This is a genomic window from Pseudomonas sp. Colony2 (assembly GCF_019382755.1).
Lineage (GTDB): Bacteria > Pseudomonadota > Gammaproteobacteria > Pseudomonadales > Pseudomonadaceae > Aquipseudomonas.
Genome location: NZ_CP080030.1, coordinates 1,630,236 through 1,685,503 on the forward strand (window position 1 = coordinate 1,630,236; position 55,268 = coordinate 1,685,503).

Genomic DNA, 55,268 nt, shown 5'->3' on the forward strand with positions numbered 1-55,268 from the left:
CTCAGTCGTCTTTCTTCATCAACCCGGCCAACGCCGCAAACGGGTTGTGCGTCGCCTTGGCGATCGTCGGGCTGCTGGTGGAGCCTTCGCCGAAATACTGCTGGTCGGTATAACGCGAGTGTTCGTTGTCGTGGCAATACAGGCACAGCAACTCCCAGTTGGAGCCGTCCTGGGGGTTGTCGTCATGGTTGTGGTTGCGGTGGTGCACGGTCAGTTCGCTCAGGCGCTTGCCGGCGAATTCACGGGCGCAGCGGCCACACACGTGGGGGTACATCTTCAGGGCTTTGTCGCGGTAGCCCATTTCCCGGTCGCGCTGGGCATCGGCGAGGATGCGGTCCAGCTTCGCGGTGTGGGAGGGCGGGTTGGTCGAGCTCATCATGGCTCCTGTCTTTTAGTGGATCACGGATAGCGTTGATTCTAGCTGCTTGCTGGCTAATAAACCTCCGGCTTTTTCAGGCGCGGTCATGCCGGTGAGGGGGATTGTTTGTAGTATCGACGAACTGAATTCATAAGGAGCGGTACTCATGCGGATGCATTCATGGTTGTGGGCGCTGCTGTTGTGCGCCGTCAGTGTTCAGGTCCAGGCGTTTTCCACGCCCCAGCCAGGCGAGGTGATCGATGTGGCGCTGGAGCAGCTCCACCCGACCCAGGCCGTCATCGGTTTTGATCAGATCCATTACAAGCTGGGGGTATTTGCCGAGTCGCCCAAAAAAGTGTTCGACGAATACTGTGAAACCAACGGCCAGGGCGGTGTCGACAAGGTGTCTGAAGATGCCGATCTGCATAAGCCGGGCAGCTTCACCTGCAAAGACCCGGTAGGCGCTCACCCGGCGGATATGAAAACCGTGGTGGTCGGTCCCGCTGGCCAGTTGTACCTCACCGACGGCCACCACTCGTTCAGTACCTTGTGGGAGCAGCCAGGTGCCGGCGCCAAACTGAAGATGTGGGTGCGGGTCACCGATAACTTCAGCGACAGTCCCGACCTGGCGACTTTCTGGAAACGCATGGAGCAGGGCCGCAAGGTCTGGCTCAAGGACGGCCAGGGCAAGACCATCACACCTGAGCAAATTCCGGCACACCTGGGCTTCAAGGACCTCGGCGACGATATGTTCCGCAGCCTGGTTTACTTCTCCCGCAAGGCGTCCTACGGCAAGCCGACCTCTGGTGAGGTGGTGCCGGAATTCCTGGAGTTTTACTGGGGAGGGTGGTTGCGCACGCAGATTGACCTCGGCGCGTTCAACCTGAACAAGCAAGGCGGGTATGAAAAGGCAATCGAGGCGGTAGCCAAGCGCATGGTCAGCCTGGCGCCCGAGGCACCGGTAGGGGACAGCGGCTTCAGCGCCCGGCAGTTGGGCGGCTTCACGTCACTTGACCGCAAAGAACTGAACGATACGTTCAAGAAGAAAGTGCCCTACGTTATCGACAGTAGAAGTAACTAAGTGACGAACCGGCAGGGGCGGCCTTGTGCTGTTTCTGTCGGGCGTATAACGGCTTAATATACAGTAAAGATCCGGCAAATATCGATTTAAATGCCGTGGGGCATTTAATTGGCTTCAGGGTGATAAAGTGTTGGACTAACTTTGCCAGTTTGTTTAATGTGGCGCCTCTTGGCCTACTGCCGTTAGTGTGTTCTGTGGTGGCGTCAGGTAGTCAATACGTCAGGTCTTTCCTGGCGACTGTCAGTTTCCCGCAAGCCGGGCTTTCCTTTCACGATATCAACCGCCGTGGTTGACGTTGTGGCGTTTCAAATCAGAAGCGCTCATCCAGAGCGTACTGCTTCCAATAACCGAAGTCGGGTGGTTGAAGTGTCTAATGATCGTCGTGCAAATAATAAAAAATCAACGCGTTACCCTGTTGTTATAACTTGAAGATTCGGGATAGGTGTCCTGTGCAAGTTGTAAGTTTATGGTGCCCGTTAATAAACTTCTGATGTTCATCTCACTGACATTCACACTGCGTGAATGCAACGGCCTGCTTCAATTGAATGCATGCAATTTTTTGTAGAGGCTGTTGTGTCTAAAGGCGTTGTTCTGGCGGTTTCCGCTTCCTTCCTGTTTGGTGTGCTGTATTTCTTTACCTCCCTTCTTGAACCCTTGAATGGCCAGCAGATATTTGGCTGGCGAATGCTCATCTCCTTGCCCTTCATGACGTTGCTGCTGTGCCTGTCCGGAGACTGGAAGTGGGTGCCGTTGATCTACAAGCGTCTGCGGGAGAAACCCGCGTTGCTGCCCTGTGTCGTGCTCACCAGTGCCCTGGTGGGTGTGCAGTTGTGGATCTTCATGTGGGCGCCCCTCAATGGCCACGGCCTGGATGTGTCGCTGGGCTATTTCCTGTTACCGCTGACCATGGTCATCACCGGGCGCATCGTTTACGGCGAACGCCTTTCCCATCTGCAAAAAATTGCCGCTGCGCTGGCGGCGGTGGGCGTGGCCAACGAGCTGTATCGCACGGGCGGGTTCTCCTGGACCACCCTGGTGGTGTGCGTCGGTTATCCGCTGTATTTCGTGCTGCGCAGGCGTTGTGGCACCGACAACCTCGGCGGGCTGTGGCTGGACATGATGCTGATGATTCCGGTCGCGCTGTGGTTCGTCCTCGGTAGTGAGCCCATCAACGAGACCCTGGCGCAGCGCCCGGCGCTCTATTGGCTGGTGCCACTCATGGGGTTGGTCAGCGCGGCGGCGGGTTATTCCTACATCCTGGCCAGCCGGCTGTTGCCGTTCAGCCTGTTCGGTTTGCTCAGTTACGCAGAGCCGGTGCTGCTGGTGGCTGTGTCGCTGATGCTGGGAGACGCCCTCAAACCGGGCCAATGGATGACCTACCTGCCGATCTGGCTGGCGGTGGTGGTGTTGGTGCTGGAAGGCTTGAGGCATTTGAATCGACTGCGCCGGTCGATCTGACTTCAACCCACGCAGTTAATGCTTAGCCCTTGAGCTTTTCAGCAATCCAGATGGTATGCCGCGTGCCCTTGTTGCCATGGGCAAACACCTGCACTTCCTCGGCCTTGAAGCCGGCCTTGCGCAGTTTGTCGCTGAACTGCTTGTCGGCGCTGGCCGACCATACCGCCAGCACGCCCTTGGGCCGTAGCGCCTTGGCGCAGGCGCTTAGGCCACCGGCGGAATACAGCCAGCTGTTGGCTTTTTGCGTCAGGCCTTCGGGGCCGTTGTCGACGTCCAGCATGATCGCGTCAAACCCCTGGGGCTCGGCCTGCAGCACCTTGGCCACGTCTTCCAGACGGATCACGGTGCGCGGGTCCAGCAGCGGGCGGCCGGACTTTTCCCCCAGTGGCCCGCGATTCCACTCGACCACGCCGGGCACCAGCTCGGCAACCACCACTTCGGCAGTCTTGCCCAAATGCTTGAGCGCTGCCGCCAGGGTAAAACCCATGCCCAGGCCGCCAATCAACACCCTGGAGCCGGGCCGACCGGCGACTTTGCGGCACGGAATCTCCGCCAGCGCATCCTCGGAACCGTGCATGCGCGTGTTCATCAACTGGCCACCGTCACCGCCCTGAATCTTGATGACAAAATCCTCACCGTATTCGAACAGGCACAAGGCACCGCCGTTGTCGGGGATCGGAGTGGTGTCCAGCAGAACGAAACGTTTCATGGAAATCTCATTGGGAAGGGCATTCTTGCGCGGTTGGGAGTAGCCTTACGACTTTACGGTCAGGCCATGGAGCCATCGATGAAGTGCAGCATTCTAACGGTCATTGTGTGGAGCGCGCTCGCCCTTGGCGGTGTGGCCCAGGCTCAGGAGTCGCAAACCGTGCCGATTACCCCCGCGCCTACGGCGGGTTCACCGGGTACTGCAACGCCCACGCCTTATCCGCAAGTCACGCCACCGGCAACGCCAAAGGCGGCCGGCAGCGGTGAGCCATTGTTGGCGCCGATCGTGCTGCCCGCGCCGCCGAAGGACCAGACGATCCCCGGCTTGCAGCAAAACGACATCAAGCCCAAGACCCCGGGCGGCTAAAACTGCTGGGACAGCAATTGCCCGTCCGCCATGCGCAGGCGCCTGGACAGGGCGATAGCAATCGCACGAATGATCTTGGCCGCGATTTTCGGTGCATCGTTGAGCATCTTTTCCAGGGAATCCTTGCCCAGGTTCAATAGCACGCAATCGCTGGCCGCCACACAGCTGGCGGAGCGGCGCTCGCCGTCCAGCACAGCCATCTCGCCAAAGGTCCGTCCGCTGCGCAAGGTGGCGATAGTCAGGCGCTGGCCTGCATGGTTGGTCTTCTGCACCGCCACCTGGCCTGAGTGAATGATGCACATGAAGGTGCCCGCGTCGCCCTCGAGGAAAATCACCTCATCGCGGGCGATGCTGCTGATGTTGAAATAGCCCGCCGCTACGTGGAAGTCTTCCGGCAGCAACGGGTCGAACAGGCCGCAATCCATCAGCATGTCGCGGATTTCGTTATTGAGTAAGGTCGGTTCTGGCATGAGGCTTACAGTCTTTGTCCATAAATCGTGCAGGGCGCGCCCGGCGGTCAAGTGTTCAGACCGGCCCGCCAGGCGGAGTTCCTTAAATCAGCCCCAGCGCCTTGAAAACAAATGCATATTCGAGTGCTACGTCACGTAATCCCTGGTAACGACCACTCATGCCGCCGTGGCCGGCGCCCAGCTCGGTCTTGAGCAGCAACAGGTTGTCGTCGGTCCTGGTGTCGCGCAGCTTGGCCACCCACTTCGCCGCTTCCCAATACTGCACGCGGCTGTCGTTGTAGCCGGCGATCACCAGCGTGGCCGGATAGGCCTGGGCGCTGACGTTTTCGTACGGTGCGTACGCCTTGATCCGCTCATACACCTCGGGCTCCTGCGGGTTGCCCCATTCGTCGTACTCGGTGATGGTCAGCGGCAACTCGGGGTCGAGCATGGTGTTGAGCACATCGACGAACGGCACTTCGGCAATCGCCGCCTGGAACAGCTCCGGGCGTTGATTGAGCACCGCGCCGATCAACAGGCCACCGGCGCTGCCGCCGCTGATGGCCAGTTGCTTGGAGGTGGTCAGGCCCTGGGCGATCAAGTGTTCGGCGCACGCGATAAAGTCGCTGAAGGTGTTTTGCTTGTGCTCCTGCTTGCCGCCGCGATACCAGGCCTCACCCAGTTCGCCGCCGCCGCGTACATGGGCAATGGCGAAGGCCACGCCACGGTCCAGCAGGCTCAGGCGGGCGTGGGAGAACCACGGGTCGAGGCTGTGGCCGTAGGCGCCGTAGCCGTACAGATACAGGGGCGTCGGCTTACCCAACTGATCGCGTCGGACGACAAGACTGATCGGCACCTGAGTGCCATCGGCCGACGTTGCCCACAGGCGTTGGCTGACGTAGTCGTCGGCGTTGAACACACCCAGCACCGGGGTTTCCTTGAGCACTTGTTGTGCGCCGCCGGCCAGTTCCAGCTGACGAACCTGGGCCGGGCGGTTCAGGGCCTCATAGCGCAGGCGGATCTTGTCGCTGGCAAATTCCAGGCTGTTTTGCACATAGAGGCTGTAGGCCGCGTCCGGTAACTCCACGCGATAAGCGGCTTGCCCCTGTGGGTGCACTTCGATGATCGGCAGGCCGCCGATCCGCAGGCTCAGGGTCATGGCCCGGGCATTGAGGCTTACGCCATCGAGCATTACCGCGTCGTCGTGGAGGATCAGGTTCAGCCAGTCGTCCTGGGTCGGCACACTGCCGGTGTCGGCCGCCTGGAACAGCGCAAAGTTGATGCCGTCACGGTTGCTGCGGATAAACCAGGTCCACTGGTCGTCCAGCTTGCCGTGGTCGACGTCATATTCATGGCCTTCGACCCGTGGCGCCATGCAGGTAAACGCCTGCTGCGGCTTTTCGGCGTCCAGGGCCCAGATCTCGCTGGTGGTCTTGCTGCCCAGGGCCAGCAGCAACTGACGCTCGGAGCTGGAGCGGTAGCAGTGCAGGAAGAAACGTCCGTCAGGCTCGTGGAACACTTCTTCGGCGGCAGTGCCGTCCAGGCGATAGCGATACAGCTTGTGCGGGCGATGGGTGTCGTCCAGTTCGGTGAAGAACAGGGTCAGGCTGTCGTTGGCCCAGGTCATGCTGCCATCGCAGTCTTCAAACTCCAGTTCGCTGACCTTGCCGGTGGCCAATTCCTTCACGTAGAGGGTGTAGATCTCTTCGCCGCTGGTATCCAGGCTGTAGGCCAGGCGCTGGTGGTCCGGGCTGATGCTGAAGGCGCCGAGGGAGAAAAAGCCGCCATTGGCCAGTACGTTCGGGTCCAGCAGCAGCTCTTCCGCGCTTTCGTCGACCTGTTGGCTGTCGTCCGCCGGGCGCGGGCAGCGGTAGTGGCGGGCGTATTCGTCGCCGGCGGTGGTGCGGGTGTAATACAGGTACGGGCCCCAGGGCGAGGGCAGGGACAGGTCGGTTTCGAGAATGCGGCCCTTGATCTCCTCGAACAGGGTCTCGCGCAGCGCCTGCTGGTCGGACAGTTGTGCTTCTTGCCAGGCATTTTCCGCCTTGAGGTAATCGAGCACCTCGGCGCTGTCACGCGCTTGCAGCCAGGCATACGGGTCGGTGCCTGGGGCCTTGCGGGCGATCGGGGCGGCAGTGATGTGGGTCGATGGGGGCATGGATCACTCTCTGTCTGGCGGTTGGCCGACGGCATTGCAGCCTCGGCACTGAAAAGCCGTTATCATAGCGGCCTGTTTGCCTACCTTGCCATGGACACCATGACCGAGAACGACTATCTGATCGCTTGGGGCCTCTACGCCTTCGCAGCCCTGGGTTGCCTGTTGGTGTGGTTTGCCATGACCCGCTGGATGTGGCGCTGGCTGCGCGAGCCACTGCGGCTGCTGGTGGCGGTGCTGCTGTTCAGCCCGACCATCGTCGACCCGGTGAAGACCCAGTTCGCCCCGGCCGTGGCCATCACCGCCCTGGACCTGGTGCTCAAGGTCGGCAACAACGCCTGGCGGGCGATTTCCGATCTGTTCATGTATTGCATGATCGCGTTCGGCGTGTACCTGGTGTTCGTGCTGATCCGCTGGCCCATCGAGCGTGCCGCCAGGGTTCGTCGTGAGCAGAAGGCCGCCGCTGCGGCAGCCGCTGCCGCCGAGCCGGAGGATGACGACGAACCCTTCGCCGATGAGCGTTACGGTCGCCCGGCACCTGTCAGCGGTATGCGGGTCGAACCGCGCCTTTAACGTTGTACGCCCTGTATCGAGAAGCCTGGCATGTGTGAATTATTGGGCATGAGTGCCAACGTACCGACCGATATCGTCTTCAGCTTCACCGGGCTGATGCAGCGCGGCGGACGTACCGGGCCCCACCGCGACGGTTGGGGCATCGCCTTCTACGAGGGCCGTGGCCTGCGGTTGTTCCAGGACCCGGCGGCCAGCAGCGAATCGGAAGTCGCGCTGCTGGTGCAGCGTTATCCCATCAAGAGTGAAGTGGTGATTGGCCATATCCGCCAGGCCAATGTGGGCAAGGTGTGCCTGTCCAATACCCATCCGTTCGTCCGTGAACTGTGGGGCCGCAACTGGTGCTTTGCCCATAACGGTCAACTGGCGGACTTCAACCCCCGCGCCACGTTCTACCGCCCGGTGGGCGATACCGACAGCGAAGCGGCGTTCTGCGATTTGCTCAACCGAGTCCGTGAAGCGTTCCCGGAACCGGTGGACATCGAACAGGTGCTGCCGGACCTGATCGCCGCCTGCAGCGAATACCGCAGCAAGGGCGTGTTCAACTGCCTGCTCAGCGACGGTGACTGGCTGTTCTGCTATTGCTCGACCAAGCTGGCACAGATCACCCGGCGTGCGCCATTTGGCCCTGCACGGTTGAAAGATGTCGACGTGATCGTCGATTTTCAGGCCGAAACCACCCCCAATGACGTGGTGACGGTAATTGCCACCGAACCCCTGACCGAAAACGAGACCTGGACCCGCTACGAACCGGGCCAGTGGAGCCTGTGGCGACGCGGCGAATGTGTCAGCCAAGGTAAAACGGAATAAGGACGTCGAATATGTTGCTCAGCTATTTGCGACTGGTGTTGTTTGCCGTGGGTCTGTTGGTCGGTGTGCAGGTGCCGGGGTTTATCAGCGACTACGCCAAGCGCGTCGAAGCCCACTTGATCGAAGCCCAGACCGGCTTGCGCGGCTTCGATGCCACGGCGCAACAGTTCTTCAACGGTGACTTGCAGGCGCTGGTGGCCCATTACCGTGCCAGTGACGACCCGGTGTTTCGCAGCGATGCCAACAGCCTGGGCACCTTGCTCGACCGCCAGGTAGCGCTGGATAAGCAGTTCCAGGCGATGCAGGGCCCGTGGTACATCCGCGCGCTGCAAGTGGCGGTGGCCGCCGACCCGGCGATTCGCCAGGAAACCTGGAACGGCTACAGCTACATGCTGTTGCTGACCCCGGAAGCCATGGGCTGGGGCCTGGGCGGGGCGATGTTGTTGTCGTTCGGCATCGAGTGCCTGTTCCGCCTGATCGACTGGGTGGTGTTGGGCGGCAAGCGCCTGCGCCAGAGCCGACCGATTGAAGAGCGGGACCTCAAGGGGCTTTAAAGGCTGACGCGGTCAAATTGTGGGAGCGGGCTTGCTCGCGAATGCGGTGCGTCAGTGACATATGGGGTGGCTGGCACACCGCATTCGCGCGCAAGCCCGCTCCCACAGTTTTAAATCGGTTCCTTCAGTGGCATGGGTTTGCTCAACACCATCAAGTCCTCGCCCACCTTCTGCGCGTACTGCTGCACCACGCTCTGGCACAGCGCCACAATCTCCTCCACCAACTCCACGCCCACTCGCCACGACACCACCACCTGCAGGTTCGGCGGCCGTTGTTCCATGGGCAGCATGGTCAATTCACCTCGTGCCAGCTCTTCACTGACCAATACGGGCGGGAATGCACCAATCCCGAACCCGTCCCGCAGCAGGCGGGTGATCGCTGACACCGAGTTCACACAGTTCATCCGTGGGGCGGATACGCCGTTAGCCTGCATCAGGCTGAGCACGTCCTGGTGCGGACAGGAGTTTTTCGAGTAGGTGATGATGCGCTCCTGGGCCAGTTCGGCGAGGGACGCGTAGTCGCGGTTGTAGATCGAGTGGCTGGCGACGATCCAGCCCATGGGGTGGCTGGCCAGTTCCAGGCTGCGCAAGGTTTCCTGGCGCAGCAGGTCGGTTTGCAGGATCAGGTCGAGAAAGCCTTTTTGCAACTGATCGCTGAGGTTCAGCGCGGTATCGGCGACCAACTCGATTTCTACCCGCGGAAAGTTGTCCGTCAGTTCTGCCACCAGCGCGCTCAGCCAAGTGTGGATCACCGTGTCCATCACTCCGATGCGGATACGCCCGACCTTGCTGCTGGTGGTTTCCAGGGACTGCTTGAGCCCTTGCATGGTCGCCATCATCTGCTCGGCATAATCGAGCACCTTCAAGCCTTCCGGCGTCAGGCTCACACCTCGGGAATCGCGCAGGAACAGCTTCACCCCCAACTCGCTTTCCAGCACGGCGATACGGCTGGAGATCGAGGCCTGGGTGGTGAACAGCTTCTCTGCCGTGAGGCGAAAGCTCTTGAGCTTGGCCACCCAGACGAAGGTTTCGAGGAACTTCAAATTCATGGGATCAACTTTTCTTATGCATGGATTGTTTTTTATTAGTTGGACGCAGCGTGCCGCAACCGCCAAAAATCGAGCTGTCTCACGATAAGCGTCGTTGGGGCTCGGGACAACATCGTTGCGAGATCTTGGTAAAAGATCCCACACTACAAAAAAATAAAGCCTACAGGAGCCCTACCGTGAGCCGCCTGCTATTGAACTGCGACATCGGCGAAAGCTTTGGCAACTGGACCTTGGGTCTGGACGCCGAAGTCATGCCGTTCATTGATTGCGCCAACGTAGCCTGCGGTTTCCACGCCGGCGACCCGAGCATCATGCGCAAGACCGTCAGCCTGGCCTTCGAGCATGGCGTGCAGGTGGGCGCGCACCCGGCGTACCAGGACCTGCAGGGTTTCGGCCGCCGCTCCATGGCCTACACCCCGCAGGAAATCCAGGACCTGTTGCACTACCAGGTCGGCGCCCTCGACGGTATTTGCCGGGCCCAGGGCGGGCGGGTCAGCTACGTCAAACCCCATGGCGCGATGTACAACGACATGATGGCCAAGCCTGCGCAATTGCGTGCGGTGATCCAGGCCGTGGCGGCCTACGACGCCAGCCTGCCATTGATGCTGATGGCCACCCGCGACAACAGCGCCGCGCAGGCCCTGGGTGACGAATATGGCGTGACCCTGTGGTTCGAAGCCTTTGCCGACCGTGCCTACGACAGCGCCGGCCATCTGGTCTCCCGCCAGTTGCCGGGCGCGGTGCATCATGACCCGGAAAAGATCATCCAGCAGGCCTTGATCATCGCCCGGGGAGAACAGTTGGTCGCCAGTGATGGCAGTCCGTTGCACCTGCAAGCCAATACCTTGTGCGTGCATGGCGATAACGCCAGCTCAGTGGCTGCCGTGCAGCGCATCCGCGAGGCGTTGACCCCAGCATGAAGCCACGGATTGAAGTGGTGGCCATCGACTGCCTGATGGTGCGCCTGTTTGAGGTGATCGCCGAAGACAACATGCCCTGGATGCTCGCCGCCACCCGCCGTTTGCGCGAAGGTTTTGGCCCGGCGCTGGTGGACCTGGTGCCGTCCTACACGACCCTGATGGTGCACTACGACCTGCTGGCGCTCGACCCTGGCCAGGCACGGGCGTTGATCGACCAGGCGCTCAAGGAATTGCAGCCCGAACCCAAGGGCAGCGGGCAATGCCATGTGTTGCCGGTCTGGTATGACCTGAGTGTCGGCCCGGAGTTGGCGTTGCTGGCGCAGCGCAGTGGCCTGGCAGTGGAGGAGGTGATTCGCCGTCACAGCCAGCATGAGTACCAGGTATTCGCCTTGGGCTTCGCCCCGGGGTTTGCCTTTATGGGGCTGGTGGATGAACAGCTCGCGACACCGCGGCTCAACACCCCGCGCAAGCGGGTGACGGCGGGCAGCGTGGGCATCGCCGAGCGGCAGACGGCGGCTTATCCGGTGGTCTCGCCAGGCGGCTGGAACCTGATTGGCCGCACGCCGGCCAAGCTGTTTGACCGTGAACGCGAGGGCTACAGCCTGATGCAGCCGGGGGATACCGTGCGCTACGAAGCGATCAGCCATCGCGAATTCATCAACCTGGGCGGCGATGACACGCCGTTGGAGGCGCAGGCATGAGCCGCTTGCTGATCGAGGCCAGCACGCCGCTGTGCCTGTTGCAGGACGCCGGACGTTTTGGCGTCAGGCATTTGGGCGTGACCCAGGGCGGCGCGCTGGATTGGGTGTCGATGTCGTGGGCCAATTGGTTGCTGGGCAATGCCCTGGATGCGCCGGTGGTGGAAATCACCTTGGGTGGCTTCACCGTGCAGGCCGAGGACTATTGCCTGCTGGCGCTGGCCGGAGCGGACTTGGGCGCGTATGTCGACGAGCGCGCGATCAGCCCGGGGCGCAGCTTTATTCTGCAAAAGGGCCAGCGCTTGCGTTTTACCCAGCCTTTCAGCGGTGCGCGGGCTTACCTGGCAGCGCCGGGCGGGTTTGATGCGCCGCAGGTGCTGGGCAGCTGCGCCACGGTGGGACGTGAAGAACTGGGCGGGCTGGATGGCTTTGGCCGGTCACTGGCCGAAGGTGCGCAATTGACCTATTCGGGCGTGGGCGGTGCGATGCAGGTGTTGTCCGCCGGGCAATTGCCGAAGCTGGATTCCAAGGCGCCACTTGAGGTGATCCTCGGGGCGCAGATCGGTCAGTTTGGCGGGCAGAGTCTGTTTGATGTGTTCAACAGCGAGTGGACCCTCGACAGCCGTGCCGACCGCATGGGCATGCGCTTGCTTGGCACGCCGCTGGAGTATCAGGGGCCGTCGCTGATCTCGGAAGGCATCCCGCTGGGGGCGATCCAGGTGCCGCCGGACGGGCAGCCGATTGTGTTGCTCAATGACCGGCAGACCATTGGCGGCTACCCACGATTGGGCGCGTTGACGCCATTGGCGTTGGCGCGGCTGGCGCAGTGCTTGCCGGGGGAGAAGGTGAGGTTGGCGCCGGTGGTGCAGGAAACGGCGCATCGCCAGCAAGTGGAGTATTTGCAGTACCTTGCCAGAAACTAAAGACCGCCGCAGGACAAAATGTGGGAGCGGGCTTGCTCGCGAAGGCGGTATATCAGCCAATATATTCGGTGACTGACACTGCGCTTTCGCGAGCAAGCCCGCTCCCACATTTGATCGTGGTTGTCTGGGAAACAACTTACTTCGACAAAAAGCGCATCCCTTCCTCAAGCCCGCGCAACGTCAACGGAAACATCTGGTCCTCGATCAAATCCCGCACAATCCCGGTGGACGCCGTATAGCCCCAGGTATCTTTCGGGTACGGATTAATCCAGATCAGCTTCTTGTACTTCTCCATGAACCGCTGCATCCACACATACCCGGGCTCTTCATTCCAGTGCTCGACGCTGCCGCCGGCCTGGGTGATTTCATACGGCGCCATGGCCGCATCGCCGATAAAGATCACTTTGTAGTCGGCACCGTACTTGTGCAGCAAATCCTGGGTCGAGGTGCGTTCCGAGCCCCGGCGCATGTTGTTCTTCCACACCGATTCATAAATGAAATTGTGGAAGTAGAAATACTCCAGGTGCTTGAACTCGGTCTTGCACGCCGAGAACAACTCTTCGCAAGTCTTCACATGGGCATCCATCGAGCCGCCGATGTCGAACAGCAGCAACAGCTTGATGGTGTTACGCCGCTCCGGGCGCATCTGGATATTCAGCAGCCCGGCATCGCGGGCCGTATGGTCGATGGTGCCGTCAATGTCGAGCTCTTCCGCCGCACCCTGGCGTGCGAACTTGCGCAGGCGGCGCAGGGCGATCTTGATGTTGCGGGTGCCCAGTTCCACCGAATCATCGAGGTTCTTGTACTCGCGCTGGTCCCAGACCTTGACCGCCTTGCCCTGGCGCTTGCCGGCATCCCCCACGCGTATGCCTTCGGGGTTGAAGCCGCCGGAGCCGAACGGGCTGGTACCGCCGGTGCCGATCCACTTGTTGCCGCCGGCGTGGCGTTCTTTCTGTTCTTCCAGACGTTTCTTGAATTCTTCGATCAGCTTGTCCAGCCCGCCGAGGGACTGGATCTGTGCGCGCTCTTCGTCGGTCAGCGAGCGTTCGAATTCCTTGCGCAGCCAGTCTTCGGGGATCAGCGCCTGCAGGTGATCGTCGAGTTTTTCCAGGCCGTTGAAGTAGGCGCCGAAGGCCCGGTCGAACTTGTCGAAATGCCGTTCGTCCTTCACCAGGATCGCCCGGGCCAGGTAGTAGAACTCGTCCATGTCGGCGAAGGTCACGCGCTGTTTCAGCGCGTTGATCAGGTCCAGCAGCTCACGCACCGACACCGGCACCTTGGCTGCACGCATTTCATTGAACAGGTTGAGCAGCATGGCAATCGCCCTTATCGGTTACCGCGACGGCTCATGAACGCCAGGCGTTCCAGCAACTGCACGTCCTGCTCGTTCTTCACCAGGGCACCGGCCAGGGGCGGGATGGCCTTGGTGGGGTCGCGCTCGCGCAGTACCGCTTCGCCGATGTTGTCGGCCATCAGCAGTTTCAGCCAGTCCACCAGTTCGGAGGTGGACGGTTTTTTCTTCAGGCCCGGTACTTTGCGCACGTCAAAGAATACGTCGAGGGCTTCGCTGACCAGGTCTTTCTTGATGTCCGGGTAGTGTACGTCGACGATCTTTTGCAGGGTGGTGCGGTCCGGGAAGGCGATGTAGTGGAAGAAGCAGCGGCGCAGGAACGCGTCCGGCAGCTCTTTTTCGTTGTTGGAGGTAATGATGATGATCGGGCGCTTCTTGGCCTCGATGGTCTCGTCGATTTCGTAGACGTAGAACTCCATCTTGTCGAGTTCTTGCAGCAGGTCGTTGGGGAACTCGATGTCGGCCTTGTCGATTTCGTCGATCAGCAGGATGACCCGCTCCTCGGACTCGAAGGCTTCCCAGAGCTTGCCCTTTTTCAGGTAGTTGCGTACGTCGTGCACCTTGTCCACGCCCAGCTGCGAGTCCCGCAGGCGGCTCACCGCGTCGTACTCGTACAGGCCCTGGTGCGCCTTGGTGGTGGACTTGATGTGCCAGGTGATCAGCTTGGCGCCAAAGGATTCGGCCAGTTGCTCGGCGAGCATGGTCTTGCCGGTGCCCGGTTCGCCCTTGACCAGCAGTGGCCGCTCCAATGTGATGGCGGCGTTGACGGCCAGTTTCAGGTCATCGGTGGCAACGTAGGCCTGGGTGCCTTCGAACTTCATCTATCAATCCTCGAACGTGACGCCGAACGGTGCAGGACCGAAGCGGGCGAGTAATCAGCTTGGCCCGACTATACCGCGCAGCCCCGGCGACTGTGAACGCAGACGGGCTATTCAGTCTCTGAATGGGCAGTCACGTTGAAGATCAATCTGTCGAGGGCTTGGGTTGTTCATAGCGGGCGTTGAAGGCCTGGACAAAACCATTGCGCAAAATCTGCAAAAACGCCTGGAACGCGCTGATATCTTGCTGGTGCACGTTGCCGCTGAGCTCCACGCGGGTGGCGAACTGGTTTTTCTGCTGGTTCTTCAGCACGGTTTCGCTGGCGCCAACCACCGCCTCCCAGATCGACCGAAAGATGCCCTTGTCCTTGTTCTCGACATCCTGCTGCCAGTTGAACACTTCGACATTGCGCAGCAAAGGCTTGATGTAGCCGGTCAACTGGCCTTTTTCGGCCTGGGCTTCAACCACCAGGTCGCCGTTGCCGGCATTGAAGTCGAACTTGCCGTAGGCCGAGGCGAAGTCATTCATGCGCTTGAGTTCGATATCCCGGGCCCGGAAGCGGAATTCGAAGTTTTCGAAATTGCTCAAGGGGTCGAACGTGGCGGTGGCTTCCAGCGGTGCCTGGCCCAGGAACAGCGCCTTGCCGTCGAAGCGCGCGTCGCGCTGGCCTTTGACATCCACCACGTTGGTCAGGTTGTAGAAGCTGGCGTTGACCTGGGTCGCGTACATATTGACCGGCGGTTTCGAACTGAAGTTATGGAACGCGATCTTGCCGTCGTTGATGCGCACCTCATTGAGGGTGATCGGCAACAGTTTGCTCAGTTGGGCCCGCCAGTCGGTGCCCTGACCGGTCTGGGACGCCTGTTTGTTGGTGCCGCCGTCGACGAAGTTCAGCTCCGGCTTGATGAACTGTGCCTCGGCCACCACTGCGTGGTCGTACCACAGCGAATGCCAGCTGACCGACAGGTCGATCACCGGCGCCTTGACGAACGGTACCGGCACCTTGCCGTCGACCTTGACGATCTGCAAGCCGTTGATCCGATAGGCGCCGCGCCACAGTGCGAGGTCGACATCGGTGACCTGGCCGCGGTAATCGCCCATGTCGGCGAGTTTGTCATTCAGGTAATTGCGCACCAGATAGGGCAGGGCGATATCCAGGACGACCAGCAGTACCACGACCCCGACGAGGGTCCAGAGCGGCCAACTGTAGCGACGTTTCATAGGAAAATTCTCCATCCGTGTAGGCGATTGACTGCTGGCGCCGCCGGACGTTCGCTTGACTGGACGCCTTGCAGCACGAGGCATACCCTTGGGGCCTTCCTGAAATTGCCTTAAGGACCCGTCATGAGCCGCATTTTTGCAGACAACGCGCACTCCATCGGTAACACGCCCCTGGTTCAGATCAACCGTATCGCGCCGCGTGGCGTGACTATCCTGGCCAAGATCGAAGGGCGTAACCCGGGGTATTCGGTGAAGTGCCGGATTGGCGCAAACATGATCTGGGATGCCGAAGGCAGCGGCAAACTCAAGCCGGGCATGACCATTGTCGAGCCGACTTCCGGCAACACCGGGATCGGCCTGGCATTTGTTGCCGCCGCCCGTGGTTACAAGCTGTTGCTGACCATGCCCGCCTCCATGAGCATCGAGCGCCGCAAGGTGCTCAAGGCCCTCGGCGCCGAACTGGTGTTGACCGAGCCGGCCAAGGGCATGAAGGGCGCGATTGAAAAAGCCGGCGAAATCCTTGCCAGCGACCCGGCCAAGTACTTTATGCCGGCCCAGTTCGAAAACCCGGCCAACCCGGCGATCCACGAGAAAACCACCGGTCCGGAAATCTGGAATGACACTGATGGCGCGGTGGACGTGCTGGTAGCGGGCGTGGGCACTGGCGGCACCATCACCGGGGTGTCGCGCTATATCAAGAACATCCAGGGCAAGCCGATCCTGTCGGTGGCGGTCGAGCCGATCAGTTCGCCGGTGATTACCCAGGCGCTGGCCGGTGAAGAGATCAAGCCCAGCCCCCACAAGATCCAGGGTATCGGCGCCGGTTTTGTGCCGAAGAACCTCGACCTGTCGATGGTCGACCGGGTCGAACTGGTCAGCGACGAAGAATCCAAGGCCATGGCGTTGCGCCTGATGCAGGAGGAGGGGATTCTGTGTGGTATCTCCTGCGGCGCGGCGATGGCCGTGGCGGTGCGACTGGCGGAAAAGCCGGAAATGCAGGGCAAGACCATCGTCGTGGTGCTGCCGGACTCCGGTGAACGCTACCTGTCGAGCATGCTGTTCGCCGATTTGTTCACCGATCAGGAAAACCAGGCTTGATTCAAATCAGCGCGATGGCGTGGCCCTTATGCATAATTGGCCCGTTATCGCGCACCGCTAGATGCTGATTGTTGGAGTGCGCGGGTTTTTCCCGAGGCCCGGAGTGTTTATCATGGCCGGCTGCTACGTCTGGTTTCCCCTTAACGGGAGGCTAATGGCCAGACGCCTATTTCCAGGAGTTGCTGCATGACCTTTTCTTTGGCCGCCAAACTGTCGGTGTTGCTGCTGTTTATCGGCAGCACGCTGTATGTGCATTTGCGTGGCAAGGCCCGTTTGCCGATGTTGCGTCAGTTCGTCAACCATTCAGCGCTGTTCGCCCCGTACAACGCCTTGATGTACATCTTCTCCGCCGTGCCGTCCAAGCCGTACCTGGACCGCAGCAAGTTCCCGGAGCTGGACGTGCTCAAGGACAACTGGGAAGTGATTCGCGAAGAGGCCATGCACCTGTTCGACGAGGGCTACATCCGCGCCGCGGAGAAGAACAACGACGCCGGTTTCGGCTCGTTCTTCAAGAAGGGCTGGAAGCGTTTCTACCTCAAGTGGTACGACAAACCGTTGCCGTCGGCTGAACTGCTGTGCCCGAAAACCGTGGCCCTGGTCAGCAGTATTCCCAACGTCAAGGGCGCGATGTTCGCCCTGTTGCCAGGTGGCAGCCACCTCAACCCGCATCGCGACCCGTTTGCCGGTTCGCTGCGTTATCACCTGGGGCTGTCCACGCCGAACTCCGACGACTGCCGTATTTTCGTCGACGGCCAGGTGTACGCCTGGCGCGACGGTGAAGATGTAATGTTCGACGAGACCTACGTGCACTGGGTAAAGAACGAAACCGAGCACACCCGGGTGATCCTGTTCTGCGACATCGAACGCCCGCTGAGCAACCGCCTGATGACCCGCATCAACCGTTGGGTCAGCGCGCAACTGGGGCGCGCCACCGCACCGCAGAACCTGGATGACGAACGCGTTGGCGGGATCAACCAGGCGTATGCCTGGAGCAAGCGCTTCAGCGACAGCTTCAGTGGCGTGGTCAAGCAGTGGAAGCGCAAGCATCCGAAGGCTTATCGCATCCTGCGGCCAGTGCTGGCGGTGGTGGTGCTGACGGCGCTGGGGTATTGGTTGTTTGGTTAAGGCGTTTGCAGGCTGGAAAAAACCGCTCCGATGAGCGGTTTTTTTATGCGCTGGATTTGTGCGGGCGAAGTTATTGCAAAGCATGTCCCCTGCTGGTTATAGTCGGCCGCAGGTGTTTCCAGACACCTTGTTCATCCCTTCATAAAAGATCAGCACATGCCAGCTTCCCTGCGCATAGCGGTAGTCGATTCAGCGGTCAACGCTGCGGTCGTGCCGTGCGGGAGCCAGCAGCCTGCGCAGATCAGTCACTACCCGCCACCTGTCAGTAGCACGCCGGTGTACGCAGTCGTATCACCGCCGGGTGTTGGCATTTCGGGCTGATCAGCTGATGGCTGTTCCCCTGTGCCCGCCTGAAAAAACCTACTGAATTTCAGCTGTTGCTGAGTTGGCTTTTTGCCTGATCACAGGTGGTATCCATGTCTGTTCTTTCGAAACAATCCGTGGCCGCGGCGGCCTCGACGAGCCTGTTTGTCTTGCTGTGGAGCAGCGGGGCGATTTTCTCCAAATGGGGCCTGGCCCACGCTTCACCCTTTGCGTTTCTGCTGATCCGTTTCGCCATCGCCCTGGCGGGGTTGGTGATACTGGTACCGATCCTCAAGCTGAAGTTGCCGCGTCCCGGCAAGCCGATGCTTTACGCGGCGGCTACCGGGCTGGTGCTGTTGGGGGCCTACCAGATTTTCTATCTGCTGGCCCTGGACCTCAAAGTCACGCCCGGCATGATGGCAACCATCATGGGCGTGCAGCCGATCCTGACCGTGGTGTTGATGGAGCGCCGGCGCTCCTGGAGCCGGATGTTCGGCCTCGCGCTGGGATTGGCGGGGTTGATCATGGTGGTGTACCAGGGCATCGGGATGTCCGGCATGTCCCTGGCAGGCATGCTTTTTGGCCTGTTGGCCCTGGCCAGCATGACCTTTGGTTCGATCATGCAGAAGCGCATCACCGATAACCCGTTGGGCACGCTGCCTGTGCAATACCTGGCTGGCTTGCTGTTGTGCTCAGTGTTTGTGCCGTTCCAGCCGTTCCACTTTGAACACAACACCGGCTTTTTCGTGCCGGTGCTGTGGATGGGGCTGGTGGTGTCGTTGCTGGCGACGCTGTTGCTGTACCGGCTGATTGCCCAGGGCAACCTGGTGAATGTCACCAGCTTGTTCTATCTGGTGCCCGCGGTGACGGCGGTGATGGATTACCTGATCTTCGGCAACAAGCTGGCAATGTTGAGCTTGCTGGGGATGGGCTTGATCATCGTCGGATTGGCTTTTGTGTTCCGTAAGGGCTGATAAACCCAATGCTGTAGGAGCCAAAAAGCTCCTACAGCTTGCGGGCCAATTTCCCCGGCCGAAGCACCAGCCACAACGCCCCCGCAATCAACAACCCGCCATACAGATGCGCCATGGACAACGGCTCATCCAGCAGCAACGCGCCCCACAACACCCCGAATGGCGGAATCATGAAGGTCACGGTCATCGACTTCACCGGGCCGATGGACGTCAGCAAGCGGAAGTACAGGATGTAGGCAAACGCTGTGCATACCAGCCCCAACCCCAGCAGCGACAACCATACAGGCCAGCCACCCCAGCTGACCGGTGGATGGCTGATGGCACTCCAGGCAAACAGCGGCAGCAGGAACAGCGTGGCCCCGAGCATGCTGCCCAGAGCCGCCAGGCGACTGTCCAGCCCGCCCTGTTGATCGAGCCAGCGGCGTGCCAAAAAGCCGGCAAAGCCATAGCAGGTGGTCGCCAACAGGCATGCCAGCGCACCCATCAACAATTCCATGTCGAAGGCCACCGGCCCGGCGCGGGTCAGGATGCCAACGCCGAACAGGCCCAGGCATACCCCGGCGATTTTCGACGGCGTGAGGCGCTCACTGAAGAACAACCCGCCAATCAGCACGCCCATCAGTGGCGTCGTGGCATTGAAGATCGCCGAGTAACCGGCCGGCAGCACTTGGGCCGCCACTGAATACATGGTCGCGGGAATGCCCGAGTTGATCACCCCGAGCAACAGGACCGTCTTGAACTTGCCCTGGAAATCCCAACTCACCCGCATCATGGCGAGGATCACCAGCAGGCCGGTGGCGGCAATCGACACCCGGAAAAACGCGGTAGGAAGGGTGCCGATTTCCGGCGCGATAATTCGCATGAACAAAAAGCTCGCGCCCCAGATAGCGGCCAGCACCAACAGGTGCAGGGTGTCGACAGGTCTCACGGAGGAACTCCAGTTTGATAAGGGCGGAAGTGTTGCCCACCGACCTGTCTGACACAATCGCTAATACATGTTTTACAGCACGAAACGCGTCACCAAGCCATTGAGGTCCACCGCCAGCCGCGACAGTTCCTGGCTGGCCGCCGAGGTCTGGGTGGCACCGGCGGCGGTTTGCGTCGACAGGTCCCGGATGTTCACCAGGCTGCGGTCCACCTCACGAGCCACCAACGCTTGCTGCTCGGCGGCGCTGGCGATCACCAGGTTGCGCTGGCTGATCTGCGAGATCGCCGCCGTGATTTTCTCCAGTGCACTGCCGGCGCTGTTGGCTCGCTGCAAGGTCTGGCCGGCGTGTTCGGCGCTGCTGTTCAGGGCGCCGACGGTGTCCTGGGTGCCTTGCTGGATACCGTTGATCATCTGCTCGATTTCTTCGGTGGAGTCCTGGGTGCGTTGTGCCAGGGAGCGCACTTCGTCAGCCACCACGGCAAAACCACGACCGGCCTCGCCCGCGCGGGCCGCCTCAATCGCCGCGTTGAGTGCCAGCAGGTTGGTCTGCCCGGCAATCCCGCGAATCACTTCAAGCACCTTGCTGATGTCCTGGGCCTGTGCCGCCAGGCCCTCGGCCTTGGTCGAGGCACCGAGGACTTCGTCCACCAGGTTCTGGATCGAGCTGATGGTTTCGCTGATCTGGTAGTGACCGTGCTTGCTGTCTTCGTCGGAGGCCTTGGAGGCTTCGGCGCTGGAAACCGCATTGCCCGCCACTTCATCGACTGCTGCGCTCATCTGCGTCACGGCGGTGGCAGCCTGTTCGATCTCGTCGTTCTGCGCTTGCAGGCCGCGGGTGCTCTGCTCCATTACCGAACTCATCTCTTCCGCCGCCGAGGCCAACTGCTGCGACGATTCGCTGATGCCACGGATGGTTTCCTGCAGGTTGGCCTGCATGGTGGCCAGCGCGGTGAGCAGTTGCGCCGGCTCATCCTTGCCCTCCACGACGATCGGCCGGCTCAGATCGCCGGAGGCGATGGTGCGGGCCACTGTCAGTGCCTGGCCAATGGGCGCGGTGATGCTGCGGGTCAGCAGCCAGGCCAGCAACAAGGTGGCCAGCAGGGCGGTGATGATGATCAGGCCTACGATCCATTGGGCGCTGTAGTACATCTGCGCCGCTGACTCTGCGGCTTCCTGGACGCCTTTCTGGTTGAAGGTGATCAGGTCTTCCAGGCTCTTGTTGAGCACCAGGCCCTGGGGCGCGAGGCGGCTGTTGAGCAGGTCCATGGCCTGCTGCTGTTGATCCTGGTCCACCAGCTGAATCATCTGGCCCATGATGCTCATGTACGTCGATACGGTACTTTTCAGCTGGTTGAGCATCTCGGCGTCCTGCTCGTTGACCACCAGTGTTTCGTATTGCTTGAAGCTTTCCTGCAGGTCTGCCTGTTCCTTGCTGATCAGGCTCTTGCTGTTGTCGCGCACCCTGGATTCGTCGGTGGTCAACAGGCGCAGTGCTTCCAGGCGGATGCTGGCGATAAAGGCCGCGCTGTCGTGGACCGTCTCGATGCTCGGCATCCAGGAATCCTCAATCACGGTTGCGCTTTCCCGCAGCTTGGCCATTTGCCCCAAGCCAAACAGACCCACCACTACCAGCAAGCCGGCCAGTACCGCAAAGCTCAGACTGGCGCGCAGGCCGATCCCCATATTCCTCAATGACATCTCAATGCTCCTTTGGCGGTTAGAACCTGTTCCCGGATCGGTCTTCTGACCTTGTTAGGTGGGAGAGGGCGCGCTATATAGCAAAGTGCCACTATCTAGGGTAGTCAGGGTTTCCCTTACGTTGGATCCAATGGTCGAGAAGCCACCAATAACGGAGCAGTAGAGCAAAGACTCTTATTTACCCCGGCTCGCACAGGCAGGCCACGTCACATAAGGCCTGTAGATGAAACGTTTAATGCCGGGAGCGTGACGCGCGGGTTTTTTGTTGACCAGTTAGTCGAATTAAATAAAGAGTAAATAAATGTACGAAATGAACAATCTTGTACAAGTCTGAATGAAAAATGATCCTTCTCCTGTTCCCGCACACTGGCTAAGCTCAGCTCACTCCAAATGCCCGCAGAGGTTTCCCGAATGCCGCAGCCAACGCCCGCCCTCGACATTGCGCAGATGATCCTCGACGGCTTCGACGACTACCGCGAGCACTTCCGCCAGATCACCGACGGCGCCCGGGAGCGTTTTGAAAAGGCGCAGTGGCAGCAAGGGCAGGCTGCATCGGCTGCGCGCATCAATCTTTACGAAGAGAAGGTCAGCGAAGTCACGGCGCGGCTGCGCGCGGCTTTCGATGAAGCCGTGTTGCTCGACATTGCCGACTGGCCGCTGGTGAAAAGTGCCTACATCAGCCTGATCGACCTGCGGTTTGACGATGAGCTGTCCGAGACCTGGTACAACTCGACGTTTTGCGGCCTGTTCAGCCATGACCTGATCAGCGATGGCTGCATGTTCATCCACACCACCCGGCCCAGCCTGCGCCGCGCCCGGGCGGCGCAAACCCGCACCTACAAGCCGGGCGGCAAGCTGGCGGGCATGCTGGAGCAGATTTTCGCCGACTACAGTTTCAGCGAACCCTACGCCGACTTGCCCGCCGACCTGCGCCGCCTGGAGGCGCAATTGCGCGAAAACCTGCCGGACTGGGTGTGCAAGGACCCGGACCTCAACGTCGAACTGTTTTCCTCGGTGCTGTACCGCAACAAAGGCGCGTACCTCGTCGGACGCATCTACACCCGCGACGAACAGTGGCCGCTGGTGATCCCGCTGCTGCATCGGGAAGGGCGCGGCATCCAGATCGACGCGCTGATCACCGACGAGGCCGATGTGTCGATCATCTTCTCGTTCACCCGCTCCTATTTCATGGTGGACGTGCCGGTGCCGGCGGAGTTTATCGGCTTCCTCAAGCGCATCCTGCCGGGCAAGCACATCGCCGAGTTGTACACCTCCATCGGCTTCTACAAACACGGCAAATCCGAATTCTACCGGGCGCTGATCAACCACCTTGCCACCACCGATGACCAGTTCATCATGGCGCCGGGCGTGCGCGGCATGGTCATGAGCGTGTTTACCCTGCCGGGCTTCAACACCGTGTTCAAGATCATCAAGGACCGGTTTTCACCGTCGAAAAACGTCAACCGCGCCACCGTGATCGAGAAGTACCGGTTGGTGAAAAGTGTCGACCGGGTAGGGCGCATGGCCGACACCCAGGAGTTCGCCGACTTCCGTTTTCCGTTGAGCAAATTCGAGCCTGAATGCCTGGCCGAACTGCTGGAAGTCGCCGCCGGTACCGTCGAAGTCGAAGGCGATACGGTACTGATCCGCCACTGCTGGACCGAGCGGCGCATGACCCCGCTGAACCTCTACCTGGAAAACGCCAACGAAGCCCAGGTGCGCGAAGCCCTGGAAGACTACGGCCTGGCGATCAAGCAACTGGCGGCGGCGAATATTTTCCCGGGCGACATGCTGCTGAAGAATTTTGGCGTCACCCGCCACGGTCGCGTGGTGTTCTACGACTATGACGAAATCTGTTTCCTGACCGAGGCCAACTTCCGCCACATCCCGGCGCCGCGTACCCCGGAAGATGAAATGGCCTCCGAGCCCTGGTATTCCATCGGTCCGCTGGACGTGTTCCCCGAGGAGTTCCCGCCATTCCTGTTTGCTGATTCCGGCCAGCGCCGCCTGTTCGACGAACTGCACGGCGAGTTGTACAACGCCGACTACTGGAAAGGCCTGCAAGAGGCGATTCGCGCCGGCAAGGTAATCGATGTGTTTCCTTACCGGCGCAAGGGCCTGGACAATGAATGAGGGGAGCGCGCGGCGGCGCTTTTCTGCGACAATCCGCCCCCTGCCTACATAGACGACCTTTGCGTACCTGATGACTGACCAAGCGCCCGCTATCGACCAACTGCTGAAAAACCTCGATCACGCCATGCTCGCCGACCGCCACCGCTTGCGGCGGCAGCTGCTTGAGCTGCGCAAGAAACCCGATGAGGAAAAACTTGCGCAGTGGGTGACGCGGATGCAGGCCTCCTGCGCCCAGGTGACGGCGCGGCGCGCCAGCCTGCCGGTGATTCGCTATGACGACAGCCTGCCGATCGCCGCCAAGCGTGACGAGATCAAGGAAGCGTTGCTCAAGCATCAGGTGCTGATCATTGCCGGTGAGACCGGTTCGGGTAAAACCACCCAGTTGCCGAAAATCTGCCTGGAAATCGGCCGCGGCCAATACGGCCTGATCGGCCACACCCAGCCGCGGCGGATTGCGGCGCGCAGCGTGGCGAGCCGGGTCGCGGAAGAGTTGGCGACGCCGCTGGGTTCCCTGGTGGGTTATCAGGTGCGGTTTGAAGACCAGAGTGATTCCAACACCCTGATCAAGCTGATGACCGACGGTATCCTGCTGGCCGAAACCCAGAACGACCGCTACCTCGAACGCTACGACACGATCATCGTCGACGAAGCCCACGAACGCAGCCTGAACATCGACTTCCTGCTGGGTTATCTGAAAACCCTGCTGCCGCGTCGCCCGGATCTCAAGGTCATCATCACCTCGGCCACCATCGACCTGGAGCGCTTTTCCAAGCACTTCGACGATGCGCCGATTGTCGAGGTGTCGGGCCGCACCTTCCCGGTGGAAACCTGGTACCGCCCGCTGACCCTGGAGCAGGACGAGGAGGGCAACCGCGTCGAGGACGACCTGACCGTCGACCAGGCGATTCTCGCCACCCTCGATGAGATCGCCGCCTTCGAGCGCAGCGAGCGCAAGAGCCCCGGCGATGTGCTGGTGTTCCTGCCCGGCGAGCGCGAGATTCGCGACGCCGCCGACATGCTGCGCAAGGCCCAGCTCAAGCACACTGAAATCCTGCCGCTGTATGCGCGCCTGTCGCCGGCGGAGCAGCAGCGGATCTTCCAGTCGCACCCGGGCCGGCGTGTGGTGCTGGCGACCAACGTCGCGGAAACCTCGCTGACCGTGCCAGGCATTCGTTATGTGATCGACAGCGGCACCGCGCGCATCAGCCGCTACAGCTACCGGGCCAAGGTGCAGCGACTGCCGATCGAGGCGATTTCCCAGGCCAGTGCCAACCAGCGTAAAGGCCGGTGCGGGCGGGTCGAACCCGGTATCTGCGTGCGCTTGTACAGCGAAGAGGATTTTATCGGGCGCCCGGAATTTACCGACCCCGAGATTCTTCGCACAAACCTCGCGGCCGTAATCCTGCAGATGCTGCACCTGCGCCTGGGCGAGATCACCGATTTCCCGTTTATCGAGCCGCCGGACGGCAAGGCCATCAGCGACGGTTTCAACCTGCTGCAAGAGTTGTCCGCCGTTGACCGCAACAGCCAGCTGACACCGATGGGCCGCCAGTTGGCGCGTCTGCCGGTGGACCCACGCATGGGCCGCATGTTGCTGGAGGCGGCCAAGCTTGGCAGCTTGCAGGAAGTGCTGATCGTCGCCAGCGCCATGTCGATCCAGGACCCGCGCGAGCGTCCGCCGGAGCGCCAGCAAGCCGCCGACCAGGCTCACGCACAATGGAAGGACGCGGATTCGGACTTCGCCGGGTTGGTGAACCTGTGGCGTGGTTTTGAAGAGCAGCGCCAGGAATTGACCGCCAGCCCGCTGCGCAATTGGTGCCGCAAGAATTTCCTGAACTACCTGCGCCTGCGGGAATGGCGTGACTCCCACCGCCAGTTGAGCCTGATCTGTCGCGACATGCAGTTGACCGTCAATAAAGAACCGGCGGACTTCCCCAAACTGCACAAGGCGGTGCTGTCCGGCCTGCTCAGCCAGATTGGCCAGAAGACCGAAGAGGGCGATTACCTCGGCGCGCGTCAGCGGCGTTTCTGGATTCACCCGTCGTCGGGTATTGGCAAGAAGCGTCCGCAATGGCTGATGACCGCCGAGCTGGTGGAAACCACCAAGCTGTACGCGCGGATGGTGGCCAAGATCGACGCCGACTGGATCGAGCCGTTGGCCGGGCACCTGATCAAGAAAAACCACTTCGAACCCCATTGGGAAAAGAAGCGCGGCCAGGTGGTGGCGTTTGAGCAGATCACCCTGTTCGGGTTGATCATCGTCGGGCGCCGGCCGGTGCATTACGGGCCGATTGATCCGGTGACGTCTCGCGAGCTGTTTATCCGCGAAGGCCTGGTGCGCGGCGAGATCCAGTCCCGGGCCCGCTGCCTGACGGCCAACCAGCAATTGCTGGAGCAGCTCGACGAACTGGAAGCCAAGGCCCGCCGGCGCGACATCCTGGCGGACGAAGAAACCCTGTACGCCTTCTACGACGCGCGCCTGCCGGCGGAGATTCACCAGACCGCGACCTTCGACAGTTGGTACAAGGTCAACAGCCAGAAAGACCCGCAGCTGTTGATCATGCGCGAAGAAGACGTGCTGGCCCGCGAGGCCAGTGAAGTCACCGCCGCACATTACCCCGACACCTTGCACCTGGGCGACCTGGCCCTGGCCTTGAGTTATCACTTCGAACCCAACCATCCACGGGACGGTGTGACCCTGCGCGTACCGGCGCCGTTGTTGCCGGCCTTGCCGCCCGAGCGCCTGGAATGGCTGGTGCCGGGTGTGATCGAGGCCAAGTGCATTGCCCTGGTGCGCAACCTGCCCAAGGCCCTGCGCAAGAACTTCGTGCCGGTGCCGGATTTCGTCAAGGCGGCGTTGCAACGTATCGAGTTTGGCCAGGGCTCGTTGCCTCAGGCCTTGGGGCGCGAGTTGCTGCGCATGACCGGGGCACGGGTCAGCGATGAGGCCTGGGCCGAGGCTGCGCAGCAGGTGGAGAGCCACCTGAAGATGAACCTGGAAGTGGTCGACGGCCAGGGCAAGTTCCTCGGTGAGGGCCGCGACCTGCCCGAGTTGACCGCGCGTTTCGCCGAGGCCAGCCAAGCTGCGTTGGCGGTGCCGCAGACTGCGAAGAGCCAGCAGCCGGTGGAGGCCAAGGTGTTCGCGGCGGTGGCCGAGAAAACCCAGCAAAACATAGCCGGGCTTTCGATGACGGTGTATCCGGCCTTGGTCGAAGAAAACGGCACGGTCAAGGAAGGGCGTTTCTCTACCGCTGCCGAGGCTGAGTTCCAGCACCGTCGAGCCTTGCAGCGCCTGCTGCTGCAACAACTGGCCGAGCCGGCAAAGTTCCTGCGGGGCAAATTGCCGGGCCTGACCGAGTTGGGGTTGATGTACCGCGAGCTGGGGCGTATCGAAGCCCTGGTGGAAGACATTCTGTTGGCCAGCCTCGACAGTTGCGTGCTGGAAGGCGAAGCCAGCCTGCCGCGGGACGGCGCCGGCCTGGCCGCCCTGGCCGAGCGCAAGCGTGGCAGTTGGACCGAGCACGCCGAGCGCCAGGCGCGCCTGACCCTCGAAATTTTGAAACTGTGGCATGGCCTGCAAAAACGCTTCAAGGGCAAGATTGACCTGGCCCAGGCGGTGGCGCTGAATGATATCAAGCAGCAACTGAGCAATCTGGTGTACCCCGGTTTCGTACGGGAAACCCCGGCGCAATGGTTCAAGGAACTGCCGCGCTTCCTCAAGGCCATCGAGCTGCGCCTGGAGAAATTGCCAAGCCAGGTGCAGAAGGACCGGGTCTGGAGTACCGAGTTGGGCGGTTTGTGGAGCCAGTATCAGAACCGCCTGAACAAACACGCCCAGGAAGGCAAGCGCGACCCTCAGCTGGAGCTGTATCGCTGGTGGCTGGAGGAATACCGGGTTTCGCTGTTTGCCCAGCAGTTGGGCACCAAGGTACCGATTTCCGACAAGCGCCTGAGCAAGCAATGGAGCCTGGTCGAAGCGTGACCGACGTGCGGCAAGCAACGGTGGCGAGCGAGCTTGCTCGCGCTGGGCTGCGAAGCAGCCCCATAAGGTCTCTCTGAAACACCCGGGTCACTTTATTGGGGCCGCTTCGCGATCCAGCGCGAGCAAGCTCGCTCGCCACAGGGAAGGTGTTTGCGCGGGATAGGCGCCAAGTGTCCGATGTTGTGGCAAACTTCGCGGTTATAAATGCCGGGATCGTCGAGTTGGGCTGGTGCAGCCGTGGCGCGATGGAATAAAGCGTTTCCAGTTTGAAGGCCGCTGGGCGGCATAAAACTACTTACGGTTTGGTACGACGGTACCAATACCCTTCTGCCTGAACAGATTTAGAGGAACGACCGTGCATAACGTCGTCATCAGCGGCACAGGCCTGTACACCCCGGCCAACAGCATCTCCAACGAAGAGCTGGTGCAGTCTTTCAATGCTTACGTGCAACAGTTCAACCTGGATAACGCCGCCGCCATTGAACGCGGTGACGTGGAGGCCCTGACCGAATCCAGCGCCGCCTTTATCGAGAAGGCCTCGGGCATCAAGAGCCGCTTTGTCATGGACAAGGCCGGCATTCTCGACCCGCAACGCATGGCGCCACGCCTGCCCGAGCGCTCCAACGACGAATGGTCGATCCTCTGCCAGATGGCCGTCAGTGCTGCCGAGCAAGCGTTGCAGCGCGCCGGCAAGACCGCCGCCGATATCGACGGTGTGATCGTCGCCTGTTCCAACCTGCAGCGGGCGTACCCGGCGATTGCCATCGAAGTCCAGGAAGCGCTGGGTATCCAGGGTTTTGGCTTTGACATGAACGTGGCGTGTTCCTCGGCGACCTTCGGTATCCAGAACGCCGCCAACAGCATCCAGCTGGGCCAGGCGCGGGCGATCCTGATGGTCAACCCGGAGATCTGCACCGGCCACCTGAATTTCCGCGACCGCGACAGCCATTTCATCTTTGGCGATGCGGCCACCGCCGTGATCCTGGAGCGGGCCGACCTGGCCACTTCCGAGCATCAGTTCGACGTGGTGAGCACCAAGTTGCTGACCAAGTTCTCCAACAACATCCGCAATAACTTCGGCTTCCTCAACCGCGCGGCGGAAGAGGGGATTGGTGCCCCGGACAAGCTGTTCGTGCAGGAAGGCCGCAAGGTCTTCCGTGATGTCTGCCCGATGGTCGCCGAGTTGATCGGCAAGCACCTGTCGGAAAACCAGCTGAATGTTGGCGATGTGAAGCGTTTCTGGCTGCACCAGGCCAACCTCAGCATGAATCATCTGATCGTGAAGAAACTGCTGGGCCGCGAGGCTTCTGTGGAAGAGGCGCCGGTGATCCTCGATACTTACGCCAACACCAGTTCGGCGGGTTCGGTGATTGCGTTCCACACCTACCAGGACGACTTGCCCAAGGGCGCTGTGGCTGTGCTTAGCTCGTTTGGCGCAGGGTATTCGATTGGTAGCGTGATCCTGCGCAAACGCTGATCATGTTTTGAAATCGAGGTCTTGAATGGCAGCAGCGGACGACGCGCACCTGCTTGAACGATTGCTCAAGGGTGAGCAGCGGGCCTACAAGGAGTTGGTCACCACTTACCAGAGCGCTATGCGCGCGGTGGCCTATGCCATTGTTGGCCAGCGCCATGCCGACGAGGTGGTGCAGGACGCCTGGCTCTCGGTGGTGCGCAACCTGGCGAAATTCGAGGGGCGTTCCAGCCTCAAGACCTGGCTGCTGACCATTACTGCCAACTCGGCAAAGGGCCGCTACAAGCAAAACCGCCGGGAAGTACTGCTCGATGACTTGCCGGCGCCCCATGGCACCATCGGTGATGATCGCTTTGTGCCCGACGATGGCCACTGGGCGGTCGCGCCGTTTGCCTGGCATCAGGACACTCCCGAAGCGCTGCTTACCGAAGACGAACTGCGTAATTGCCTGGAGCACACGCTGGCCAGTCTTTCCGAACTGCAAAGCAGCGTACTGCTGCTGCGCGAACGTCAGGGGCTGGAGTTGGAGGAGATTTGTAATCTTCTGACGCTATCGCTCTCCAATGTTCGTGTGCTGTTGCATCGAGCACGGCTTAAAGTCTTCGCCACGGTGGAGCATTTTGAGGAAACCGGCGAATGTTGACCTGTAAGGAACAAGTGGCACGTTCCAGTGACTATCTCGATGGGCAACTGACCTTTCGCGAGCGCCTGCTGGTGCGCCATCACCTGATGTTCTGCCCCAACTGCCGGCGCTTTATCCGGCAGATGCGCTTGATGCAGGCGACGCTGAAGATCCTGCCCGAGCCGCCTATCGCCGATGTTGATGCGTTGGCCGAACGCCTGGCCGCCGAGCGCTTCCGCGACCAATAATATCCATCACTTTTCACACTGAAACGAAGCCCGCATCGACAAAAGATGCGGGCTTTTTTTTGCTCAAAAAACAACCAAGATGAAAAATATTTCATTTTTATCAGGTGTTTTTACATTTTGTATCATCTGCCATTTTCACCAGTTTTCAGGGCTGGAGCCTTGATTTCCGTAGGCTCTGGCTTATTTCGAATGGCTATTAAAAAGTTCCCGAGTAACAAAATCTTTATGTTCCGGCAACCCAGCTGAAATATCCCCTCGCCAAGATCGCCCCCCAACACCAGCGGCTCTAAACCGCGCGTTTTACCAATGCACAAGACCATCAATTAGGGGAATTCTTCGATGATCCGCAAGCACTTCGCCGGTTTCGCGGCCAGCGCCTTGGCCCTGGCCGTTACCGCCCAGGCTTTCGCCGGTACTGTCACTACTGACGGTGCCGATATCGTTGTCAAAACCAAGGGCGGCCTTGAGGTTGCAACCACCGACCAGAATTTCAGCTTCAAGCTGGGTGGTCGTTTGCAGGCCGATTACGGCACGTTTGATGGCTTTTACACCAAGAATGGCAACTCGGCTGACGCCACATACTTCCGACGTGCCTACCTCGAATTGGGCGGCACGGTGTACAAGGACTGGAAATACCAGATCAACTACGACTTTTCCCACAACTCCGGCAATGCCGATGATGGCTACTTCGACGAAGCGTCCTTCTCGTACGTAGGCTTCAAGCCAGTGGTGATCCGCGCGGGTCGTTTCGACCAGGACTTCGGCCTGGAAAAAGCCACCAGTTCCAAGTGGGTGACCGCCATCGAGCGTAACCTCGGTTATGAAGTCGCCGACTGGATCAACTCCCACGAGAACGGCATGGGCCTGCAGGTCAGCGCCGTGGTGGCTGACATGGCCTACCTGTCCTCCAGCGTGTCGTCCAAGGACATCAACGACAAGGACGGCAAAGGCGTGAAGCAGTTCAACGGCCGTGCCGTGTTTGCGCCGATGCACGACAGCGGCAACGTTTTGCACCTGGGTGTGGACGTGGCGGTGCGTGACCTGAAGGACACCTCGTTCGACTCGCGGATCCGTCCTCGCCTGGACGCTCGTGGCGTTGCCACCAACGGCGGTAACGATGCCGGGGCCAACGGCAACCGTGCGACCTTCGGCGGCGGTGTAGGGCTGGACTCCGGCAACCTGACCGCGAACGACGCCTACGACACCGACACGGTGTTCGGCGGCGAATTTGCCTTCGCCCGCGGTCCGCTGTCCCTGCAGGCCGAATACCTGAACCGCAAGATGAAGGCCGACAGCAGCGCTTATCAGGATGTGAAGGCCACGGGTTTCTACGGCCAGGTGGCCTACACGCTGACCGGCGAGTCCCGGGTCTACAAGCTCGACGGCGCCAAGTTCGACACCATCAAGCCGCAGAACAAGCAGTTCGGTGCGTGGGAAGTGTTCTACCGCTACGACAACATCAGCGTTGACGACAAAAACGTGGTGCGTAACAGCGCGACCCGTGAAGTGGGTGACGCCAAGGCAAGCCTGAACACCATCGGTGTCAACTGGTACGCCAACGAAGCGGTGAAGGTGTCTGCCAACTACCTCAAGGTCAGCACTGACAAGATCCAGAACGCCAATGGCGACGACAGCGGCGACGCCATCGTGGCCCGCGTGCAATACGTGTTCTAGGCAACCTGTAATACCTCTCCAAAGCGCTCTTTCTTCATCCGTCAAAGCGCTCCTCATTTGGTTTGCCCCGCCGTTTGGCGGGGCTTTTTTTTGCGCCGTGTCCTGTAGGCGCGAGCTTGCTCGCGAAGAACCCGAGATCACCGCGTTCTGTCAGAATGGTCGCGTTGTCGTTAACGATCATCGCGAGCACGCTCGCTCCTACACAAAGCCGTGACCGTCGGGGAATGGGATGCCGTTACAACGTTTGAATAACCTGTCCGAGATTGCGCCCGATGAATGGAACGCGTTGGTCCCCGTCGATCAGCCGTTTCTGCGCCATGCGTTCCTCAGTGCCCTGGAAGACAGCGCCAGCATCGGCCCGCACTCCGGCTGGCAGCCCGAGCATTTGCTGCACTATGAAGGTGGACGGCTGATTGCCGCGTTGCCCAGCTATCGCAAATGGCATTCCTATGGCGAGTACGTGTTCGACCACGGTTGGGCCGATGCCTGCGAGCGGGCGGGCATCGACTACTACCCGAAATTGCTGACGGCCGTGCCCTTCAGCCCGGTCAGCGGCCCGCGCCTGTTGGCCGCCAGCGCCGAGGACGGTTTCGAATTGCTTAAAAGCCTGCCCGGTTACCTGGAAATCGAAGGCCTTTCCAGCGCCCATATCAACTTTACCGACGCCCTCGCAGACACCGCACTGGCCCGGCAGCCGGGCTGGCTGCAACGCCTGGGCTGCCAGTTTCATTGGCAAAACCGCGGCTACCGCGACTTCCAGGACTTTCTCGACGCCCTGAGTTCGCGCAAGCGTAAACAGATGCGCAAGGAGCGCGAGCAAGTGGCGGGGCAGGGCATCGATTTCGAGTGGCTGCAAGGCCATGAGTTGAGCGAGGCGCAGTGGGATTTTGTCTACGCCTGTTACGCCAATACCTACGCCATACGCCGACAATCGCCGTACCTGACCCGGGCGTTTTTCAGTCTGCTGGCCGAGCGCATGCCCGAGGCGATTCGCGTGGTGCTGGCCAAGCAAGGCTCACGGCCGGTGGCCATGGCCTTCAGCCTGATCGGCGGCAACAGTTTTTATGGGCGTTACTGGGGCTGCCTGGCCGAGTTCGACCGGCTGCATTTCGAGACTTGCTTCTACCAAGGCATGGATTACGCGATTGCCCATGGCCTGCAGCGTTTCGACGCCGGCGCCCAGGGCGAGCACAAGTTGATTCGCGGGTTTGAGCCGGTGATCACGCACTCCTGGCATTACCTGCGGCACCCGGGATTGAAGACCGCCGTGGCGGATTTCCTGGAGCGCGAAAGCGTGGGGATCCTGGCATATGCCGAGGAGGCGAGGGCAGCCCTGCCTTATCGGCAGGGCTGAACCACTGATCGGTTGACAGGTGCCGAGGGCGGGAGCACTTCGCTATAGTGTATGTACAAAAGTAAATACAGGATGCACCATGCGTTTTGAGTGGGATGAATCCAAAAAACCAAATAAACATCCGCAAGCACGGCATAGACTTCAACGACGTATCGGATATTTTTCAACATCCAATATTGTCACAACGTGATACTCGAACGGATTATGACGAAGAACGCTGGGTCAGCATTGGCTGGATAAAATTACTTGTAGGTGTAGTTGTATACACCGAGAGGCGGGGTGACGTAATTCGCATTATTTCCGCCCGAAAAGCAACCAAACAGGAGGCCAAATACTATGTCGAAAGCATCGAAAACTGACTGGGAGCGCCTGGCTAAGATGGACGATCGGGAGATCGATACCAGCGACATCCCCGAGTTGGGAGAAGACTTCTTCCGTCGTGCCGAATTGCGTGTGCCGGTCAAGCAGGCAGTTACTATCCGTCTGGATGCTGACGTTCTTGAGTGGTTCAAGGGGCAAGGGACTGGCTATCAGACGCGCATCAATCAGTTGCTGCGCCAGTATATGCAGGCACATCAAGGCTGATAGAGCACTGGCGAGGGCAGCCCTGCCTTATCGGCAGGGCTGAACCTGTCTGGCTCAGGCGGTTTTTTCCGCGCCCAGCCATCGATAGGTAATGCCGCCGACCACTGCACCGAGGATCGGCGCCAGCCAGAACATCCACAACTGCTGGAGCGCCCAACCGCCGACAATCAGCGCCGGGCCGGTACTGCGGGCCGGGTTGACCGAGGTGTTGGTGACCGGGATCGAGATCAGGTGGATCAGCGTCAGCGCCAGGCCAATGGCAATGGGCGCGAAGCCCGTCGGCACACGACGGTCGGTGGCGCCGAGGATGATCAGCACGAACATCGCCGTCATCACCAGCTCGCACACAAACCCCGCTGCCATCGAATAACCACCAGGCGAATGCTCGCCGTAGCCGTTGCTGGCCAGGCCCGAAGCCAGTTCGAACCCCGGCTTGCCGCTGGCTATGAAGTACAACAATGCAGCGGCAACGACGCCGCCGATTACCTGGGACACGATGTACGCCGGTAACTCCCTGGCCGGAAATCTTCCGCCCACTACCAGCCCCACCGACACTGCAGGGTTCAGGTGACAACCGCTGATGTGCCCGATGGCAAATGCCATGGTCAGCACCGTGAGCCCGAACGCCAGGGCCACACCGAGCACACCGATCCCGACCGGGGACGATGCGGCCAGTACCGCACTGCCGCAGCCACCCAACACCAGCCAAAACGTACCCAGTCCTTCCGTAACGGAACGTTTGAACAGTGACATGAACACATCCTTAATAGATTGCTCTATCTGATTAACGGGTCTGTGATGCATCCCTGCTGCCTTAAATCAGGGCCCTCCTGGGGCCTGATTGGAGTACAGCAGGATTGTGTCGCAAGACCAGCGGGATAGAGAAAACTGTCAGAATTGTTCGGAATTGAGGTCGCGGTTAACCAACGGAATCAGTCTATTCCGACGAAGCCACCGGTCTGGTGTTGCCACAATCGCGCATACAAACCGCCGTGTGCGAGCAATTCGGCATGGCTGCCGGTCTCGGCGATCTGGCCTTTTTCCAGCACCACCAGCCTGTCCATTCTGGCAATGGTGGACAGCCGGTGGGCGATGGCGATCACTGTCTTGCCCTGCATCAGGGTTTCCAGGCTTTCCTGGATCGCCGCTTCGACTTCCGAATCCAGCGCGGAGGTGGCTTCGTCCATGATCAGGATTGGCGCATCCTTGAGCAGCACTCGCGCGATGGCGATGCGCTGGCGTTGCCCGCCGGAGAGTTTCACCCCGCGTTCGCCGACGTGGGCGTCGAGGCCGGTGCGGCCCTCGGCGTCCGACAGCAATGGGATGAACTCGTCGGCGCGGGCCTTGTGCACGGCGGCCCAAAGCTCTTCGTCGGTGGCGTCCGGCTTGCCATACAGCAAGTTGTCGCGGATCGAACGGTGCAGCAGCGAGGTGTCCTGGGTGATCATGCCGATCTGTTCGCGCAAGGTTTCCTGGGCGACGTCGGCGATGTTCTGGCCGTCGATCAGGATACGGCCGCCTTGCAGGTCGTACAGGCGCAACAGCAGGTTGACCAGGGTGGATTTACCCGCGCCGGACGGACCGATCAGGCCGATCTTTTCACCCGGTTCAATCGCCAGGTTCAAGCCGCTGATGATCCCGCTCTTCTTGCCGTAGTGGAAATCCACCTGATCGAACCGCACCTCGCCATGGGGCACTTCCAGGCGCGGGGCATTTTCCCGGTCGGTCACTGCCAGCGGCTGGGCGATGGTTTTCAGGCCGTCCTGGACCATGCCGATGTTTTCGAAAATGCCGTTGACCACCCACATGATCCAGCCGGACATGTTGACGATACGAATCACCAGGCCGGTGGCCAGGGCGATGGCGCCCACCGAAATCAGGGATTGGGTCCACAGCCACAGGGCAAGGCCGGTGGTGGTGACAATCAGCAGGCCGTTCATGGTGGTAATCACGATGTCCATGCTGGTCACGACGCGGCTGGCCAGCTGGGTTTTCTCGGTCTGCTCGACGATCGCTTCCCTGGCGTAGTTCTGCTCGAAATTGGTATGAGCGAACAGCTTCAAGGTGGTGATGTTGGTGTAGCCGTCGACGATCCGCCCCATCAGTTTTGAGCGTGCCTCGGAGGAGATGACCGAGCGCTCCTTGACCCGTGGCACGAAGTACCGCAGGGCCAGGCTGTAGGCGACGATCCAGGTGATCAGCGGGATCATCAGGCGCCAGTCGGCTTCGGCGAACAGCACCAGGGCGCTGATGGCGTAGATCGCCACGTGCCAGATCGCGTCCACGGCGGCCACTGCGGAGTCGCGCAGGGAGTTGCCGGTTTGCATGATGCGCTGGGCAATGCGCCCGGCGAAATCGTTCTGGAAGAAGTTCAGGCTCTGTTTGAGCACATAGCTGTGGTTTTGCCAGCGGATCAGGCTGGTCATGCCGGGGCTGATGGTCTGGTGCACCAGCAGGTCATGCAGGGCGCCGAAGATCGGGCGCAACAGCAGGGCGACCACGGCCATCCAGATCAGCTCGGTGGCGTGGATCTGGAAGAAGTTGGCGGGCGGCGTGCCCTGGGCCAGGTCGATGATGCGGCTCAGGTAGCTGAACAGCGCCACTTCGATCAGCGCGCCGATCAGGCCCACCACCAGCAAGGCGGCAAAGCTTGGCCATACCTGGCGCAGGTAATAGACGTAGAAGGGTAGGACTTTGTCTGGAGGGGCCGCGCTGGGAGGTTCGCGGAAGATGTCGATCAGTTGTTCAAAACGACGATAGAGCATTAGGTCTGACGCCCGCGCGGCGGGCTCTCCTGTTCAAATGCGCGCGACGCCTTGCGGGCCCCGCGCGAAACTCCCTGTAGCCTTCAGTCGATGCGCTTGGCCGACTTGATCAGGACAGGATCGATTGGCACGTTCTGCATGCCCTGTTTGGTGGTGGTCTGCGAGTTGACGATGATGTCGACCACGTCCATGCCCTTGACCACTTTGGCGAACACCGCGTAACCGGCATCACGGCCCGGGTCGAGGAAGGCATTGTCCGCAACGTTGATGAAGAATTGGCTGGTGGCGGAGTTCGGGTCGTTGGTACGCGCCATCGACAGGGTGCCGCGCACGTTATGCAGGCCGTTGCTGGCTTCGTTCTTGATCGGTGCTTCGGTCGGCTTTTGCGACATTTGCTGGGTAAAACCACCGCCCTGCACCATGAAGCCCGGGATTACCCGGTGAAAAATGGTGTTGGTGTAGAAGCCCTTGTCGACATAGGCCAGGAAGTTCTTGGTACTGATCGGGGCTTTGACCGGGTCCAGTTCGATCTCGATGTCGCCATTGGTGGTGGTGATCAAGACGTGGGGTGCCTTGGCGGGTTCGGCCGCCATCAGGTTGGCAGCGAACAGTACGGAACCGGCAAAGAAGGCGATTTTTTTCAGCATGGGTCAGTGATCCTGGGTTGTGGTTTCGACTGTCTTGAGAAAATCGAGCAGGGTGTTGTTGAAGCGTTCGGGTTGGTCCAGCGGCGTGGCATGGCGGGAATCCTCGATCACCACCAGCCGCGCATCGGGCAGCAGTTTTACATAGATTTCTTTCTGCGCCACGGGGGTGTAGTCGTGGTCGGCGCTGATGACGAGGGTTGGACAGGAGATTTTCGAAAGTTGTTCCTGTACGCCCCAGCCAACAATCGCATCGAAGCTGGCGAGGTAAGCACGTTTGTCGTTTTTTGCCCAGCGTTCGGCCATCTTGCGCCGCAGTTCGGCCTGTTCGGGCTTGGGAAACAGCAGGCTGCCCAGGGCCTTGCCGATAGTGTTCAGGCTGAGGATGCGCGCCAGGCTCCAGCGCTTGGCCCACTGCCAATAGTCGCTGGCGCTGCGAACCTTGACCTGGGGCGCACTGTTGACGATGCACAGGCTCTTGAGCATTTGCGGCTCATCCACTGCCAGTTGAAAGGCGATCATGCCGCCCATGGACAGGCCGACCACGTGGGCCGGCGGTAGCTGCAGGTGTTCGATCAAGGCCACCAGGTCGGCGGTGAAGCCGGCGATGCTGTAGCGCTCACGGGGTTTGTCGGAGCGGCCGTGACCGCGCACATCCACCACCACCAGGCGATAGTGTTGGGACAGCACGGGCACTTGCAGTTCCCAGTCCAGGCAACTGGAGCCCAGGCCGTGGATCAGGATCAGCGGCGCGCCGTGGCCATATTCCTCGTAATGCAGGGTGCAACCTTCATGTTCGAAATAGGCCACGTGAACTCCTTGTTCAGGCTTGCTGCGGTGCGGCGAATGGCGCGTCCAGTGGTGCAGTGTCGAAGGTGCGCAGCAACTCGACGAGAATCTGCGTGGCCGGGCCCAGGGGTTTGTCCTTGTTCGAGTAAAGATAGAAGGTCGGGTTGCGGCTGCCACCCCGTTCCAGGGGCAGTAGCTTGAGCAGGCCTTCCTTGAGTTCGCGTTCGATCAGGTGTCGCGGCAGCCAGGCGAAGCCCAGGCCGCTGCTGACGAAGGTGGCGGCGGTGGGCAGGCTGCCGACGGTCCAGCGCTGCTCGGCGCCGAGCCAGCCGACGTCCCGTGGCTGCTGGCGGCCGGAGTCGCGGATCACCACCTGCATGTGGCTTTCCAGATCCTGGAAGCTCAGTTCGCGGTGCAATTGATGCAGCGGATGTTCGGGGTGGGCCACGGCGACAAATTCGACGTCGCTCATTTCCGTACCGAGGTAACCGGGAATGATGAACCCGCTGATGGCGAGGTCGGCCATGCCGTCCATCAACAGCTCTTCGACACCGGACAACACCTCTTCGCGCAAGCGCACCCGGCAGCCACGGCTTTGCGGCATAAAGGCAGTGAGGGCGCGCACCAGGCGGGCGTTGGGGTAAGCGGCATCGACCACCAGCCGCACCTCGGCTTCCCAGCCTTGTTCCATATGGTGGGCCAGGTCTTCCAGTTGGCTGGCGTTTTTCACCAGTTGCCGGGAGCGGCGCAGCAGCACTTCACCGGCTTCGGTGAGCACGGCCTTGCGCCCGTCAATGCGCAGCAGCGGCACGCCGAGCTGATCCTGCATGCGGGCCACGGTGTAGCTCACCGAGGATTGCGAGCGGTGCAGCGCTTCGGCCGCCTGGGCGAAGCCGCCATGGTCGACCACGGCTTGCAAGGTGCGCCATTGATCAAGGGTAACGCGGGGCGCTTTCAAGATGAGCTCCTCTTGTCCTAAGCTGGCGGTCCTTATTGGAGACTGCCGAATGAGAAAATTCTGTTGTGTGCTGCTGGCGTTGCTGCCGTTGAGTGCGTTTGCATTCAGTACCGATGTGACGAAAGACATTCAGGGCGTGAAGATCGATTACAGCGCGTCAGACGTCGACAGCAATATCAGTTCGATCCAACTCACCAACTACGGCCCCAATGACGCGGAGTGCAAGGTACGCTTTACCAATGGTCCGGAAGCCCCGCGTACGCGCAAGGTCACGGTCGCGGCAGGGAAAACCACCAACACCACGGCCAATTTCAGCCGTGCCATCATCAAGATGCGTATCCAGCTGACCTGCGCACCGAAATAAGGCAAAAGCGGAGCTTGCGTACAGCAATACTCCGCTTATAAACAAATTTCTAGATGGGTTATAGCAGTTTTTTACGCTTTTTAATCGAACGGGCTCTGTCTAACCTTCACTCCATCGCCTTACAGCATTCACCGATGGAGCTTACATAATCATGGCCCGTGTTCTGATCATCGAAAGCAGTGCCCGTCAGCAGGATTCAATCTCCCGGCAGCTGACCCAACAATTCATCAGCCAATGGAAAGTCGCCCATCCGGCTGATCAGATCACCGTACGAGACCTCGCCATCAACCCGGTTCCGCACCTGGATGCCAATCTGTTGGGCGGCTGGATGAAACCTGCCGAGCAGCGCAGCACGGTTGAACAGGCCTCCCTGGACCGCTCCAACGAACTGACCGATGAGTTGCTGGCCGCCGATGTGTTGGTGATGGCCGCGCCGATGTACAACTTCGCGATTCCCAGCACCCTCAAAGCCTGGCTCGACCATGTGCTGCGTGCCGGTGTGACCTTCAAGTACACCGCCACCGGCCCCCAGGGCCTGCTGACCGACAAGCGCGCCTTTGTGCTGACCGCCCGCGGCGGCATTCACGCCGGTGGCAGCACCGACCACCAGGAACCGTACCTGCGTCAGGTCATGGGCTTTATCGGCATCCATGACGTCACGTTCATTCATGCCGAAGGGGTGAACCTGGGCGGTGATTTCCAGGAGAAGGGTTTGAACCAGGCCAAGGCGTTGTTGGCCCAAGTGGCGTGAGATGTTAATCGTCAGATAATCGCCCGCTGTTTAGATAGCTCCACGCAACCCTTCAAGTACGCGTATCGAACCTCCCTTTGCACTTTTTGCTCCTGAGTGCTCCCGCCCGACTGACGCTTTTAGCGAGGTCGGGTTTTTTTTGCCTTGAGTTTCGTAACGCGCGGAAAACCGCTAATGTCGCGCCCATTCAAAATGAGGCGAGCATGGGCTATCTACTTGTTGTGACGCTGATCCAGGCGTTTTCCTTCAGTTTGATCGGCGAATACCTGGCCGGTCACGTCGACAGTTATTTCGCGGTGCTGGTGCGTGTACTGTTGGCCGGGCTGGTGTTTATCCCGCTGACCCGCTGGCGCTCGGTGGAGCCGGCGTTCATGCGCGGCATGCTGTTGATCGGCGCACTGCAGTTCGGCGTGACCTACGTGTGCCTGTACCTGAGCTTTCGCGTACTGACGGTGCCGGAGGTGTTGCTGTTCACCATCCTGACACCGTTGCACGTGACCCTGATCGAAGACGCCCTGAACCGCCGCTTCAACCCGTGGGCGCTGGTGGCCGCACTGGTGGCGGTGGCGGGGGCAGCTGTGATTCGCTTCGACCAGATCACCCCGAACTTCTTCATGGGTTTCCTGCTACTGCAACTGGCCAACTTCACCTACGCCGCCGGGCAGGTGCTTTATAAGCATCTGGTGGCCCGTCATCCAAGTGATCTGCCGCATTACCGGCGCTTTGGCTACTTCTACCTCGGTGCGTTGGCGGTGGCGTTGCCGGCGTTCCTGATGTTCGGCAAGGCCAACTACCTGCCGGAAGCGCCGTTGCAATGGGGCGTGCTGGTATTCCTCGGGCTGGTCAGCACGGCACTGGGCATGTACTGGTGGAACAAGGGCGCTTGCCTGGTCAACGGTGGCACATTGGCGGTGATGAACAACCTGCATGTGCCGGTGGGGTTGTTGCTGAACTTGCTGATCTGGAATCAGCATGAACCGTTGGGCAGGTTGCTGCTGGGCGGGTTGGTGATTCTCGGGGCGGTGTGGATCAGCCGGCTGGGCCTGCGGTCGTCGGCGCCAATTGCGTCAGCAAAAAATCAATGAATGCGCGGGTCTTTTGCGGCACGCGTCGCGCTGACGAATAAACCGCATTGATGGTGATTGCCGGCGCCTGCCATTCGCAGAGCACCGGCACCAGGCGCCCGGCGCTCAGGGCGTCTTCGACGATAAAGTCCGGCAACAGCGCGATGCCCATCCCGGCCTCTGCCGCCTGGGCCAGCAGGTCGCCGTTGTTGGCGTGCAGAGGGCCGGTAACGTTGACCCGCTGGGTTTCCTGGCCCTTGCTCAATTGCAGGCTGACGCCGCTTTGCAGATACCCATAATTGAGGCATTGGTGGTGGCGCAGGTCTTGCGGGGTCTGCGGTGTGCCCGCGCGTGCCAGGTAGGCTGGCGCAGCCACCATGATCCGTGGCGCAGGTGCCAACTGGCGGGCGATCATCGTTGAGTCGGGCATGCTGGCGATGCGGATGGTCACGTCGAACCCGCCGCGTACCGGGTCGACCTGTTGGTCGCTGAGCACCAGTTGCAGCTCGATATGCGGATGCTGTTCATGGAACAGCGGAATCAATCTTCCCAGGCGATGCAGTCCGAACGACATCGGCGCATTGACCCGCAACACGCCCCGTAACTCCCCGATGCCGTCTCTGGCTCGCTGTTCGGCCTCGTCCAGGGCGGCCAGTACTTCACGCGCCGCTTCAAAATACTCGGCCCCGGCCTCCGTCAAATGCAGGCTGCGGGTGGTGCGCTGAAGCAGTTGCACGCCTATGGCTTCTTCCAGCGCCTGAATCTGTTTGCTGACTTTTGAGCGCGGTACGTCCATGGCTCGCGCGGCGGCCGCGAAGCCGTTCTCGCCGACCGTGACGACAAACGCCCGCATGCATTCGATACGATCCATGATTGTCCCTTTTTTAGAATCAATTATTCTCGATTTTAGGTAATTGTCTCGATTTTATCCATCCCATAAAGTTACTTCCAAGCCGCCAGCCAAGCTTCACAGCGGCGCTGAACGCACCCCTTACCGAATCGAAACCATTAAAAGGAAGTCACCATGTCTATTCGCGAATTGCTCAACCCAACCAACTCCACCCTGATCCTGATCGACCACCAGCCGCAGATGGCCTTTGGCGTGCAGTCGATCGATCGCCAGACCCTGAAGAACAACACCGTGGCGCTGGCCAAGGCGGCCAGGATCTTCAACGTGCCGACCATCCTGACCTCGGTTGAGACCAAGAGCTTCAGCGGCTACATCTGGCCGGAACTGCTGGACGTGTTCCCGGACCAGCAGCCGATCGAGCGCACCTCGATGAACTCCTGGGAAGACAAGGCGCTGGTGGCCGCGGTGAAGGCCACCGGGCGCAAGAAGCTGATCATGGCGGCCCTGTGGACCGAGGTTTGCCTGAATTTCCCGGCGCTTGAGGCCCTGGCCGAAGGCTACGAGGTGTACATCGTCACCGACGCTTCCGGCGGCACCAGCAAAGAAGCGCACGACATGTCGGTGCAGCGGATGATCCAGGCCGGTGCGGTACCGGTCACCTGGCAGCAAGTGCTGCTGGAATACCAACGTGACTGGGCTCACAAAGAGACTTACGACGCGGTGATGGGCCTGGTACAGGAGCACAGCGGCGCTTACGGCATGGGCGTGGATTACGCCTACACCATGGTTCACGGCGCGCCGCAGCGTCAGGTCAAGTAAGGTCCAACGCAAAAAAAACGGCACAACTCGGGTTGTGCCGTTTTTTGTTGTTACATCACTGCCTTTTCCGCCGGGGGCAGGTGACTGGCCCCCAGCACCGCCGGCAACATCCCCGCCCGCAAGTCACCGCCGCTGGGCTGCTGGTACAGGCTCAAACCAAATTCCGGCAGCACCGCCAGCAGGTAGTCGAAGATATCGCCCTGGATCCGCTCGTAGTCGGCCCACGCGGTGGTGCGGGTGAAGCAGTAGATCTCCAGCGGAATGCCCTGGGCGGTGGTCTGCATCTGCCGCACCATGCAGGTCATGTTCGGCTGGATCTCCGGATGGCTTTTCAGATAGGCCAAGGCATACGCGCGGAAGGTGCCGATATTGGTCATGCGTCGGCGGTTGGCGGACATCGCCGCGACATTGCCCTGGGCTTCGTTCCAGGCCTTGAGCTCGGCCTTCTTGCGGCTCATGTAGTCGGTCAGCAGGTGTACCTGGGTGAGCTTCAGCTCTTCGTCGTCGCGGATGAAACGCACGCCGCTGGCGTCGATATACAGGCTGCGCTTGATCCGCCGGCCACCGGAGGCCTGCATGCCGCGCCAGTTCTTGAACGACTCGGACATCAGGCGCCAGGTGGGAATCGAGACGATGGTCTTGTCGAAGTTCTGCACTTTGACGGTGTGCAGGGTGATGTCGACCACGTCACCGTCGGCGCCGACCTGGGGCATTTCGATCCAGTCGCCGACCCGCAGCATGTCGTTGCTGGTCAATTGCACGCTGGCGACGAACGACAGCAGGGTGTCCTTGTAGACCAACAGAATCACCGCCGACATTGCACCCAGACCGGAAAGCAGCAGCAGTGGCGAGCGGTCGATCAACGTGGCGACGATGATGATGGCGCCAAACACGAACAGCACCATTTTCGCCAACTGCACGTAGCCCTTGATCGAGCGGGTGCGGGCGTGTTCGGTGCGGGCATAGATGTCCAGCAGGGCGTTGAGCAGTGCACTGATCGCCAGCACCATGAACAGAATGGTGAACGCCAGGGCGACATTGCCGATGAACAGGGTGGCGGTCTTGCTCAGGTCCGGCACCAGGTACAGGCCGAACTGGATCACCAGTGACGGCGTCATCTGTGCCAGGCGATGGAAGACTTTGTTGTGCCGCAGGTCATTGAGCCAGTGCAGCGCGGGTTGCCGGCCCAGCAGCTTGACGGCGTGCAGGATGAGGTAGCGGGCCACTCGTCCGAGCAGCAATGCCACTACCAGCAACACCATCAGCGCGAGGCTGGAATGCAGCAGCGGGTGTTCGTCGAGGGTGCCCCAAAGGTCTTTGACGTTGAGCCAGAGCTGTTTGATATCCATGGGTAAACGCGATTCTTCTGTAAGACGTGACGGGCCGATTAGAGCATTTAAGTACGTCAAAGTTGTGGTTGTGGACAAATCCCCTGACAAAAAAGCGCCTGATTAACGCAGTTCGCGTAAAGAAACTCGGCCTCGGCGCCCGAAACCGTTACCCTATGCAGCTGTTTTTTTGTATTTCTTCGAGGTAGCACCCGTGTTTTCCCAATTCGCCCTGCACGAACGCCTGCTCAAAGCCGTGGCCGAGCTTAAATTTGTCGAGCCAACGCCTGTGCAAGCAGCGGCCATCCCGGCCGCGCTCGAAGGGCGTGACCTGCGGGTGACGGCTCAAACCGGGAGTGGCAAGACTGCCGCTTTCGTCCTGCCGATCCTTAACCGTCTGATCGGCCCGGCGAAAGTCCGTGTCAGCATCAAGACCCTGATCCTGCTGCCGACCCGCGAACTGGCCCAGCAGACCTTGAAGGAAGTGGAGCGCTTCTCGCAGTTCACTTTCATCAAGTCCGGCCTGATCACCGGCGGCGAAGACTTCAAGGTCCAGGCCGCCATGCTGCGCAAGGTGCCGGACATCCTGATCGGCACCCCGGGCCGGATGATCGAACAACTGAACGCCGGCAACCTTGACCTCAAGGAAGTTGAAGTGCTGGTGCTCGACGAAGCCGACCGCATGCTCGACATGGGTTTTGCCGACGACGTGCAGCGCCTGGTGCAAGAGTGCGTGAACCGCCAGCAGACCATGCTGTTCTCGGCCACCACCGGTGGTTCGACCCTGCGCGACATGGTCGCCAAGGTCCTGAACAACCCTGAGCACCTGCAGGTCAACAACGTCAGCGACCTGAACTCGACCACCCGTCAGCAGATCATCACTGCTGACCACAACGTGCACAAAGAGCAGATCCTCAACTGGTTGCTGGCCAACGAGACCTATCAGAAGGCTATCGTGTTCACCAACACCCGGGCCATGGCCGACCGCATCTACGGTCGCCTGGTGGCTCAGGAGTACAAGGCGTTCGTCCTGCACGGTGAGAAAGACCAGAAGGACCGCAAGCTGGCCATCGACCGCCTCAAGCAAGGCGGCGTGAAGATCCTGGTCGCCACCGACGTTGCCGCCCGCGGCCTGGACGTGGATGGCCTGGACATGGTGATCAACTTTGATATGCCCCGCAGCGGCGACGAATACGTACACCGTATCGGTCGTACCGGGCGTGCCGGCAACGATGGCCTGGCGATCTCGCTGATCTGCCATGGCGACTGGAACCTGATGTCGAGCATCGAGCGCTACTTGAAGCAGTCGTTCGAGCGCCGCACCATCAAGGAAGTCAAAGGCACCTACGGCGGGCCGAAGAAGGTCAAGGCATCGGGCAAGGCCGTTGGCGTGAAGAAGAAAAAGGTCGACGCCAAGGGCGACAAGAAGAAGGCCGGTGCCAAGTCGCCGACCAAGCGCAAGATTGCCAACCGTCCAAAGACCGACAACCTGTCGTTGGTCAGCAAGGACGGCATGGCGCCTCTGAAGCGCCGCAAGCCGGAAGCACCGGCTGCCGAGTAAGGCTTGAGCCATAAAAAAACCGGACAATGTCCGGTTTTTTTTCGCCTCAGTTTTTGGCCTTGGCCGCTGCTTCGTCCATTTCCTTGAGGCGCTGGTCGATCAGTTGGCACTTGTCGGGCAGGTCCGCGCTGGCGGTTTCCAACTTCATGTTCTGCAATTCTTCGTTGATCTCCTTGGCCTTCTCCGGGTTCTGTTGGGTGAGCTTGGTCACTTCCTTGGCCAGTTGTTCACGTTTGGCGGTGGCTTCTTCGAGCGTGCAGGCCCAGGCGGGCAGGGCGGCAAGCAGCGTGGCGGCGACGGCCATATTCAGCAGGGTTTTCATGATTCGGACCTCCATGGCGGTGATGAACGGTTGAGGGCCGTGAGCACTGAAAAGTTCAGCGAAATCGCGTCCGTACGCTAGGCTGAACGGACGATGGTCCGGCATGTCACACCTTTGAAGGGCCTATTTCGTGTGCCTTCAGGAGGAATCAGGATGACGACTTACGATTGGGATTTGATCGAACGACTGTTGCATGAGGTACAGAACGGTGGCGCCAGCTTCGCCCCACGCAAATACGCCGAGGAAGAAGCGACTAAAAGGGCCGCCGCCGGAGAGCCCATCGGTAATCTCGATGAGTTTAAAAAGCTCGCGGCGGATTACGAGGCGTTGTTGTTCAAGCACGGCTTTATTGAGTCGCGGTCAGAGGAAGAGTGCGGCAATGGTGAGAACTTCAAATTGACCCAGCGCGGCTCACAGTTGCTGAGCCTGATCGACAGCTGTATCCCCGGTGATAATCACCCGCGTCAGGTGCTGGACGAGCAGGCGGATGCGCTGGATCCGGCGACGTTTGATGAACTGGCTTCCAAACCACAGATTGCCTGATGACTATGGGGTGCCAGCCTTCAGGCATTTAAGGGCCTTGAAGTCGCTGCGCACCTTGTCGATCTTTTGTGTCAGCTTCTGGCGTTGTTGCACGGTGCTTTCCGCCATCAGGTCGACGATCAGGCTGCGGGCAGCGGCTTCGGTCTGGGCGTAGGCCTGGCGATATTCCGGCGTCCACAGGCTTTCGCGGTTCACCAGCAGTTGCTCGATCTTCTGTGGGAAATCGCTGCTGTGGCGGTCTTTGACGGCTGCGATAAATAGTGTTTGCCAGTGGGCGCGGTTGCCAATCCATTGTTGGTTCTGCTCACCCAAGGCGATCGACCAGGCGGTGACGCGATTCTGCTGGCTGGCACTTAACGGCCCGAGCCACGCATCGAGGCGCTTGTTCATGCGCTCGGCGCGTTCCTTGATCTGCTGCTCGAGGGGCGGTTTCAGGTATTCGTCCTGACGCTTGCGCAGGTCCTTGGCGAACGCTTGCTCCATATCCTGTACTTGCTGGTCGTCCAGCCCCTGCAGTAGCTCGACGGCGGACGGCGTGATCGCCCGGGCGCTCTCGGCAATGGCTTGTTTGGCTTCGGCGGTACGGGTTTGCAGGGCGGCGTCGGTCACCTGGTTGGTGTCGACCATCTGTTGCAGGCGATCGAGCCAGTCCAGGTAGCCCGGCAATTGTGTGGTGCAATGCCAGGCCAGGTGTTCCTTGAGTGTGTCGTTGAACCAGCTCTTCTGCCCGGCGTTCATTTCCAGGTAGTCGCTGAGGGTCCAGGGGATGATCACATCCAGATTGCGATAGGCCAGGCCCACCCGATTGCAGCCGGCAAGCACCAGGCTGAGGGTCAGCAAGATCACCAGAAATTTTAACCGACGCAGCATGAGCGAGTCCTTGCGCAGACGAGAGTATTGCATCTGAACCCGTCAGGGCAGCGACAGTTCAGCCCATCAATAAAACGCCCGCTCGGCCTTCAGGGTCAACAGCCCGTCGCATTGCGAGTTGTGTCCGGAGTAGGCCGAGCAATCGCCGCCGCTGAGGCTGGAGTCGCTGTAGATCAGGTTCAGGTCGACGCCCATCCATGGCCTGGAAAATTGTACCGACCAGTCGCTGAAGCTGCGGATCGAGCTGCCATCGGCCACCGAGACCGGGGTGCCGAGCTGGTGGGTGGTGTATTTCATGCTGACGCCGATGCCGAACGGCTTGGTGCCGCCGAGGTCGGCGAACAGGGTGCTGTCCTGCCGGTCCGGGTCGTTGCTGAAGGAGGCGCCGAAGCGATTGCCCAGCAAGGTCAGGCCGCCGTAGAACTCCTGGCTGTCGAGGGGGCTCAGCTTGGGATAGCTGTAGTGAATCATCCCCAGTTCATAACCCAGGGTCTGGTCGAAGGGGCGTTTGAAACCAAGGTAGGAGTCGACTTCCAGGTTGCTGGTAGGGGAAATGCCCATGCTCGGTGAGAATTGGCCGAGGTACAGGCCGCTGCCGTGGCTCAGGTCCAGGCCGCCATGGAACGAGTCGCTCCCGGGTGCCGTGGGCTTTACCAGGCCTTGAGCCATGCTTCGGCTGGGTGTCGTGCCCAATTTCAGGTCGAAATCCCCCAATTCACGCTGGAAAACCTGCGCTTCGGCGAGGGGGCTGGCCAACAGGGCACCGGCCAGGAATATGCAGGATTTGAGCATGCTTCACTCCATGAAAAGCGAGGAGCAGTAACGGGAAATATCAGGCAAATGCCCGATCTAGACGTGTGCAAGCATACCGGCGATGGTTCGCAGATGAGGCCCGTTCGTCGATTGGCGTAATAAAGGGGTGTATCAGGGGGTAGTGCGGGCTCTAGTCCTAGCGCCTTGAAAGGCAAAGCGCATAGGGACCAGGTGTAATGCGCGAGTCTTACTTTTTACCCAGGGTGATCTGCTTGGACGGGCCGAAAGTCTGGCCGCTTACGCCTTTGGCAATCTGCTGGATTTCGCCGCCCTGCTTGAGGAATGCAGCAATTTGGCTGTTGATCGATTCGCTGGTTTCAACGGCGGGAGCTGGCTTTGCTTTGCTGTTGGATGCTTTTACGCGCATGGCGGCCACTAACCTGTAGAAAATTAACTTGGCCATGCATCGTACATGAAATGCTTGACAATTGCTTGGCAAATATCCCCCTGAAATATACGCAGGGTTTATGAATCGCCTGGATTATTAAGTGAAATACTCACCTAACTTGCTGTTTTAACTCGAATCCCTCGAGGAAATCCGGCCGTGGGTACTGGCCGGATTCAGCCCGATGACCTGACGAGCGGGGCGCTTCTCGGCAAACCCATGATTTTTCAGGCCTGTACGCCGGTACGCGGGACCGCCGTCGTCAACTCGGGTAGAATGCCGCCCACGCAATGAGGGTATTTGAGATGGCTTTAGTCGGGCGCTACAACAGCTTGCAAGTGGTTAAACACACTAACTTTGGTTTGTACCTGGATGGTGATCAAGAGGGCGAAATCCTCTTGCCCAACCGATATATCCCCAAAGATATTCCCAGTGAAGATGAAGACTGGCTCAACGTTTTCATTTATCTGGACAGCGATGACAAACTTATCGCGACCACCGAAAAACCAAAAGTACAGGTGGGTGAATTTGCCAGTCTGAAAGTGGTTGAAGTCAACAGTATCGGTGTATTCCTCGATTGGGGCCTGCCCAAGGACCTGCTGCTGCCTTATTCCGAAGAAAAGCGCCAGCTGACCGCCGGTGAGTATTGCGTGGTACACGTCTACCTCGACAAACACACCAAGCGCATCACTGCCACCGCGCGCCTTGACCGCTACCTGGACAAGACTCCGGCCACCTACAAGGTCGGCCAGGAAGTTGACTTGCTGGTGGCCGAAGCCACCGACATGGGCTTCAAGGCCATCATCAACAACAAGCACTGGGGCCTGATCCACAAGAACGAAGTGTTCAAGTTCCTGCGCCCGGGCAAGGAAGAGAAAGGCTTCATCAAGGAAATTCGCGCCGACGGCAATATCAGCCTGAGTCTGCAGCCTGTGGGTGAAGAAGCGGCCTCCAGCCTGAACTCGAAGATCCTCGCCAAGTTGCGCGACAACAACGGCACCTTGCCGGTCAGCGATAAAAGCGACCCGGCACTGATCAGCAGTTTGTTCGGTGTCAGCAAAGGCAACTTCAAGAAGGCCATCGGCGCCCTCTACAAGCAGGGTCAGATTGTGATCCACGCGGATCGCATTGAACTAAGCTGATCGCGGTTTGCTCTTCTGTAGGAGCACGCTTGCTCCTGCAGAAGGCCGCCTCAATGTCCAGAAAAACGCTTTTCGCCTACCTCGGTACGTTGCTTGCCTTTCTGATTCTTGACGGCCTGTGGCTCGGTGTCCTCATGGGCCCGACCTACAAAGCGCTGCTCGGCCCGTTGATGCTTGAGCAGCCGCGCCTGTTCCCAGCCGTGGCGTTCTATCTCCTCTATGTATTCGGTTGTGTGGTGCTTGTCGTCCTGCCTGCGTTGGCGAGCGGCGGCTGGCAGCGTGCCGCGCGGCTTGGTGCACTCCTGGGATTGGTAGCCTACGGCACCTATGACCTGAGCAATTGGGCAACCCTGCAGGGCTGGTCGGCCGGTTTGGCCTTCATGGACATCGCCTGGGGCACCTTCCTGACTGCCGTTTGCTGCACCGTGGGCTATCAATGTGCGCGCAGGGTGCACAATTGATTGTGTACAGGATTGCCCTGCACCATCCCTGAGCGAATCACCGCCGTTCAATCGTCTCTACGCCGCCTGAAGAGCCAAGCTCCGCGGGGGATTGTGCCGAGTTTTATTGCATTGGCACGCATTCTGCTCATCAACTCGTATACAAACAATGCCGCCTCCCGTACGCACTCCCGTCGCGGGTGGCAGGCCGGTATTTACGAGGAGCCCTGCGATGACCGAACAATTGCCCAAAGGCTACAGCCCGCGCCTGTACAACCAGGACCTGGGACCGCTGCCGCAAAAATGGAACTGGTACAACATCTTCGCCTTCTGGATGAGCGACGTGCACAGCGTCGGCGGCTACGTATTCGCCGCCAGCCTGTTCGCCCTGGGGCTGGCCAGTTGGCAGGTATTGATCGCCTTGCTCGCCGGGATTTGCATTGTGCAATTGATCGCCAACCTGGTGGCCAAGCCGAGCCAGCAGGCGGCAGTGCCGTACCCGGTAATCTGCCGGTTGGCCTTTGGGGTATTCGGGGCGAATATCCCGGCGGTGATTCGTGGGTTGATCGCAGTGGCTTGGTACGGGATCCAGACATACCTGGCGTCCAGTGCATTGATCATCGTGGTGCTGCGCTTTTTCCCACAGATGGCGGTATACGCAGAACCGCACTTTGCCGGCCTGTCGTACCTGGGCTGGTTCGGTTTCCTCAGCCTGTGGACGCTCCAGGCGCTGGTGTTCTGGGCGGGCATGGAGTCCATCCGTCGTTTCATCGACTGGGCGGGGCCTGTGGTCTATGCGGTGATGTTTGCCCTGGCAGGCTGGATCGTCTGGAAGGCTGGCTGGGCCAATATCAGCTTCACCCTGGCGGAAAAATCCCTATCAGGCTGGCAGGCGTTTGGCCAAATCATCGTGGCAACCGCGTTGGTGGTGTCGTACTTTTCCGGGCCGACCTTGAACTTCGGTGATTTCAGCCGCTACTGCCGCACGATGAAAGACGTGCGTCGCGGAAATTTCTGGGGCCTGCCGGTGAATTTCCTGGCGTTCTCCCTGGTCACCGTGGTGATCGTCTCGGGCACCTTGCCGGTGTTCGGCGAAATGCTCCACGACCCGATTGCCACCGTTTCGCGCATCGACAATGACATGGCTGTGTTGCTGGGGGCGTTCGCCTTTGTCACTGCGACTATCGGCATCAACATCGTCGCCAACTTCGTCTCGCCGGCCTTTGACTTCGCCAACGTGGCACCGAGCAAAATCAGCTGGCGTGCCGGTGGAATGATTGCGGCGGTGGCCTCGATCTTCATCACCCCATGGAACCTGTTCAACAACCCGCTGATGATCCACTACACCCTCGATATCCTCGCCGCGTTTATCGGGCCGTTGTTCGGGATTCTGCTGGTGGATTTCTACCTGATCAAAAAACAGAAGATCGACGTGGATGCGTTGTTCGATGACAGCCCGAGCGGGCGCTACTACTTTGACGGCGGCGTGAACTGGACGGCGGTCAAGGCACTGGTGCCCGCGACGCTGGTAGGCGTCGCGATCACCTTCACCCCGGTGCTGCAGGGCATGGCCAATTTCGCCTGGTTTACCGGCTGCTTCCTGGGTGGGCTGTTTTTCCTGGTGTTGGCGCGGCGTGAACAGGTTCGCGCGCCTGTGTCGATGGTTGCCGGCTGACCAGCACCGATCCGGCCACCAACAAACCGGCGCCTGCTACCACCAGCGCCGGTTGCAGGCCACCGCTGAGGTGGCTGCTCACCGACGCCAGCAACGGACCGCTCAATTGGCCGATCGCAAAGCTGGCGGTCAGCAACCCGGTGCTGCGCTGGTAGCCGTGGGGGGCGACCTCACGCAAGCGCGCCATTACCAGTTGCATGCACGCCAGGAATGGCCCACCGCACAGCAACACCCCCAGCGCCAGCCCCCAACCGTTGCCCAGCAGGCAGGCAAACACGCCGGCCGCTTGCAGCCAAAGGGTTGTCATCAGCCAGCGACGGGTAGTGTCCGGGTCCTTGCGGCGCAAACTTGCCGCCACCACGCCAATCGCGGCAGCCAGGCCAAAGCAGGGCCAGAACAGGTCTGCTTGCCATGCGCCCTTGAATTGCGCGCTGGCCATCTGTGACAAGAATGTCGCCGGGATGATGTAGCCAAGGCCATACAACACGTAGATCCAGCACAGGTGTGTGATGCTGCCGTTGCTGGCCACGTCGGTGTGGCTGGCAGCGGGCGAGTCGGCAGCAGAAGGCTTGGGCAGGAACGGCAGGATTGCCAGCAGCATGACCAGGGCGACTACCCCATACACCATCCACAAGGTTGCAGAGTCTTGCCCCAACAGGTTGGAGCCCAGCGCCAGCAACCCGGTCAACAGAATCCCCAGCCCCGGCCCCGCAAATACCAGCGCACCCAGGCGTGGGCGCCCGGCCGCAATGGCCAGTGGCTGGCTCAGGCTGGTAATCATCACCAGCGCCCAGGCACTGGCTACACCGGTGCCAAAGCGCAACAACAGATGCGGCCAGAACCCGTGGGCCCAGTACGACGCCAGGGTCAGCAGCACACACAGCCACAGCCCGCCGTACAAACGCCCGCGTACATGGTGATGGCTGCGGGCAAAGATCGAATCCACCGCGCCGACGAAATAACCCAGGTAGTTGGCCGCCGCAATCAGGCCGGCGCCGGTCAGGTCGATCTGCCCTTCACTGAGCAAATGCGGCATTTGCGGGGTGAGTGCGAATCGACCTATGCCCATGGCCATCATCAGGGCGATAAAGCTGGCGAGTAAGCGGATCAGCGGTGACATGGTGGTTCTTCCTGGGAGCAGCGAGTGACCATCAGGCTAAAGCGGATTGACTTTCTTTAAAAATGAATAATAGTGAGTAACTTGTTCAGTTTTGGAGAATGGTGATGGAGTTCAGTCAATTACGGATTTTCCAGGCCGTGGCCGAGGAAGGCTCCATTACCCGTGCCGCTGAGCGCTTGCACCGGGTGCCGTCCAACCTGTCGACCCGGCTTAAACAGATGGAAGAACAACTGGGCGTCGAACTGTTCGTGCGCGAGCGCCAGCGCTTGCAGCTTTCTCCTGCAGGCAAAGTGCTGCTGGACTACAGTGCGCGCCTGCTGGCCCTGCATGACGAAGCCCATGGCGCGGTGCAGGGCGGGCAACCGGCTGGAGACTTTGTGCTCGGCAGCATGTACAGCACGGCGGCGATTCATTTGCCCAAGCTGCTGGCGCGTTACCACAAGGCGTATCCGATGGTGAACCTGCAGGTGCAGTCAGCTCCCAGCGGTGAACTGCTGGAAGGCTTGATCACCGGGCGCCTGGACGCCGCATTGGTGGATGGGCCGTTGACCCTGGCCACCCTCGACGGCGTGCCGCTGTGCGAAGAGCGCCTGCTGCTAATCTGCGAGGCGGATCATCCGCCGGTGCGTGGGCCGCAGGATGTTGCCGGCCGTTCGGTGTTCACTTTCCGACGCAGTTGTTCTTATCGGGCGCGCCTGGAAGCCTGGTTTTCCCACGATCGCGTGGCCATGGGCCGGGCCATCGAGATCGAGTCCTACCAGGGCATGCTGGCCTGTGTAATCGCCGGTTCCGGCGTGGCGTTGATGTCGGAATCGATGCTCGACAGCCTGCCGGGCAAGGACAGCGTGTCCATTCATCCGCTGGCCGAGCCTTTTGCCAGCGCCACCACCTGGTTGATGTGGCGCAAGGGCATGCTCGGCGCTAACCTCAATGCGTGGATTGACCTGCAGCAGGAGGGCAAGGTGCTACCGGAAACCGAAACCCGAGCGATTGCTTGAACGATCCGTCAGGATTTTGATCAATTCAGTAATAGTTCGTTGTGGTTTCGTTCAAGCAATACGTAAGACTTAAGACTACTATCTGTAGGAAGCGGCCACAGAATTCCAGCCGCTCGGCATTACCCCAAGGGGGCACCATGAAAGAGAAACTGCAAAACTGGCTGCACGACCTCGGCGTCGCACTCGGCTTGATCGAGCCACCGCTGCAACCGGTGCCAATCCGCACCGATGACGAGCAGCGTCGCCCGCGTCGCAGGTAAGTCCTGGAAAGCGCTCAAGCATGTTTGTTTGGGCGCGGCCAGGAGGTTTGCCTATGTATTGGAGTCATGATTGATCATGACCCGTTGCTGTGTACTTCAATTCTTCGTCTGGCTTTGGCCGGACGTTTTCATTTCCGGGGTTTGGTGATTTTCTCAAGACACCTGCTTTCGGAATAATCCTTCAAATATTTAATTTAACAATGCCACGGTAATACCGATTGGTAGTCCGGACGTGTGCGCGTCAGTCGAGTTTTGCCATTAAGTATCGGAATTGGACTACCTGTTTGTCAGAGTCGACGGGCTTATTTGATTATTAGGATAGGCGTAGGTTGAGTTTCATCACGAAAAGATTTGTATCGTTTGCAGTTCTTACAAGCCCCCAACTTCATTGAGTTGCGCTCTCCGGAGTATGAGCCAGTCAGAACTGTTGGAGACAAAACCATGATGTTCTTTTCCGTTCCGCCAGTCGCCGCGTCACTTATTGCCACCACCGAAAACATCTTGCATATCGCCCCTGCATCGCGTGGCTGGAAAGCTGATGCACCCAGCAACGTGGTGTTTTTCCCGCCGACGTTAACCAAGCAGGCTCTGCTTATACAGATTGCACTGCTGCGCCCATCAACGATCATTGTCGCAGACCAGGTTATTGATGCCGACGTCATCAACCAATGGCGTATATCCCACCCATTTGGCGAACTCTATTTGGTCCGTAGAGGTACAAGTCTGGATAAGATCCGATTGGATCTGTGCGAGCGCAACAATGTTCGAGTGATTAACACGCCAGGGGTCAATGCGCCGCATGTTGCTGCCTATATTGCGCACTGGCTGACGCTGGCCGATGGCTCCTTGCCCCGTGACATCTGTGTACTGGGATACGGCAATGTAGGGAAAGAGCTTGTTAAGTTGTTGCTTGCTCGAGATCCGGATGTTCGGATTAAGGTGTTGGATCGACGCGATCGAGTGTCGGACAGTTTCGGGAAAGCCTCTTCCGATTGTAGGGTTTCATTGGTTGACGACTGGCTTGAGGCGCTCGAGGGGGCCAATGCAGTCGCCCTATGCTTATCCCTGAATGATGAATCCATTTATCGCATTGATCGGACCCTCATTCAGTGCCTGCA

Annotated in this window: 55 protein-coding genes and 1 pseudogene (1 of these 56 only partly in view); 33 read left to right on the top strand and 23 right to left on the bottom strand. The window is 60.1% G+C overall.

Translation table 11 applies throughout. The annotated features are described in order from the left end of the window. Position 1: 1 nt before the first annotated feature. Positions 2–376 carry a YajD family HNH nuclease gene (locus JV201_RS06955; RefSeq protein WP_003210675.1) on the bottom strand — a complete coding sequence of 125 codons (375 nt, stop codon included), beginning with the start codon at positions 374–376 and terminating at the stop codon, positions 2–4. Positions 377–524: 148 nt separating this feature from the next. On the opposite strand from JV201_RS06955, the gene JV201_RS06960 reads away from it, so the two are divergent. Both JV201_RS06960 and rarD read left to right on the top strand, forming a co-directional pair. After that, positions 525–1,439 (top strand): ParB/Srx family N-terminal domain-containing protein, encoded by a 915-nt coding sequence (locus JV201_RS06960; RefSeq protein ID WP_219406676.1) that lies wholly within the window; start codon positions 525–527, stop codon positions 1,437–1,439. A gap of 573 nt (positions 1,440–2,012) precedes the next feature. Then, complete coding sequence (gene rarD / locus JV201_RS06965; protein ID WP_023659097.1) at positions 2,013–2,897, top strand: EamA family transporter RarD; 885 nt, start codon at positions 2,013–2,015, stop codon at positions 2,895–2,897. 22 nt (positions 2,898–2,919) lie between these two features. Here the strand turns inward: rarD and JV201_RS06970 are convergent, their stop codons facing one another. Then, positions 2,920–3,606, bottom strand: a complete 687-nt coding sequence (locus tag JV201_RS06970) for a spermidine synthase (RefSeq protein WP_003210678.1) — start codon at positions 3,604–3,606, stop codon at positions 2,920–2,922. 78 nt (positions 3,607–3,684) lie between these two features. On the opposite strand from JV201_RS06970, the gene JV201_RS06975 reads away from it, so the two are divergent. Further along, positions 3,685–3,972 carry a hypothetical protein gene (locus JV201_RS06975; RefSeq protein WP_003210679.1) on the top strand — a complete coding sequence of 96 codons (288 nt, stop codon included), beginning with the start codon at positions 3,685–3,687 and terminating at the stop codon, positions 3,970–3,972. Here JV201_RS06975 and JV201_RS06980 read toward each other — a convergent pair. Both JV201_RS06980 and JV201_RS06985 read right to left on the bottom strand, forming a co-directional pair. Continuing rightward, on the bottom strand, positions 3,969–4,442 hold the full coding sequence (locus tag JV201_RS06980) for a cyclic nucleotide-binding domain-containing protein (protein ID WP_003210680.1): 474 nt from the start codon (positions 4,440–4,442) through the stop codon (positions 3,969–3,971). The two genes, JV201_RS06975 and JV201_RS06980, sit on opposite strands and share 4 nt — an antisense overlap. 82 nt (positions 4,443–4,524) lie before the next feature. Continuing rightward, positions 4,525–6,579, bottom strand: a complete 2,055-nt coding sequence (locus tag JV201_RS06985; RefSeq protein ID WP_219406677.1) for a S9 family peptidase — start codon at positions 6,577–6,579, stop codon at positions 4,525–4,527. 21 nt (positions 6,580–6,600) lie between these two features. Here JV201_RS06985 and JV201_RS06990 point away from each other — a divergent pair, with 21 nt between their 5' ends. Genes JV201_RS06990 through JV201_RS07000 form a run of 3 tightly spaced genes read left to right on the top strand, consistent with a single transcriptional unit; the run spans position 6,601 to position 8,510 of the window. Then, complete coding sequence (locus JV201_RS06990) at positions 6,601–7,149, top strand: hypothetical protein (protein WP_003210682.1); 549 nt, start codon at positions 6,601–6,603, stop codon at positions 7,147–7,149. Positions 7,150–7,179: 30 nt separating this feature from the next. Further along, on the top strand, positions 7,180–7,956 hold the full coding sequence (locus JV201_RS06995) for a class II glutamine amidotransferase (RefSeq protein ID WP_003210683.1): 777 nt from the start codon (positions 7,180–7,182) through the stop codon (positions 7,954–7,956). An 11-nt stretch (positions 7,957–7,967) separates the two neighbouring features. Then, a complete protein-coding gene (locus tag JV201_RS07000) occupies positions 7,968–8,510 on the top strand; it encodes a DUF2937 family protein (protein WP_003210684.1) in 543 nt (180 codons plus the stop codon). Positions 8,511–8,620: 110 nt separating this feature from the next. On the opposite strand, the gene JV201_RS07005 is transcribed toward JV201_RS07000, so the two are convergent. Further along, a complete protein-coding gene (locus tag JV201_RS07005; RefSeq protein WP_008437943.1) occupies positions 8,621–9,559 on the bottom strand; it encodes a LysR family transcriptional regulator in 939 nt (312 codons plus the stop codon). A gap of 176 nt (positions 9,560–9,735) precedes the next feature. Here JV201_RS07005 and JV201_RS07010 point away from each other — a divergent pair, with 176 nt between their 5' ends. The 3 genes from JV201_RS07010 to JV201_RS07020 are packed head-to-tail and all read left to right on the top strand — an operon-like array spanning position 9,736 to position 12,100. Then, positions 9,736–10,479 (top strand): 5-oxoprolinase subunit PxpA, encoded by a 744-nt coding sequence (locus JV201_RS07010; protein ID WP_087692567.1) that lies wholly within the window; start codon positions 9,736–9,738, stop codon positions 10,477–10,479. After that, positions 10,476–11,180, top strand: a complete 705-nt coding sequence (pxpB, locus tag JV201_RS07015; protein ID WP_219406678.1) for a 5-oxoprolinase subunit PxpB — start codon at positions 10,476–10,478, stop codon at positions 11,178–11,180. Before JV201_RS07010 ends, pxpB begins: the two co-directional genes overlap by 4 nt. Further along, positions 11,177–12,100 carry a biotin-dependent carboxyltransferase family protein gene (locus tag JV201_RS07020; RefSeq protein ID WP_008437952.1) on the top strand — a complete coding sequence of 308 codons (924 nt, stop codon included), beginning with the start codon at positions 11,177–11,179 and terminating at the stop codon, positions 12,098–12,100. The genes pxpB and JV201_RS07020 overlap by 4 nt, the downstream gene beginning before the upstream one ends. Positions 12,101–12,236: 136 nt before the next feature. Here JV201_RS07020 and JV201_RS07025 read toward each other — a convergent pair whose 3' ends face one another. The 3 genes from JV201_RS07025 to JV201_RS07035 all read right to left on the bottom strand — a co-directional run bounded on the left by JV201_RS07025 (position 12,237) and on the right by JV201_RS07035 (position 15,491). Beyond that, a complete protein-coding gene (locus JV201_RS07025) occupies positions 12,237–13,415 on the bottom strand; it encodes a VWA domain-containing protein (protein ID WP_003210689.1) in 1,179 nt (392 codons plus the stop codon). A gap of 11 nt (positions 13,416–13,426) precedes the next feature. Continuing rightward, complete coding sequence (locus tag JV201_RS07030; RefSeq protein ID WP_219406679.1) at positions 13,427–14,272, bottom strand: MoxR family ATPase; 846 nt, start codon at positions 14,270–14,272, stop codon at positions 13,427–13,429. A gap of 142 nt (positions 14,273–14,414) precedes the next feature. Further along, complete coding sequence (locus tag JV201_RS07035; protein WP_219406680.1) at positions 14,415–15,491, bottom strand: DUF748 domain-containing protein; 1,077 nt, start codon at positions 15,489–15,491, stop codon at positions 14,415–14,417. 123 nt (positions 15,492–15,614) lie between these two features. Between JV201_RS07035 and cysK the strand changes: the two genes are divergently transcribed. The 3 genes from cysK to JV201_RS07050 all read left to right on the top strand — a co-directional run bounded on the left by cysK (position 15,615) and on the right by JV201_RS07050 (position 18,991). Next, a complete protein-coding gene (cysK, locus tag JV201_RS07040) occupies positions 15,615–16,589 on the top strand; it encodes a cysteine synthase A (protein WP_010176514.1) in 975 nt (324 codons plus the stop codon). A 186-nt stretch (positions 16,590–16,775) separates the two neighbouring features. Then, positions 16,776–17,714, top strand: a complete 939-nt coding sequence (locus JV201_RS07045) for an aspartyl/asparaginyl beta-hydroxylase domain-containing protein (protein ID WP_003210693.1) — start codon at positions 16,776–16,778, stop codon at positions 17,712–17,714. 416 nt (positions 17,715–18,130) lie between these two features. Further along, the gene (locus JV201_RS07050) at positions 18,131–18,991 is read left to right on the top strand and encodes a DMT family transporter (protein ID WP_219406681.1); all 861 of its coding nucleotides are present in this window, start codon (positions 18,131–18,133) and stop codon (positions 18,989–18,991) included. A 31-nt stretch (positions 18,992–19,022) separates the two neighbouring features. Here JV201_RS07050 and JV201_RS07055 read toward each other — a convergent pair whose 3' ends face one another. Then, a complete protein-coding gene (locus JV201_RS07055; RefSeq protein WP_003210695.1) occupies positions 19,023–19,919 on the bottom strand; it encodes a DMT family transporter in 897 nt (298 codons plus the stop codon). A 72-nt stretch (positions 19,920–19,991) separates the two neighbouring features. Then, entirely contained in the window at positions 19,992–21,617 is a 1,626-nt protein-coding gene (locus JV201_RS07060) for a methyl-accepting chemotaxis protein (RefSeq protein ID WP_023659094.1), read from the bottom strand. 411 nt (positions 21,618–22,028) lie between these two features. Here JV201_RS07060 and aceK point away from each other — a divergent pair, with 411 nt between their 5' ends. The 6 genes from aceK (at position 22,029) to JV201_RS07090 (ending at position 31,750) form a co-directional block, all read left to right on the top strand. After that, positions 22,029–23,750: a bifunctional isocitrate dehydrogenase kinase/phosphatase gene (gene aceK / locus JV201_RS07065; protein WP_102368332.1), complete on the top strand. Its 1,722-nt coding sequence runs from the start codon at positions 22,029–22,031 to the stop codon at positions 23,748–23,750. Between the two features lie 70 nt (positions 23,751–23,820). Further along, positions 23,821–27,732 (top strand): ATP-dependent RNA helicase HrpA, encoded by a 3,912-nt coding sequence (hrpA, locus tag JV201_RS07070; protein WP_219406682.1) that lies wholly within the window; start codon positions 23,821–23,823, stop codon positions 27,730–27,732. Positions 27,733–28,087: 355 nt separating this feature from the next. Further along, positions 28,088–29,209, top strand: a complete 1,122-nt coding sequence (locus JV201_RS07075) for a beta-ketoacyl-ACP synthase III (RefSeq protein WP_003210699.1) — start codon at positions 28,088–28,090, stop codon at positions 29,207–29,209. 25 nt (positions 29,210–29,234) lie between these two features. After that, positions 29,235–29,849: an RNA polymerase sigma factor gene (locus tag JV201_RS07080; RefSeq protein ID WP_008437987.1), complete on the top strand. Its 615-nt coding sequence runs from the start codon at positions 29,235–29,237 to the stop codon at positions 29,847–29,849. Beyond that, positions 29,843–30,076 (top strand): anti-sigma factor, encoded by a 234-nt coding sequence (locus tag JV201_RS07085; protein ID WP_219406683.1) that lies wholly within the window; start codon positions 29,843–29,845, stop codon positions 30,074–30,076. The genes JV201_RS07080 and JV201_RS07085 overlap by 7 nt, the downstream gene beginning before the upstream one ends. A 339-nt stretch (positions 30,077–30,415) precedes the next feature. Further along, positions 30,416–31,750 (top strand): OprO/OprP family phosphate-selective porin, encoded by a 1,335-nt coding sequence (locus JV201_RS07090; protein WP_003210703.1) that lies wholly within the window; start codon positions 30,416–30,418, stop codon positions 31,748–31,750. Between the two features lie 34 nt (positions 31,751–31,784). On the opposite strand, the gene JV201_RS29580 is transcribed toward JV201_RS07090, so the two are convergent. Then, a complete protein-coding gene (locus tag JV201_RS29580; protein ID WP_157222855.1) occupies positions 31,785–31,940 on the bottom strand; it encodes a hypothetical protein in 156 nt (51 codons plus the stop codon). A 39-nt stretch (positions 31,941–31,979) separates the two neighbouring features. Between JV201_RS29580 and JV201_RS07100 the strand changes: the two genes are divergently transcribed. From JV201_RS07100 to JV201_RS07110, 3 genes and pseudogenes are all read left to right on the top strand, one after another. Next, positions 31,980–33,104, top strand: a complete 1,125-nt coding sequence (locus JV201_RS07100) for a GNAT family N-acetyltransferase (protein ID WP_102605385.1) — start codon at positions 31,980–31,982, stop codon at positions 33,102–33,104. Between the two features lie 79 nt (positions 33,105–33,183). Next, a pseudogene (locus JV201_RS07105) lies at positions 33,184–33,463 on the top strand (BrnT family toxin). Next, positions 33,441–33,689, top strand: coding sequence for a BrnA antitoxin family protein (locus JV201_RS07110; RefSeq protein ID WP_003210705.1), 249 nt, complete (start codon positions 33,441–33,443; stop codon positions 33,687–33,689). Before JV201_RS07105 ends, JV201_RS07110 begins: the two are co-directional and overlap by 23 nt. Positions 33,690–33,743: 54 nt before the next feature. Here the strand turns inward: JV201_RS07110 and aqpZ are convergent, their stop codons facing one another. The 5 genes from aqpZ to JV201_RS07135 all read right to left on the bottom strand — a co-directional run bounded on the left by aqpZ (position 33,744) and on the right by JV201_RS07135 (position 38,845). After that, positions 33,744–34,442, bottom strand: a complete 699-nt coding sequence (gene aqpZ, locus JV201_RS07115) for an aquaporin Z (RefSeq protein WP_008437990.1) — start codon at positions 34,440–34,442, stop codon at positions 33,744–33,746. A gap of 179 nt (positions 34,443–34,621) precedes the next feature. Then, a complete protein-coding gene (locus JV201_RS07120; RefSeq protein WP_102605387.1) occupies positions 34,622–36,454 on the bottom strand; it encodes an ABC transporter ATP-binding protein in 1,833 nt (610 codons plus the stop codon). An 83-nt stretch (positions 36,455–36,537) separates the two neighbouring features. Further along, positions 36,538–37,101 carry a peptidylprolyl isomerase A gene (locus JV201_RS07125; protein WP_003210708.1) on the bottom strand — a complete coding sequence of 188 codons (564 nt, stop codon included), beginning with the start codon at positions 37,099–37,101 and terminating at the stop codon, positions 36,538–36,540. 3 nt (positions 37,102–37,104) lie between these two features. Continuing rightward, positions 37,105–37,908, bottom strand: a complete 804-nt coding sequence (locus JV201_RS07130; protein WP_177019666.1) for an alpha/beta fold hydrolase — start codon at positions 37,906–37,908, stop codon at positions 37,105–37,107. Positions 37,909–37,921: 13 nt separating this feature from the next. Continuing rightward, on the bottom strand, positions 37,922–38,845 hold the full coding sequence (locus JV201_RS07135) for a LysR family transcriptional regulator (RefSeq protein WP_003210710.1): 924 nt from the start codon (positions 38,843–38,845) through the stop codon (positions 37,922–37,924). A gap of 49 nt (positions 38,846–38,894) precedes the next feature. Here JV201_RS07135 and JV201_RS07140 point away from each other — a divergent pair, with 49 nt between their 5' ends. The 3 genes from JV201_RS07140 (at position 38,895) to JV201_RS07150 (ending at position 41,045) form a co-directional block, all read left to right on the top strand. After that, positions 38,895–39,209 (top strand): hypothetical protein, encoded by a 315-nt coding sequence (locus JV201_RS07140; protein ID WP_032899698.1) that lies wholly within the window; start codon positions 38,895–38,897, stop codon positions 39,207–39,209. 151 nt (positions 39,210–39,360) lie between these two features. Beyond that, positions 39,361–39,960, top strand: coding sequence for an FMN-dependent NADH-azoreductase (locus JV201_RS07145; protein WP_003210712.1), 600 nt, complete (start codon positions 39,361–39,363; stop codon positions 39,958–39,960). A gap of 203 nt (positions 39,961–40,163) precedes the next feature. After that, on the top strand, positions 40,164–41,045 hold the full coding sequence (locus JV201_RS07150) for a carboxylate/amino acid/amine transporter (protein ID WP_087692555.1): 882 nt from the start codon (positions 40,164–40,166) through the stop codon (positions 41,043–41,045). On the opposite strand, the gene JV201_RS07155 is transcribed toward JV201_RS07150, so the two are convergent. Then, the gene (locus JV201_RS07155) at positions 40,990–41,895 is read right to left on the bottom strand and encodes a LysR family transcriptional regulator (protein WP_177040345.1); all 906 of its coding nucleotides are present in this window, start codon (positions 41,893–41,895) and stop codon (positions 40,990–40,992) included. The two genes, JV201_RS07150 and JV201_RS07155, sit on opposite strands and share 56 nt — an antisense overlap. 153 nt (positions 41,896–42,048) lie before the next feature. On the opposite strand from JV201_RS07155, the gene JV201_RS07160 reads away from it, so the two are divergent. After that, on the top strand, positions 42,049–42,693 hold the full coding sequence (locus JV201_RS07160) for a hydrolase (RefSeq protein ID WP_219406685.1): 645 nt from the start codon (positions 42,049–42,051) through the stop codon (positions 42,691–42,693). 50 nt (positions 42,694–42,743) lie between these two features. Here JV201_RS07160 and JV201_RS07165 read toward each other — a convergent pair whose 3' ends face one another. Further along, on the bottom strand, positions 42,744–44,042 hold the full coding sequence (locus JV201_RS07165; protein ID WP_003210716.1) for a mechanosensitive ion channel family protein: 1,299 nt from the start codon (positions 44,040–44,042) through the stop codon (positions 42,744–42,746). Between the two features lie 193 nt (positions 44,043–44,235). Here JV201_RS07165 and JV201_RS07170 point away from each other — a divergent pair, with 193 nt between their 5' ends. Beyond that, positions 44,236–45,582 (top strand): DEAD/DEAH box helicase, encoded by a 1,347-nt coding sequence (locus tag JV201_RS07170; RefSeq protein WP_219406686.1) that lies wholly within the window; start codon positions 44,236–44,238, stop codon positions 45,580–45,582. Between the two features lie 46 nt (positions 45,583–45,628). Here the strand turns inward: JV201_RS07170 and JV201_RS07175 are convergent, their stop codons facing one another. Further along, a complete protein-coding gene (locus JV201_RS07175) occupies positions 45,629–45,904 on the bottom strand; it encodes a hypothetical protein (RefSeq protein WP_063032478.1) in 276 nt (91 codons plus the stop codon). 153 nt (positions 45,905–46,057) lie between these two features. On the opposite strand from JV201_RS07175, the gene JV201_RS07180 reads away from it, so the two are divergent. Then, on the top strand, positions 46,058–46,447 hold the full coding sequence (locus JV201_RS07180) for a hypothetical protein (protein ID WP_003210719.1): 390 nt from the start codon (positions 46,058–46,060) through the stop codon (positions 46,445–46,447). A 3-nt stretch (positions 46,448–46,450) separates the two neighbouring features. On the opposite strand, the gene JV201_RS07185 is transcribed toward JV201_RS07180, so the two are convergent. The 3 genes from JV201_RS07185 to JV201_RS07195 all read right to left on the bottom strand — a co-directional run bounded on the left by JV201_RS07185 (position 46,451) and on the right by JV201_RS07195 (position 48,497). Further along, positions 46,451–47,317 carry a DUF6279 family lipoprotein gene (locus tag JV201_RS07185; RefSeq protein ID WP_178903547.1) on the bottom strand — a complete coding sequence of 289 codons (867 nt, stop codon included), beginning with the start codon at positions 47,315–47,317 and terminating at the stop codon, positions 46,451–46,453. A 66-nt stretch (positions 47,318–47,383) separates the two neighbouring features. Continuing rightward, a complete protein-coding gene (locus JV201_RS07190) occupies positions 47,384–48,109 on the bottom strand; it encodes a TorF family putative porin (RefSeq protein ID WP_003210721.1) in 726 nt (241 codons plus the stop codon). Between the two features lie 208 nt (positions 48,110–48,317). Continuing rightward, entirely contained in the window at positions 48,318–48,497 is a 180-nt protein-coding gene (locus tag JV201_RS07195; RefSeq protein WP_003210722.1) for a hypothetical protein, read from the bottom strand. Positions 48,498–48,820: 323 nt separating this feature from the next. Between JV201_RS07195 and JV201_RS07200 the strand changes: the two genes are divergently transcribed. From JV201_RS07200 to JV201_RS07210, 3 genes are all read left to right on the top strand, one after another. Then, positions 48,821–49,657 carry a S1 RNA-binding domain-containing protein gene (locus JV201_RS07200; protein ID WP_008438162.1) on the top strand — a complete coding sequence of 279 codons (837 nt, stop codon included), beginning with the start codon at positions 48,821–48,823 and terminating at the stop codon, positions 49,655–49,657. A 53-nt stretch (positions 49,658–49,710) separates the two neighbouring features. Beyond that, positions 49,711–50,118 (top strand): DUF2177 family protein, encoded by a 408-nt coding sequence (locus JV201_RS07205; protein WP_177028573.1) that lies wholly within the window; start codon positions 49,711–49,713, stop codon positions 50,116–50,118. A 211-nt stretch (positions 50,119–50,329) separates the two neighbouring features. Then, positions 50,330–51,772, top strand: a complete 1,443-nt coding sequence (locus JV201_RS07210; RefSeq protein WP_087694816.1) for an NCS1 family nucleobase:cation symporter-1 — start codon at positions 50,330–50,332, stop codon at positions 51,770–51,772. Here the strand turns inward: JV201_RS07210 and JV201_RS07215 are convergent. Continuing rightward, on the bottom strand, positions 51,684–52,892 hold the full coding sequence (locus JV201_RS07215) for an MFS transporter (RefSeq protein WP_219406687.1): 1,209 nt from the start codon (positions 52,890–52,892) through the stop codon (positions 51,684–51,686). The genes JV201_RS07210 and JV201_RS07215 overlap by 89 nt on opposite strands. Before the next feature lie 104 nt (positions 52,893–52,996). Between JV201_RS07215 and JV201_RS07220 the strand changes: the two genes are divergently transcribed. From JV201_RS07220 to JV201_RS07225, 3 genes are all read left to right on the top strand, one after another. Then, the gene (locus JV201_RS07220) at positions 52,997–53,890 is read left to right on the top strand and encodes a LysR family transcriptional regulator (RefSeq protein ID WP_003210727.1); all 894 of its coding nucleotides are present in this window, start codon (positions 52,997–52,999) and stop codon (positions 53,888–53,890) included. Between the two features lie 137 nt (positions 53,891–54,027). After that, a complete protein-coding gene (locus JV201_RS29585; protein WP_003210728.1) occupies positions 54,028–54,150 on the top strand; it encodes a PA1414 family protein in 123 nt (40 codons plus the stop codon). 441 nt (positions 54,151–54,591) lie between these two features. Next, positions 54,592–55,268, top strand: partial view of an FAD-dependent oxidoreductase gene (locus JV201_RS07225; RefSeq protein ID WP_219406688.1) — the start only. Its footprint extends 1,423 nt past the window's final position; the window shows 677 of its 2,100 coding nt (coding positions 1–677); it begins with the start codon at positions 54,592–54,594; the stop codon falls past the right edge of the window.

What these genes read in the sequence shown, in the direction of transcription:
- JV201_RS06955 (WP_003210675.1), bottom strand. Translation starts at nt 376, where the DNA reads ATGAGCTCGACCAACCCGCCCTCCCACACCGCGAAGCTGGACCGCATC.
- JV201_RS06960 (WP_219406676.1), top strand. Translation starts at nt 525, where the DNA reads ATGCGGATGCATTCATGGTTGTGGGCGCTGCTGTTGTGCGCCGTCAGT.
- JV201_RS06970 (WP_003210678.1), bottom strand. Translation starts at nt 3,606, where the DNA reads ATGAAACGTTTCGTTCTGCTGGACACCACTCCGATCCCCGACAACGGC.
- JV201_RS06975 (WP_003210679.1), top strand. Translation starts at nt 3,685, where the DNA reads ATGAAGTGCAGCATTCTAACGGTCATTGTGTGGAGCGCGCTCGCCCTT.
- JV201_RS06980 (WP_003210680.1), bottom strand. Translation starts at nt 4,442, where the DNA reads ATGCCAGAACCGACCTTACTCAATAACGAAATCCGCGACATGCTGATG.
- JV201_RS06985 (WP_219406677.1), bottom strand. Translation starts at nt 6,579, where the DNA reads ATGCCCCCATCGACCCACATCACTGCCGCCCCGATCGCCCGCAAGGCC.
- JV201_RS06995 (WP_003210683.1), top strand. Translation starts at nt 7,180, where the DNA reads ATGTGTGAATTATTGGGCATGAGTGCCAACGTACCGACCGATATCGTC.
- JV201_RS07000 (WP_003210684.1), top strand. Translation starts at nt 7,968, where the DNA reads ATGTTGCTCAGCTATTTGCGACTGGTGTTGTTTGCCGTGGGTCTGTTG.
- JV201_RS07005 (WP_008437943.1), bottom strand. Translation starts at nt 9,559, where the DNA reads ATGAATTTGAAGTTCCTCGAAACCTTCGTCTGGGTGGCCAAGCTCAAG.
- pxpB (WP_219406678.1), top strand. Translation starts at nt 10,476, where the DNA reads ATGAAGCCACGGATTGAAGTGGTGGCCATCGACTGCCTGATGGTGCGC.
- JV201_RS07020 (WP_008437952.1), top strand. Translation starts at nt 11,177, where the DNA reads ATGAGCCGCTTGCTGATCGAGGCCAGCACGCCGCTGTGCCTGTTGCAG.
- JV201_RS07025 (WP_003210689.1), bottom strand. Translation starts at nt 13,415, where the DNA reads ATGCTGCTCAACCTGTTCAATGAAATGCGTGCAGCCAAGGTGCCGGTG.
- JV201_RS07030 (WP_219406679.1), bottom strand. Translation starts at nt 14,272, where the DNA reads ATGAAGTTCGAAGGCACCCAGGCCTACGTTGCCACCGATGACCTGAAA.
- JV201_RS07035 (WP_219406680.1), bottom strand. Translation starts at nt 15,491, where the DNA reads ATGAAACGTCGCTACAGTTGGCCGCTCTGGACCCTCGTCGGGGTCGTG.
- cysK (WP_010176514.1), top strand. Translation starts at nt 15,615, where the DNA reads ATGAGCCGCATTTTTGCAGACAACGCGCACTCCATCGGTAACACGCCC.
- JV201_RS07045 (WP_003210693.1), top strand. Translation starts at nt 16,776, where the DNA reads ATGACCTTTTCTTTGGCCGCCAAACTGTCGGTGTTGCTGCTGTTTATC.
- JV201_RS07050 (WP_219406681.1), top strand. Translation starts at nt 18,131, where the DNA reads ATGTCTGTTCTTTCGAAACAATCCGTGGCCGCGGCGGCCTCGACGAGC.
- JV201_RS07060 (WP_023659094.1), bottom strand. Translation starts at nt 21,617, where the DNA reads ATGTCATTGAGGAATATGGGGATCGGCCTGCGCGCCAGTCTGAGCTTT.
- aceK (WP_102368332.1), top strand. Translation starts at nt 22,029, where the DNA reads ATGCCGCAGCCAACGCCCGCCCTCGACATTGCGCAGATGATCCTCGAC.
- hrpA (WP_219406682.1), top strand. Translation starts at nt 23,821, where the DNA reads ATGACTGACCAAGCGCCCGCTATCGACCAACTGCTGAAAAACCTCGAT.
- JV201_RS07080 (WP_008437987.1), top strand. Translation starts at nt 29,235, where the DNA reads ATGGCAGCAGCGGACGACGCGCACCTGCTTGAACGATTGCTCAAGGGT.
- JV201_RS07085 (WP_219406683.1), top strand. Translation starts at nt 29,843, where the DNA reads ATGTTGACCTGTAAGGAACAAGTGGCACGTTCCAGTGACTATCTCGAT.
- JV201_RS07090 (WP_003210703.1), top strand. Translation starts at nt 30,416, where the DNA reads ATGATCCGCAAGCACTTCGCCGGTTTCGCGGCCAGCGCCTTGGCCCTG.
- JV201_RS07100 (WP_102605385.1), top strand. Translation starts at nt 31,980, where the DNA reads ATGCCGTTACAACGTTTGAATAACCTGTCCGAGATTGCGCCCGATGAA.
- JV201_RS07110 (WP_003210705.1), top strand. Translation starts at nt 33,441, where the DNA reads ATGTCGAAAGCATCGAAAACTGACTGGGAGCGCCTGGCTAAGATGGAC.
- aqpZ (WP_008437990.1), bottom strand. Translation starts at nt 34,442, where the DNA reads ATGTCACTGTTCAAACGTTCCGTTACGGAAGGACTGGGTACGTTTTGG.
- JV201_RS07120 (WP_102605387.1), bottom strand. Translation starts at nt 36,454, where the DNA reads ATGCTCTATCGTCGTTTTGAACAACTGATCGACATCTTCCGCGAACCT.
- JV201_RS07125 (WP_003210708.1), bottom strand. Translation starts at nt 37,101, where the DNA reads ATGCTGAAAAAAATCGCCTTCTTTGCCGGTTCCGTACTGTTCGCTGCC.
- JV201_RS07140 (WP_032899698.1), top strand. Translation starts at nt 38,895, where the DNA reads ATGAGAAAATTCTGTTGTGTGCTGCTGGCGTTGCTGCCGTTGAGTGCG.
- JV201_RS07145 (WP_003210712.1), top strand. Translation starts at nt 39,361, where the DNA reads ATGGCCCGTGTTCTGATCATCGAAAGCAGTGCCCGTCAGCAGGATTCA.
- JV201_RS07150 (WP_087692555.1), top strand. Translation starts at nt 40,164, where the DNA reads ATGGGCTATCTACTTGTTGTGACGCTGATCCAGGCGTTTTCCTTCAGT.
- JV201_RS07155 (WP_177040345.1), bottom strand. Translation starts at nt 41,895, where the DNA reads ATGGATCGTATCGAATGCATGCGGGCGTTTGTCGTCACGGTCGGCGAG.
- JV201_RS07160 (WP_219406685.1), top strand. Translation starts at nt 42,049, where the DNA reads ATGTCTATTCGCGAATTGCTCAACCCAACCAACTCCACCCTGATCCTG.
- JV201_RS07165 (WP_003210716.1), bottom strand. Translation starts at nt 44,042, where the DNA reads ATGGATATCAAACAGCTCTGGCTCAACGTCAAAGACCTTTGGGGCACC.
- JV201_RS07175 (WP_063032478.1), bottom strand. Translation starts at nt 45,904, where the DNA reads ATGAAAACCCTGCTGAATATGGCCGTCGCCGCCACGCTGCTTGCCGCC.
- JV201_RS07180 (WP_003210719.1), top strand. Translation starts at nt 46,058, where the DNA reads ATGACGACTTACGATTGGGATTTGATCGAACGACTGTTGCATGAGGTA.
- JV201_RS07185 (WP_178903547.1), bottom strand. Translation starts at nt 47,317, where the DNA reads ATGCTGCGTCGGTTAAAATTTCTGGTGATCTTGCTGACCCTCAGCCTG.
- JV201_RS07190 (WP_003210721.1), bottom strand. Translation starts at nt 48,109, where the DNA reads ATGCTCAAATCCTGCATATTCCTGGCCGGTGCCCTGTTGGCCAGCCCC.
- JV201_RS07195 (WP_003210722.1), bottom strand. Translation starts at nt 48,497, where the DNA reads ATGCGCGTAAAAGCATCCAACAGCAAAGCAAAGCCAGCTCCCGCCGTT.
- JV201_RS07200 (WP_008438162.1), top strand. Translation starts at nt 48,821, where the DNA reads ATGGCTTTAGTCGGGCGCTACAACAGCTTGCAAGTGGTTAAACACACT.
- JV201_RS07205 (WP_177028573.1), top strand. Translation starts at nt 49,711, where the DNA reads ATGTCCAGAAAAACGCTTTTCGCCTACCTCGGTACGTTGCTTGCCTTT.
- JV201_RS07210 (WP_087694816.1), top strand. Translation starts at nt 50,330, where the DNA reads ATGACCGAACAATTGCCCAAAGGCTACAGCCCGCGCCTGTACAACCAG.
- JV201_RS07215 (WP_219406687.1), bottom strand. Translation starts at nt 52,892, where the DNA reads ATGTCACCGCTGATCCGCTTACTCGCCAGCTTTATCGCCCTGATGATG.
- JV201_RS07220 (WP_003210727.1), top strand. Translation starts at nt 52,997, where the DNA reads ATGGAGTTCAGTCAATTACGGATTTTCCAGGCCGTGGCCGAGGAAGGC.
- JV201_RS29585 (WP_003210728.1), top strand. Translation starts at nt 54,028, where the DNA reads ATGAAAGAGAAACTGCAAAACTGGCTGCACGACCTCGGCGTCGCACTC.